Genomic DNA, 57368 nt, shown 5'->3' with positions numbered 1-57368 from the left:
AAAGCAAACCCACCGCCCTCTTCTCACACCGCGCTCACCAGCAGCGTTCCCCCGCTCTCCCGATACGCTGATTGGCGCGCGGCTCCACACATTCAAAATCAACGATCACTAGGCTTAACCGAGCGCCATTCATGCCAGGCATATTTTGAATACACTTCACCTACCTCATTAACTGACAAATGATTAAAGTGAACATCCTCGGCTTTAACTGATGCGTGAAGGCCATGGCCCCTTCCAATCCTCCCATCACTGCACCTCCCCAGTACTGCTCCCAGGCGGTAGCCTGCCCCGCGAATTCACTACAGCGTGCATCTTGACCAGGCCTCCACTTTTTCTCCCCTGGTCGACAGCCGCACGCACGCCGGCAATCACCGAGGGCCAAGGGTGTTTGAGACACTCCGCAGGGCTAAGCCTTCGGCGGAGCAGGCGCATCTAAAGCTTGTCCTGATTCCATTTACCTCAAACAGGCTGGAACGTCCCGCCTTTTGCATGGACGCAGGTTCACTTCTTCAGCAGATCGCGTATCTCCGTGAGCAGCACAATGTCAGCAGCCGGGCCTTCTGGAGGAGCCACGGCCTCCGCCCTTTTCATTCTGGCCATGAGTGTATTGACCGGCTTGATGATGACAAAGAAGATGACCGCTGCGGTGATCAGGAAACCAATGACCGCATTGATGACCATGCCAATGTCCAGCATGTTGGCTGTCCTCTCACCTTTTTCATTCACGAGCTCTCCAATCTTGATGCCCAGGGAGACGTTTGGATTGCCGCCGATGGCCTGGAGAAGAGGCGCGATGATCCCCTTGGTGAAAGCAGTGACAATGGTGCCAAAGGCAGCGCCAATGATGACACCGGTGGAGAGATCGACGACGTTGCCTTTGAGGATAAACGCTTTGAATTCTTTGAGCATGGGGAGAGGGATAAAAAGTGAACGTGACCGGTTCGGGGAACCGATCACGTTCTAACCCCATCAGCAGGGATCAGGCCAGCACAAAATGCGTTCACACTTCCTGCGCGACCTGCCAGCTCTCGGCATCCAGATTCTCCTTGAGATGACGATAACTGTTGGCGATGCGTTCACGCGTCACCTTGCCGAAGAAGCGCACCAGCCTCACCAGCTTGTCGATTTCCACCTCGGGCATCGATGAGTCGTTCACCTTGCTTTGGGCATGGGCCAGCGTGCAGCCCCAGACAAATAATTCGGCCCCCACATCAACAAAGTGGCCCAGCAGCACCTGACGCTTTTCCAGTTTGGGACCATTCAGCGCCATCGCCAGGAACAGCCGCCGCGCCAGCACCCGGCTCTGCCGGGCAATCGCATCGAGCTCAAACTGCAGGGAAGGATGTAAAAAATCCTTCGCGTCTCCAGCCCCAAACGGCAGCCATTTCATAGGATACCAGGTGGCATAAAAACCTGCGGCACGCAGAGCGGCCTTGGCGCGCGCCTTCCATGGCAGGGTCGGATTCACCGCGTCAGCTCCGAGGTTGAGATGCGGCTCCAGCGCCTCGCGTGCGATGAAGAGCCGCATGATCTCGCTGCTGCCTTCAAAGATCGTATTGATGCGTGAGTCGCGGAACAGACGTTCGACGGGTTCGGGTACATCCCCGCGTGCCTTCAGCGAAGCGGCGGTTTCAAATCCCCGCCCCCCGCGCATCTGCATCGTGTCGTCCATGATGCGCCAGGACTTTTCGCTGCCCCAGAGCTTGCCGATGGCGGCCTCAAGCCGGACGTCCGCATGCTTGTCACGGTCCACCATCGCCGAGACATAACGCACGATGCTTTCCATCGCGAAGGTGTCGGCGGCCATGCGGCTGAGTTTGTCCGCGATGGCAGCGTGGCGTCCAATCGGCTGCCCCCACTGCTCACGCGAGCGCGCCCAGCGCGTGCTGATTTCCAAACAGCGCTGTGACAAGCCCGTGCAGGCGGCAGGCAGCGTGATGCGACCCGTGTTCAAAGTCGTCAGCGCCACCTTGAGCCCGCGCCCCACACCGCCCAGCACATTCGCCGCTGGCACTTTCACATTCTCAAACCGGATGACCCCGTTGTAGAGCGCCTTCAGCCCCATGAAGCGGCACCGGTGCATCACCTCAACTCCCGGCCAGCTCGTTTCCACAAGGAACGCCGTCGTGGCATGTGGCTTCGCCGCAGTCGGCGTTTTCGCCATCACCACGATCATCCCTGCTTTCGTGCCATTCGTGCACCACAGCTTCTCACCATTGAGGACATAGTTCTCACCATCTTCATCCAGTTTCGCCTCCGTCTTCATCCTTGCCGGATCGGATCCCACTTCGTTTTCCGTCAGTGCAAAGGCGCTGATCTCACCCTTCGCGCAGCGTGGCAGGTATTTGGCTTTTTGCTCTTCGGTTCCAAACAGGATGAGCGGCTGCGGCGCACCAATGGACTGATGCGCTGACAGCAGTGCTGCCAGATTGCCGCAACGACTGCCAAGAAGCATGGCCGCCCGCGAGTAATTCGTCTGCGATAACCCAAGCCCTCCATACCTAACTGGGATCTTGATGCCGAAGGCACCGATCCGCGCCAGCTCGTTCAGCAGCACATCGGGAATCTCGCCCGAGGCATCGATCTCATCGGGGTCGGCGTATTGGTCGAGCACGCCTTCGAGCCGATGCAAAAACGCATCGCCTTGGTCGTGGTCTTCGACACTTTGTTTTGGAAACGGCAGCAGTTTGTCGAAATCCGGTTCGCCGAAAAAAAGACCAGCGGCGATGCCGGTGTTGCGGCGTTCATCGCGCGCGGCTTCCGCCATTTCGAGTGCGGCACGCTGACCCGCATTCATGCGGGAGGTGTCAATGTGCGTCCTGGCTTCGGGCTTGGATTCTTCCAGGGTATTTTTCATGGCTTGGTTCTCCAGTTGAGGTTGAATTAATAATCTATGATGCCCGTATCCCGGGCGAAAGTAATGGGGCCTCCACGGAATGGCGGGTAGCCGGTGCCGAGCACCATGGCCAGATCGATGTCATCCGCGCTGCGGGCGATGCCTTCCTTGAGACAACGCATGGCCTCCTGGCTGATAAGCAGCGCGAGGTTGGTCTGAATGCTTTCGTGCCTAGGCAGATCGGAATGAGTGGCCGGGACAATTTCCTTGCCGTTCTCATAACGGTAGAACCCCTGCCCCGTTTTCTTGCCCAGGTGCCCCGCATTGACCATCTTGTCGAGCGCGTCAGTTTGCGGAAAACGATCCGGGAATGCACTGGCAAGTGTCTTGGCCACATGCGCCGCCACATCGAGACCGATTTCATCCAACAAGCGCATCGGACCCATCGGCATGCCAAATTCAAGCATCGCATCGTCGATGTCCTTCAACGGAATACCACTCTCATACAGGCGCACCGCCTCCATCAGGTAAGGCACCAGAATGCGGTTCACAAGGAATCCCGGACTGTCTTTAACGATCACCGGCGTCTTGCCAATCTTCTGCACGAAACTGACCACCGTGGCTAGCACATCCGGCGAGGTTTCGGGCAATGTGATGATCTCCACCAGTGGCATGCGATGCACCGGATTGAAGAAATGCAGACCGACAACTCGCTCTGGATTTGGCACCGTTTTTGCCAAATCCGACACAGAAAGTGCGCTGGTGTTCGTAGCGAGAATGGTGTCGGCGGAGACCCGTGCCGCGAGGTCGGCGAAGATCTTCTTCTTCAACTCCATGCTCTCCGTTGCAGCTTCAATGATCAGATGGTGCCGGTTCATCGGCACCGGCACATGCGTCGTGCTGATGCGGTCCAGCGTGTCCCGGCCCTGCACTTTAGTCACCAGCCTTCGGCGCGTGGCGTCTGAAACGAGGCCATGAACCCGTTCCAGACCACGCGCTAGGCTGTCGTTGGTGACGTCCGTCATTAGCACACGGATGCCACGCGAAGCGAGTATGTGCGCAATTCCAGCCCCCATCACACCCGCACCGATGACGGTGGCGTCGTGGATGGGCAGTGCCGTCCCGCCAGTGGCAGGGCGTTTATTGGCTTCCTCGCGCTTGAAGAAAAGGTCGATCAGCCGGGCCGAATCGCGGCTTTGAATCAATTCGGCGACGGCATTGCGCTCAAGCAGCAAACCCTGCTCAATCTCGCCATGAACTGCATGGGTAACGACCTCAACTGCCTTCGTGATGGAAGGATAGAGTCCGCGCGTCTTTTCGAGCACCTTGCGTTTCGCCATGTGCCCGATGACCGCCGAGAAGAGATTTTCAAACCGGAACCGCAACCCTGGTCGTTTTTGACGCACAAGGCGGCAGGCAAGCGCATCCAGACGCTCCGCCGGCACCACGTGGCTGACGAGTCCCGCACGTTTCGCGGCGCTGGCATTGAGCAGTTTCCCGGTGGTAATCAGGTCGAGTGCTTTGCGCACGCCGACGAGTCGCGACAACCTCGTGGAACCACCCCAGGCAGGCAAAATACCGAGTTGGGTCTCCGGCAGCCCTATCTTGGTGCTATCGCTGTCGCTGGCGATGCGCCAGTCGCAGGCCAGAGTTACTTCAAATCCGCCCCCCATGCAGGCACCATGGATCGCAGCAACCTTGGGTATCGCCAGCCGGGCCAGACGGTCAAACACAGCCTGTCCGAGCCAGATGAGATCATTCACCCGGAGATGCTGCATGCTGCGAATGGCTTTGATGTCAGCACCTGCGATGAAAATACGTTCTTTTGCGCTTTTCAGCACCAAGGATCTCACACGGGTGTCGTGCTCAATGGCCTCAAGGAGGTGATTGAATTCGCGCAGAGTCTCCTCGTTCCAGACATTGACGGAGGATTTGGGGGAATCAAAAGTGATCCAGGCAATGCCATCGTGATCCACATCGAGCCGGAAATGTTTCGGTGGCATCGGATGACCGTAGATGATTTCTTCCAGCACATGGGGCGGATCGTGGATGACAGCAGGGCAGTTGAGTAGAAGAGTTTTCATGGCATTGAGTTGGATGAGAATGTTGTGTTTTAAATTCATAATGCTTCCAGGCAGGCCGCCATGCCTTGCCCGCCTCCGACGCAAAGACTGATGACGGCGCGCTTGCCGTCGTTGGCTTGGAGTTGGTTGAGCGCCGTCTGCACCAGACGTGCACCGGTGGCTCCCACGGGGTGGCCGAGTGCGATGGCTCCGCCGCAGGCATTGATCTTCGCGGGGTCGAGTTCACCCAGCGGAGCCTCCAGTCCGGCGCGGCGGGCGCTGGCGGGATCAGCGAGGCATTTCATGACTGCCAGCACCTGAGCGGCGAAGGCTTCGTTGATTTCAAAGACGTCAGCATCATCCAGTTTCCACCCGCTGCGATGAAGTGCGGCATCCAGCGCACGCACCGGGCCCAAGCCCATGCGTGCTGGATCGCACCCGGTGGCGGCATAACTGACGAGACGGCCCAGTGGCTTCCAGTTGTGTGCCGCAGCGGCTTCTTCGGTGGCGACGAGCAGTGCCACCGCACCATCGGTGATCTGACTTGAGTTGCCTGCGGTGACTGTGCCGGTGACCGTGTCGAAGAGCGGCTTGAGTTTGCCGAGCTTTTCAAGGCTGGAGTCGGCACGAATGCCATTGTCCGTCGCAACGACGTTGTGACCGAGCACCGGCCCGATTTCCTGATTGAGCAGGTGATTCGCCTGCGTGGCACACAGGTGACTGCGCATGGCAAAGGCGTCCTGCATGTCACGGGTGATGCCAAACTCACGCGAGAGAACCTCGGCGGTCTGCCCCATGTTCAAACTCGAAACGGGGTCCGTCAGGCCGAGTTTCAGACCGATGACAGGAGCAAAGTCAGCCGGACGGAAATGCAGAGCAGCTTTGGCGCGGCCTGTGAAGTCACGCGCGCGGCTCATAGCCGTGAATTTTTCCACAGCAGGCCGTGAGAAATAGAACGGCATGTTGCTCATGCTTTCCGTCCCACCGACCACAAAGACCTCGCCCTGTCCCGCACACATTTTCGCATGCGCGAGCGTCAGCGCCTCCAGGCCGGAGGCACAGTTGCGATGTACCGTCATGGCGGGCTTTGATTCCGGCAAACCCGCGCGCAGCGCGATGACGCGAGCGATGTTCATCGCCTCCGGTGGCTGGCCGACACAACCGAGAATGGTTTCATCCACCAGCATCGGGTCGATGCCAGTGCGGGTGAGCAGGGCTGCGACGGCGTGACGGCCGAGTTCAACCGCGTCGAGGTGGGCGAGGTCAGTTCCCGCGCGCGAAAAAGGCGTGCGGACGGCAGCGACTATGACGAGAGAGGGAGTTTTCATGGCGTTAGGAATTGAGTGCCACATCGGCTGCGGCGGCTTGGGTTTGGGGGCGGTGATCGACGATCTTTTCCTCCTTCAGGAGGCGGCCGATGCCGAGTTGATCGCGAAGTTCCGCTAGGGTGTGAAAATGGAGTCCGTTTGGTGTAATCTCAGTCGCCTCGTGGAAGCGGCGGGAGACGGCGAGCTCGAGTTCGGATTCGCGCACGCCAGGTTCAGCCGTGAGGTGCAGATGGACTTCGTCAGTGTCGTGCGGATCATCGTGCCGCTTGCGCAGTTCGATCTGCCAGGCGGCGATGCCTTTTTGATCATCCAGCAGATGTTCGAGCATGTTGAAGTTCACCAAGGTGCCCTTCAGCTTGTCGATATGCAGCTCACGCACTTCACTGACGCGTGAGATGGGGCCCAGCAAACGCGGACAGGTGCGCCCGCAGTTGGGGCACTTTTCCCAGGTCAACCCACCTTCGGCGATGTCTCCTGTTCGATAGCGCAGCACGACGGTGCCACGCGCATTGAGCGGGGTGAAGACAATCTCGCCGGGCTGGCCATCGGGAACGACCTCTCCCGTTTCAGGGTTGATCAGTTCCACCAGAGCAAGGTCGGGACTCAAGTGATAGCCGGTGGCCTCTTGCGACTCTCCGACGCATTCAGGGAAAGCCATTTTCGCTTCGGTGAAGCCATAGGTGGCCATGACGTGGGCATTGGGGCTACCCAGCTGAGTAGCGAGATCGTGCAGGCGGGCGCGGAGGCCATCGGCGACTTTTTCACCACCAAGGACGAGACGTTTCAAATTGGGCCATTGCCTGCCGGTTTCATAGGCCTCACGCAGCACATGATAAATGAAGGTGGGCATGCCGATGAGAATGTCCGGCTGGAGTTTGTCGATGAGCTTGATGTTCCCATCCGTGCCGAGGGTCTTGCCGCCACCGGTGCTCAGCATGAAGGTGCCAAAGCCAAGCCCTGCGTGGTGCGCCAGCCAGAAGGCAAGGTGTGGCGCATACGGGAAGAGATTCATGTGTTTGAAATCCCGCTGTGAGCGCCCTGCCAGCATCAAACGGCTGCCGCTGATGTCGAGATTGTGGAGGTCCTGCTTGGTGTAGAGAAACGGCACAGGATCCGCTGAGCGCCCCGTGGTGCTGGTGAGGAGGATGGGGCGAAACTCAGCTTCAGCCTTCTCTTTCGCAGCAGCACGACCATGGAGCAGTGCGGTAAATATCATGCTGGGTTCACGGCGGAGCACCGCCTCATCTGGCACGAGGACGAAGTCACGCGGGTTGGCGAGATCCTTCTTTGAAGTAAACGGGACGTGGCTCCAGTCCGCATACGACTTAATATCAAGCGGATGGATGTCGTGTTCTTCAAAAACACGATGGTAATACGCACTGAAGGGAATGACGCGGCGGTTCAAATACTCACGCAACTGCGTGAGCTGCCACTCGCGCCATGTCTCAGGCGGCGTGGAGTTCCAATCGGGAATATGTTGGAGCAATTTCATGGCTGATAGTCTCCTGGTTAAGGTTGGTTTCGGTCTGTAACAGGGCACGAATGGCAGGCAGCGCGGCGGTTGCGGCGTCACGACCGGCCTGCAGGTATTGCCCAAAATTTTCAAAGTCATGCCACGTCGAGGTGACAAACCGCGGATGGATCACCACATCGGCAGCGGCCTCCTCTTTGGCGATGAGATGCAGCTGCGCCGCCATCAAAGCGCGGCGAAAAGTGTCCAGCACGTTCCCATAGGCGAGCAGGTTGATCTTCTGCCAAAAGCTGCGGAACATGCGTGAAAAAATTCGGAAGGCAGGTTTGTCATCCGCCATGAAAACACGTTCGCTCTTGGACTCGAAATCGTCCGGCGCAGGCATGACGTTCACCGCAATGACGGCATCCAAGTGAAAGCGTTTCTTGAGGATTGTCACCGGGAGGGGCTCCGAGGCACCGCCGTCGGTGTAACGCCGGCCATTCAACCAGACGGGAGCACATATGGCAGGTATGGCCGAACTGGCATGCACGGCATGAGAAACGTTGCCGGAATCGAAGATGTGCGGCGTGAGACGGTCCAGATCGGTGGCGATGACGATCAGCGGTTTATCTAGATCTGCAAAGGTCTTGTCACCCAGATCGCGCTCGAGATGCTTGCGCAGTTTTTCGCCACGAATCAGTCCTTCGGATGGCGGAATGTTGTAGTCCATCAGGGTTTTCAGTGTGGCGCGGTCTTTGATCTCCCGTGCACGTTCTTCAAGCTGCACACCATTGAGTCCAGCGGCCCAGAGTGAACCCACGTAAGCGCCCATGCTACAGCCAGCGATGGCGGCGATGGGGATGCCTGCTTCCTCAAGCACCTGAATCACGCCAGCGTGGGCCAGGCCGCGCGCACCACCACTGGACAGAGCAAGTCCTATCCGCGGTGTTTTACATCCCCCTGAGCCGTGTTTTGAGCTTTCTTCGGCACGGCTCCATCCCCGGAAGGGAAGTTGGAGCTGGGTGTTCATGGTCTGCGGGGGTTATCTTTTTAGACCCTTGATGTGAGAAAATAATTCAAAAATATCGATTCCTTGTGCATAGATCGAAGTTCATGACCAATTCGGATCTAAGTCGCATGTTAAAACATGCTGCAACCGCCCCCCCGGTGGCACTGCCGAGTGCATTGGAGGAAGGAATCATGGCGCGTGTACGTGTCGATGACGGTCGCGCACGGCGCTGGCGATCCTTTGTGCAATGGCTGCTGATCCTGGCCGCCATCTCCGGCATTGTGACTGCAAGCATGATCGGGTGGGTCCTGGCTTCTCGTGATACCACCCATGCCAAGCCACCCACCATGGAGCTGTTTCGCTCAGGGGGACCGCAATGACCTCAAGGGTGAAATGGGTGCTGATTTCGGTTTTTTTCTCCGCTTCCTTGGCTGGGGGAACAGCATGGCTGGTCACAGACTGGACCCTGCACCGCCATGGTGAAAGCCATGCGCACGCTCATGCGCAAACGGATCTGCACGCGTGGATGCATGAGCACCTCGACATCACGCCGGAGCAGCATGAAAAACTGGAGCCTCTTGAAACGGAGTTTGAAAAACTTCGGGTTAATTTGAAGGACGAAGTTCGTCTGGCTGATGTCGTGCTGGCCCAGACCATCCGCGATCCCAAGATGAATGAAGCGGCGATGACCGCAGCCTTGGAACGGTTAAACAAAGCACAAGGCGCGCTGCAGCGGGCCACGCTGGATCATTTCTTTGTGATGAAGCGCTACCTCCGCCCCGCGCAGGCTGCCAAACTCCTGGAATGGACGCATGACAGCCTCACCCGCGATTGATGCCCTGCTGCTGCCGCAGACCGAAGTCGCCGCTGACGATTCAGCGGAGACGTCACACCTGCGTGCCGCGCAGGCGGGCGACATGGCTGCGTTTGAGTGGATCGTAAGGCGGCATGAGGAAAAGCTGTTTGGCTTTTGCTGCCGCTGGCTGCGTTGTGTGGAGGATGCACGTGAAGTCTGCCAGGATGCGTTTGTGCGTGCATGGCAGGCGCTGCCTGAGTTCGAAGGCCGGGCCAAGCTTTCGACCTGGTTGTATCAGATCGCGCTGAACCTGTGCCGAGACCGCGCCAAATCGCGGGCTTCACGCCAACGTGAAAACACCACGACGCTCAACGATCTCGAACAACCGCTGCCGTGTCCGCAGCATCCTCCGGATGCGAGTGCCGAATGGCAGAGCGAGATGCAAAAACTCGAACGCGGTCTGGCCCTGCTGCCGGAAAAACTGCGCACGGCGCTGATGCTCAGCACCATGGAAGGCCTGAGCCACGAGGAATGCGCCAAAGTGCTGAACTGCTCCGTTCGGGGCACCGAAGGCCGGATTTACCGCGCCCGGCAGATGCTGCTGCGCTGGTGGAATGAAGAAGGTCAGTGCTGAGGTTCAGGCTGCGAGTGGAGCGGAACCACGACCTCAATTCGAAGCCCCTGAGGCATCACGCTGCTGGCAGTCAGTTCGCCGCCAGACTGCCTCGCCCGAGCACGCATGCCCACCATGCCGAGGCTGGGGCTGTAAATGATGTCACCCGTGTGATTGGGCAGTCCTTTGCCGTTGTCCTCGATGGTGAGAAGAATGTTTTGATCCCGATGCGCAAGACTGACCTTCACCTCCGTGGCCTCCGAGTGCCGGGCGATGTTGGTGAAAGCCTCCTGGGCAATGCGAAAGAGGTGCGTTTCCGTTTCATCGGCAAGCCGGCCCGAAAAGTTAGAATCATAATCCACTTTCAGGCGCGTACGTTGACCGAATTTTTCCGCCAGCCAGCGCAGACCGGCATCCAGACCAAAATCATCCAGAATGACGGGCCGCAGCAGATGAGAGAGTTCGCGCACATTGGCGATGGATTCATCCACGAGATGCAGGCAGTCGGCGCGCAGAGAGGACAGATCATGCGTGGAACCCCTGGTCAGGTTGGAGCGCACGGCTGCCAGCGACTGGCCCAGTTCGTCGTGCAATTCATGAGAAAAGCGCCGTGCGGCCTGTTCCTGAGTCTGCAGCATGTGCCAGGACACACGGCTCAGTTCCTCAGACTGCCAGCGAATGCGCTGGATGCTCTTGCGGGCAAAGGCAATGGTCAGCACGGCTGAGATCGCGGCCAGGACGGAGCTGGAGCCCAGTAACAGTGTGGAGTCATCACTGAGATCCTGCGACTGCTGCTCCAGCTGGCGTTCGGTTTTGGTGAGATGTTCTGAGCTGCTTTTAATGAGCTTGTTGACCAGTTCGACGACCTGGCTGTGATGCAGGAAGAGGGTCTCAAGCTTGTCCCGCTGCACCGGTTTATTGCCTTCCAGCAGCCGATGTGACTCCTGGGCGAACGATTTGACACCCCTGTCCAGATCCGCCCACAGTTCCGCATCTGCCAAGGTGCGCACCTCCGGCCCCAGTCGTGAAATCTGGCGGTCGCTTTCATCCAGCTCCTGCAGCAACTTGGCCAGATCGGCACGTTTCAGCTCAAACTGGGCGAACTGATGCAGCACCCCTGTCATGGTGTTTTCCTCCGACTGCACATCCTGCCGCAAACGGGCGATGAGGAACTGGTCCCGCGCCATCTGCTCCACCCCGTGCCGGATTCCCTGGCTCTGGCGTACGGCGATGAGACCCGCCGTTCCCAGCAGCACCATCACCAGCAGGAATCCCAGCGCGAGAACGCGCAGCACATAACGTTCAGTGATCCGAAGGAAGGTGAACGACATGACGGGCATGTATAGAGACTTAAACGGTCTCCACCATGGGTATTGGCAGTGGCAAGTGGCTGGAGCCCTGGGTCTGAAAGAAAGTAACCATGCCGGTCTGGATGTCGTACATAGCACCGACAATGACCAGTTTCCCGTCCTTCACCAGCCCCGTCAAGGTGCTGCTTCGCTCGGTGAGCTTGCGCATGGTGCGCAGGACATTGCGGCGGGAGACCTCATTGGCGTAGGCCGCCTTCTCACCGGTCAGCCATTCGCCTTCGCGTTTGCAGGACTTGAGATCGACTGACTTTTGAATCTCAATGACGAGCGAATCAAGATTCACACAGCCGGTGGCTTCCGCAGCGGTTTGATTGCTGCAAATGAGATCCACGGCGGCATTGACCGCACCACAGGAGGTGTGTCCCATGACCAAAATCATCTTCGCACCCGCCACGGCACAGCTGTACTCCAAGCTCCCCAGCACCTTGTCACGCGCAATGTTGCCCGCGATGCGCACGCTGAAGACATCGCCCAAGCTCAAATCGAAAACGAGTTCTGCAGGCGTGCGCGAGTCGATGCAACTGAGCACTACTGCCATGGGGAACTGACCGGCGGAAGTCGCATCCACCAGACGGCCAATGTCACGTGTGAGATGATTGCCTTCGCGAAACCGCTCATTGCCCTCTTTGAAGATTGCCAGCACACGTTCCGGCGTCAGACTGCTTTGAACGTCGCGGCTGCTGTAATCCAAAAATTGAATGCGATCTTTGAGCTGGGGATATTTGTCTTTGAACCCCGCCAGACTGACGTTGATGCCGTGCACCTTCGCCGTGTTGTGCTGAAAGTCGTGGATTAGGTCTAAAATATCCGCGTCAATGTAATCCGTGCTGCGCGCATCCAGGAGAACATGCCCGCCGCTTGGAACGCTGCGCAGGGTTTCCTCCAGCTTTACACGGCTGAAAAAGCTCACCTGATTGGCCAGCTCAATGCGCAGGACGTCGCCGGTGATGTGCTTCTCCATGAACTTGCGCAGAGGACGGCGCATGTTGCTGTGCAAAATAAAGCTGATGCTGACGACAAGACCAATGACGATGCCGATCAGCAAATCGGTCAGAACAATGGCAACGACTGTGATGATGAAGGGCAGAAACTGGTTCCTGCCTTCACTCCACATCTGTTTGACCAGCGCGGGACTTGCGAGCTTGAGGCCGGTCATGAGCAGAATGGCTCCGAGCGCGGCAAGGGGGATCTCGTTCAGAATGCCGGGCACCAGTAAAACGGAGCCCAGCAACAGAATGCCATGAAAAAAAGTGGAGAGCTTGGTTTTGCCGCCAGCATTGATGTTCACACTGCTTCGCACGATCACGCTCGTCACGGGCAGACCACCGATCAGACCTGCGGTTACATTGCCGATTCCCTGGGCGATCAGCTCTCGGTTGGGCGGACTGCTGCGCTGCTGCGGGTCGATCTTGTCCACCGCCTCAAGGTTGAGCATGGTCTCCAGGCTGGCGACGATGGCGATGGTGAATGCCGCGCCATACACGGCAGGATTGCCTAACGCGGAAAAATTCGGAAACACAAGGAAGCCAAGGAACGCGCTGAAGTCCTTCGCCACCGGAACCTGCACCAGGTGAGAAACTCCGATAGCCCAGGCGCCGTCGCCCACTTGCTTCAGCAACATACTGAGCCCCACACCGAACAGCACCACCACCAGAGGGGCCGGCACCACGCTATTTTTCAAAGGCTTGATCTTGTCCCAAAAAACCATCAGCAGAATGGAAAGTATGCCCACCAGCGCGGCACCGGGCTGGATGTCAAACAACGCGGACCAAATTTCAGTGAAAGTGTTCTCATTGTCGGGCTGGATGAAACCCATGTCACCTTCCGGGTCGGGGTCGTGCCCGACGACGTGCGGGATTTGTTTGAGAATGAGGATGACACCGATTGCGGCCAGCAGGCCCTTGATCACACTCGAAGGGAAAAACGCGGCAATGAAACCGGCACGGCAGACACCGAGAATGATCTGCAGCACCCCTGCAAACATCACCGCCAGCAGGAACACATCAAAAGCTCCCAAGTTGGTGATCTGTGCCGCCACAATGGCAGTCAAACCTGCCGCAGGCCCGCTGACACTCGTTTGGGAACCACTGAGAACTCCGACTACAATGCCGCCGATAATCCCCGCCACGATGCCCGCAAAGAGAGGCGCATTCGATGCCAGCGCCACACCGAGACAAAGCGGCAAAGCTACTAGAAAGACGACGAGTCCGGCGGAGAGATCTTTGAAAAAAGTGGGGGGGGAGATGGAGCGGGTTGCAGGCATGCGGAAAGGAAGGGGTCGGGAATATTATCGAATGGCAGTTCAAGCCTCCATGCATTGAATTTCCAAGAACAAAAAAAACATTTTTTTCCAATCGGTCGGTATCTCAGTCAATCAAACCGTTGCGGATGGAAAAGCGCACCAGTTCGCCAATGGAGTGCAGATTAAGCTTTTCCATGATGCGGCCCCGATGAGCCTCCACGGTGTACACGCTCAGGTTGAGCACCGAGGCGATTTCCTTGTTGGTCTTGCTCTCCGAAATCATCTGCAGCACCTCCCGCTCCCGTGGTGACAGCAGGTCGATCGGGTTGGTGACGTGCTTGCGGTAGTCGTCCAGCACCGCATCGCTGACCTCCGGGCTGAGAAATCCTTTGCCGTTGGCGACGGCCCGCACGGCGGCGAGAAGATCGCTTTCGTTGCTGTCCTTTAAGAGATAGCCGTTGGCTCCCGCACGCAGCATTTCACGCACATAGACAGAGTCCTTCTGCATGGAGAGCGCCAGGATGCGCGCCTTCGGCACAGCTTTGGTGATCTGACGTGCCGCCTCAATGCCATTGAGCTCGGGCATCGTCACATCCAAGACCACGATGTCCGGCAGAAGATTGATGGCTTTTTCCACCGCCTCCCGTCCATTGGCAGCCTCACCCACGACTTCCATGTCCCATTGCGCAGCGAGAATCATGCGGAAACCGTTGCGGACCACGGCGTGGTCATCGGCAAGAAGAATACGGGTTATTTTGGCGGACATGAGAACGCCACCATAGCGAACCCGCGACGTGCGGCAAAGGGCAAAAAACTGCGGCCATTTTGTGGGAATCCCTGCGGCAGATCGTCTCATAAAAGCCAACCCCACCCCGACCCATGCCCGCTTTCCGCCTTTCCAGAGTTTGTCTCAGCATCGCCTTGATACCCTTGTTGAGCCATGGCCAGCCAGCAGTAAATGCACCGGGTGGAGACGGCTCAATGGCTGAAGAATTGGCGCTCGAAATGCCCGAAGTCGTCATTGAGGGCAAGGCGGAGAGCCTCATTGGCATCGCCACCTCGGCCTCAAAAGGACAGACCAGCACCAAGGAACTCATGGCAAGGCCCTTTTCACGTCGGGGCGAGTTGTTGGAGAGCATTCCGGGATTCATCGCCACGCAGCACAGCGGTGATGGCAAGGCGAACCAGTATTACCTGCGCGGCACGAACCTCGATCACGGCACCGACTTTGCGATTTACGTTGATGGCATGCCGGTGAACCTGCGCAACCACGCGCACGGCCAGGGCTATGCGGACACGAACTTCATCATCCCGGAACTGGTCGGTGAGCTTGAATACTGGAAGGGCACCTACTACGCGCAGCATGGGGATCTCAGCTCCACCGGGGCGGCGCGCTTCAAGCTGGTGGATGCGTTGCCGCAGGGCATTCTCTCCACCACCTGGGGCGAATATGATTACTCGCGCACGCTGATCGCGGATACGATCCAAGCGGGTGCCGGGCAGCTCACCGTGGCCTTGGAGCATCAGTTCTACAACGGCCCCTGGGATTTGCCTTCAAACGCCACCCGCTTGAACGGCCTCCTGCGCTGGCACTGGGAGGACGCCAGGGACAAGATCAACCTGACCTTTATGGGCTATCACGGCAAATGGAAGTCCACCGATCAGGTGCCACAGCGAGCCCTCGACAGTGGTCTGATCAGTCGTTATGGGAACCTTGATCCAACAGACGGCGGCAATTCCCAGCGTTACAGTTTGTCGTTCGACTGGGTGCGCAATGAAGGCCGCACCACCACCCGTGCCAATGCTTATGCGGGCTTTTACGACCTTGATCTGTTTTCCAATTTCACCTTCTTCATGGACAGCTTCGCGCGTGGCGACACGCTGGGTGACCAGTTCGAGCAAAAGGACCATCGCTGGTTTCTCGGTGGCGAACTCGCGCGTGACTGGCGTTTCGATGCCATGGGCCAGGAGCAGCGTTTCACACTCGGCATACAGTTGCGTACCGACATCATCACCGGCCTCGGCCTATATAACACCTCTCAGCGTGAGCGCTGGAACACCGTGCGGCAGGATGACATCACCCAGTCCACCTACGGACTCTACGCGGAGGCTGAACTCAAGCCTCTGCGCTGGCTGCGCATCATCCCGGGTCTGCGCGGCGACTTGTTTCAATTCAACGTGGAGAAGAGCAACCTCCCGGAGAATGCGGGGTCGCTGACCAAGGGCATCGTCAGTCCGAAACTCAGCATGGTGTTCGGCCCTTGGGCCAAGACCGAGTTCTATGTGAACGCCGGCATGGGCTTCCATAGCAATGACGCCCGCGGCGTGAACATCACCACCGATCCTAACACTGGCGGCCCAGCAGATCGGGTCAGTCCGCTGGTGCGCACCTATGGTGCCGAAATCGGCATTCGCAACGAGTCCATTCCCAAACTGGTTAACACACTTTCCTTTTGGATGCTGCATAGCGATTCGGAACTGATCTACACCGGTGATGCCGGCAACACCCAGCCGGGAGCAGCCTCAATGCGCAAAGGCATCGAACTTTCCAGCTACTGGCGGCCCGAGGAATGGGTCATGCTCGATATTGAAGCAACATTGACCGACGCGCACCTGGTCAACACGGATCCCCCCAACCAAAAGATCCCCAACTCCATTCCCTACACCTTCAACGGAGGCATCACGCTCGGAGGCACACAGGGCTTATTCGGCTCGTTGCGTGCTCGTTACTTCGCACCACGGCCCTTGGATTCAGTGGTGGACATCAAAACGCGCGAGTCGTTGCAAGTCAATGCCCGCCTCGGCTACCGCCACAAAAACCTGGAAATCGCGCTGGATTGCCTGAACCTGCTCAACCGCAGCGACTACGATGTGGCCTACTACTATGCCTCCCAGCTTAAAAGTGAAACTGCGCCGGTGGACGACGTGCATGTGCACCCCATCGAACCGCGCATGTTTCGCCTGTCGGTGACCTACCGCTTCTGAGCCTGAGCTTTGCACGCAGCCATGACGGCAAAGTAACGGTGATGCCCAGTTGTCAAAACTATCGCGGCGTACGAGCTTACGTGCTCATGTCTCTGCCGCGCCTGCTCACCCTTTTCCTCTGCACTGCCACCACGCTCACCGCGCAGGAGGCAGGCTCCCCGCTGAAGATTGAGACGCGGCGCGCACTGCCAGTGGAGGATGAGCCCAACCCCACGCTGCCTGACACAGCCACATTGCCACGCGTGCTGCCAGCCAACCGCAAGAGCGTCTATACCCGCTGTGATGTGGCGGCGCCGCTCATCGCCATCACCTTTGATGACGGACCGGATCCAGTCCTCACCCCGCGTCTGCTGGATTTGCTCAAGGAACGCGGCATCCACGCCACCTTTTTTCTTGTCGGCAGAAATGCCGCCGCCTTTCCTGATGTGGTGCGCCGCATTGCGGATGAAGGGCATGAACTGGGCAATCACAGCTGGTCACACCCCCTCTTCACCCAACTCGGAAAAGACAGCGTGGAGAGCCAGTTGCGCCGCACGCATGACGCCATCGTCAAAGCCTGCGGCACCGCACCACTGCTGTACCGCCCGCCCTACGGCGCCGTGAGCGTCTCCCAGCGGGCACGAATCGAGAAATCCTTTGGCTATCCGGCCATTCTCTGGGACGTGGACCCGCAGGACTGGAAGAGCCCTCGCAGCGCGCAGAAGGTGTATGACGCCATTCACAGCCAGACCCGCGCCGGCTCCATCATCCTCTGCCACGACATTCATGAGACCACCATTGCGGCAATGCCTGCCACGCTGGATGACCTCAAGGCGCGCGGTTATCGTTTTGCTACCGTCACCCAGTTGATCGCCTACAGCACACCGCCGGAGTTTGTGGGACCACCTGCACCCCTGCCATCCATCCCGCTCACCGCCCCACTTACGCCCACGTCTCATGATGACTCAGTCAAGACCGACGACGTGAAGCGTGAGAAACCGGTGACCTCTCCCTGATGCTGACGTCTGACGCAGTCATCAAACCACGCCTTTTGCAGTTCTCAGCAAGCTGACGACGCCAACCCACCTGAAAGAGCGGGCTCGTCGCAAATTTCTCGCCTCCACCATTTCCAGTTATCTGTCGTATAAGGCACTGACTTTCCTTCTTCCTTGACGAGCAGAGCGGGCAGCAAGACCGCCTCAAAGCAGCGTTCACCGGGCTGAGAGCACTCGCGAGTAAAACGTCTCGAATGGACCGCCTGCAGGAATTGTCATGATCACTTCATAAGTTTCATAAATGCGTAAGTTATTGTAAAAGAATAGCAAAAATAACATTATTTGATCAAGGTATCCAATCCTCTAGGCATAATTAATTTAAAATTTCATAATTGAATCGCTTTACAGAGAAATGTTTCAAATATAGTTTTCGATAGCCCATTCGATAGATTTAGTGAATCTAATTTGAGGCTCATATCTGCTATTCTTTTCAACCATGAAAACACCATCATCCGCCCACCAGCTGCAACGTCTTCCCATGTCGGCTGCTGCGGCCGCCATGCTGCTCGCTTTTACCAGCCTTGGTTTCGCCGCTACCATTGAATTGAATCAGCCGTTTCCCCCTGCAGGCCAAAACTACAGCATCACTGCGCTGCAAAACCTCACGCCCCTAACCTTGGATGGTGGCACTTCGGTAGGGGCCAACCCAAATGTAAACTTTGAGTTCCAAGGTGGCTACGGCGTCCGCTATCAGGACGCCTTGGGCCAACTGACTGATTTTGGCATCGGCCTCTACGATGCGAGTTCGAACCCCGGCATCCAGGCCGCCTCAACCGGTCTGAACATCGCATTTACTCAGTTGGTCTCCAGTTATGGCCTCTCCGCCACCTTGGGAAACTTCGGCCTCAACGAATTCTCGACCGACGCCGCCCCCAGCAGGGTGGCCCCGACCCTCTCCATCTACGGCAGCGGCGGTCTTCTGCTAGGTAACTTCTCAACCGCAGACCTCATTGCTGACAATGCTCTGAGCCTGCTGACCAGCAACGACCCGATCGCCAACACGGACCTCTGGAAACTCAATCTGGACGCCCTGATCGGTCCCAATGCCCAGGTTTCCAGCTTCACTCTGGGAGCAGACACCCACAACGCCAGCGGCAGCCTGATGGCGGTGAACAGCAATCCATACTACCTCGTCTCCGTAAGCGGCTGCGAATGCGCCCCAGTTCCTGAGCCTGGCTCGGCCTTCCTCATTCTGAGTGCTGGCCTCGGTTGCCTGATCATTACCCGCCGCCGCAGCCGCGACCTGTTCTCTGCCAAGTGATCGGTTTTTGATCTCATCCAATTCACGATCAGCCGTGGGAGCAGCCAGTCTCCCACGGCTTTTTTGTGGTCTTGCCTCAAGGGGCTCTACTCCTTGAACTCTTCCCGGTCAGGAATCCGTGTGAAGGCGATCTTGGTGCCCGAAAACGTGCGCACGGTGTCAGGAGTGAAGCCGATCACCACGGAGTCGCGGCCGAACTTCTGATTAATTTTATCCATCACGTGGCTCAGATGTTCGCGCTGTTCCTTCGGTGCCGACTCGCTTGAGGCATCGAAAAGTTCAAGCTGCTGCGGACAAGTCTCGGCAACCAGGCCAAACAAGGTCACAGAAACCTTTTTCACCCGCTGCCAGCGCGCCTGTTTCATCACCCGCTGCCACAGCTCCGCCAGCACCCGTGCCAAAACAATGCTGTCGGACCCCTCGTCAAACTTCGCCTGCGCCTCACAGCGCGGCCCGTCCTCCGTCCTCACACTCAGGTGCAGATGCCTGGCGCGGTACTTCATGCGCCGCAGTCGGCTGGCCGCTTTCAATAACAGCCTGCGGGCCACAATACCCGCCGCCGGTGGTGTTCGCAGTTCTGGGGCCAGCACATGACTGTGCCCGATCGTGCGATGCACCGGTGGCACGTCATCCTCCGTCGCGCCGCCATGCAGGCCATGCCAGAACCGGTCTCCACCCACCCCGCCCCAGGCCCGGTGCAGGGTCTCCCGCTCCGCTGCCCACAGGTCCTCCATCGTATGAATACCGCAGGCATGCAGACGGGGCTCCATGCGGCGGCCAATACCACAAAGATCACTCAACTCCAGTTCCAGCAGCCGACCCGGCAGTTCTTCCGGTAGCAGCACCACCAGCCCGTCCGGCTTCTGCATGTCGCTGGCCACCTTCGCCAGAAAGCGGTTCGGAGCCAGACCGATGGAGCAGGTCAGGCACTCGCCCACCCGCTCCCGCAGCCCCTGCTTGATGCGTCTGGCCAGATCCATCGCCACATCCAAGCGACGACGCGGTGCGTCCAGCTTGCAGGCCATCTCGTCGATGGAACAGATCACTTGCACCGGAAAATGCCTCTCCACCTCCTCGATGACCTTGTGGTGAAACTCCACATACACATCGTGCCCAGCCATCACAGTGATCAATTCCGGACACCGCCGCCGTGCCTCGCCGATGTTCGTGCCCGTCTTGATCCCAAACTTCTTCGCCTCATGGCTGGCTGCGATCGCACAGGTCGCATCCGTATCCACCGGCACCACGGCGATCGGCTTGCCTCGTAGTTCGGGGCGCAACTGCTGCTCCACACTGGCAAAATAGCTGTTTAGGTCGAGAAACAGCCAGTCCACGAGCGGTTGGGTATCAGAATTAGCGTCAGGTGCGGGCATTAGCGGCCCGAAATTTCGCCCAAATAATGAACTGTTCAATCGAACATTCTGCGTATCGTAAAAGACTCACGCCGAGCCTTTTTACATGCTTCTTACCAAACGAGATTTGATTATTTTCATAGTTTCCGCAATTAATAGTGAATGCAGCCTTCACCTGCTATCACTACCGTTTCCAGTCCTGAAGCATCTCCCACCACCTATCCCCTTCTTACCTCTGACGAAGCTCTGTTTCACGCTTGCTTGGAAAACATCACCGCCCAGCGCTGCCACGTTCAATGTAAGCCGCGCCTCTTAGAAATCCTTCATCCTGAAAACGTTGCGGGTTTCCTGAAAATTTGCCAGCGCCACATCGACTTCCTCATCTACCGCAAAGGAGACTGGCTGCCCATGGTGGCTATCGAGTTCGAGGACGACAGCCCCGGCAAAGCCAGCCGCAAAACACGCGACCGCCAGTTGGTAAAGGACATCTTTTCGACCTTTGGCATTCCCATGCTGCAGGTCCATGCCAAGGACATCACTGACATTGACACCCTCGTCCACAAGATGAGCACCGCCTGGCAGCAGCGAAATGCCAATCTGGAGATCATGCCACCACCCAGTGAGGAGTGTGCGCCACACGCGCTTACCACCCGTCTGATGAAAGCCGCTTGTTCCTCTATTTCTTGAATACCCAAGCGCGTTCTTAACCGCCTACCTCAAACGCCAATGCAGTCGCCTTGGCCGCTTTCGCTGGCGCATCATGATCGACTTCAAACGGTCCCAGCAGGTTGTTACCCGCGAGGTCTTCGAGCAACGGGTCGATCTCCAGAACGCCTGCTCCCAGCGTCCACTCCGCATCTGGCGTGAAAGACCAGGTGCGAGCATCTGCGGCCACAGTTACCACGCCTGCGACTTCACCCTCACCGCGTTTCACTTTTAATGAGGAAACGAGCATGGCCGCATCCAAGGGTTCATCGAAGCTGACTATAAGCGGATCACGCGCACCCGCCTTCGGGACGGTGATTTGCCAGCGCTGGGGATCGGGACAAGAGTGATCCGCTGCTCCGGCGGAGACTGTAAACACGGTTTCCTTCCCCAAGCCCACACCAGAGGCCGAGCGCCAGTTGGCGGCTATCCTGAGCGTGTGCTGCGTGTTCTCCTGTAAAACCGGCCCTTCGTCGGTGTTCAGGTTCACGCCGGATTTCTGCCGCCCGGGATGAAGCCAAAGAGTCAGGCGTTTGCCATCGGGCGACCACAGCTCGGTCTCACGAAAAGCCCCCTGCACCACGCTGCCGTCCTGACCCTGCAAGGTGATGCGATCCAGAAACACACCCTGCTCCATTGGCTGGCTGAATTGCAGGTAGAGCTTCAGAGCATTCGCAGGCAGCACCGTGGGAGAGGGCGCGATAGCCACAGTCGGCGCAGCAGATGCTGGATGCGCAAATTTCAGCCGCTGCGTGCTCCAGATGCCGTCTGCCGTTTGAAACTCCACCCGATAGGTGTCTCCCGGCACCAAGGGCAGTGCGGCAGCAAAGCGCACGCTGTCGCGCGCCCTAACTACGCTGCCAAACAGCGGTTCGGTGGCATCTCCACGAAACACGCGTACATCGCTGCCGCGAGCTTCGATCTGCCCGGCCTCATTCACCCGTACATCGTCGGCAAATGCGACGGAGCAGAGGAGACTGAGCACGATGAGCCAGCGTTTCACGGCAAAGCTGCCACTTCGAGGCTCAGCGTGCCTTCGGTGTCGCGCAGCACGACGGCTTCGCTATCGCTCAGTTTGTCCACTTGCACGGCACCGAACAGCGAATCCACGATCTCGATACCCTCGGGGCCTTTGGACTCCTTCTCATCACGACGAGCGGCATTTTCATTGGTCTTCTCCGGTGCCTTGGCGTCGAGGTAATCCATGCTGATGCGTGCAGCCCACATCTTGCTGGGGCCGAAGGCGTTCTTCTTGAAGCGCTGCGTCTGAACCACGAGCCACTCCTTGCCGCTTTTGTCCGAGTAGCTGAAAAGATCCAGCGGGCGGTTGCCGCTGCCGAGTTCCACCATGCTCACGCCTTTGACCTGCGCCCCGCTTTGGATGTCATCCACTTTGAACTTCGCCACCGGCGTGCAGGCAAACGCACCGACGACAAAGGTGCCCTCCTTCGACTGATACGGGATGAAGCTCTGGATCGGTGCCTTGGTCTCCCACTTGCGATGCGCCACATGATACGTCTCTGCACTGAACACGCTGGCAGTCGCGCCGTTTTTGAGCGGGACGGGAATCGTGAAGATGCGGGAGGCGAATTCTTCATTGCAGGTGCCGGTGGCAAACACGCGGGTGCCATCGAAGGCCACATCGGTGATGTTTGTGACCTTGCTGGCGGTGCCGCCGGGCAGCGTGATGCGCACCCAGGCGAGCGGATCGAGATTCAGCGGAGCCAGTTTGCCATCAGCCCCGACACTGACAATCAGCACCGCGTTGTCCGGGCGGCGCTGCACCCCGAGATAGATGCGACCACTGGCCGGATTCACCGCGAGATCTTTGACCGTGATGTCCTCCTTCTTGGCCCCGAGTCCGGCGGCGATCTGCGTGCCTATATCAGACACAGGCTTGGCGAGACGCTCAGTCTTGGGTCCGGCATCACCCGTTTGGATCGCCACCACACTGGCCGTGGCTGGTTCTGCTACGAGCAGCAGACCTTCAGGCCCGAAGCTGAGTGAACTGAGCGACTGGATCTGCAAACCGCCTTTTTGCGGCGATTCGAGCAGCGCGGCGGACGCACCGAGCGCGGAGGCGAGGAGGAGGGAGAGACAGAGTGCTTTCATGGTCGGATGGAGTGGTTGCAGTCATAGGGTACGGGAACCGAACGCAAATTGTCACGCCCAAAGTCGGATTGCTTTCCGCAGCGGCATTTCATAAGATCGGTCGAATTTCCCATGAAAGCGTTCCTGCATCCCCAATCTCGCCTCGCCACTGGGTGGCTTTGCGCGGTGATTCTCCTGGCGGGATTGCATTCCACGAAAGCGTTCATCACTGATTGCTCCAGACCGATCATGCTTACCGAGGTCAAATTCAAAGACCTCACCCTTGAGGAAGCGGTGGCTTATGTGAAGCAGGCCGTGAAGAACCTCCATACCTTTGGGGACGGGAACCTCAATGTGATCATCCTGGGTGCCAGCGAGGAGCAAAAGAAAAAGAAGATCAGCCTCGATATTCGGGATATTTCGCTGCGCAGCACCCTGGATCACATCGCCCATGCGGCGGGCCTGAAAATCCGCGTGGACGCCCACGCCGTTGTCCTGACTTCATCTGAACACTCTGATGAGTTGAGTACCCGCACCTACCGGGTGCCACCCGATTTCATCGCGACTGGATCGGCTGCAAAATGAATTGTGAAATTGAAGTTCACACCGAGTTCATCGTCTGAGGCTTGATCTTTGGTCTAAAACCAGCGACCCGATGCCTGCACGCATGAAAAAGAAGCCCACTGAAGAGAGCAAGCCGACAAAACCCACCTTGTCGCGCTGGCATTCATTCAAGCGGCTCTGCCTGATCTTCTTCATGGGTGGTTCGCTGCTCTGCACACTCGGGGCGGCAGTGGTCATCGGAATTTACAGCCATCTGGCGAAAGCCTACGACCTGACCAAGCTCGGGGACATGCCGGAGCGCACCATCGTGATGGATTATAAAGGTGAGGTCCTCGGCAAGATGCACGGCGAGAACCGCATCGTCGTACCGCTGAGCGAGGTGTCGCCATGGTTTGTCAAAGCGCTGCTGGCGCGTGAGGACTCACGGTTCTACCAGCATGGCGGCATTGATTACAAAGGCGTGGCGCGCGCCATGGTGCGCAACCTCAAGGACATGCGCGTGGTGCAGGGCGCGAGCACGCTGACCATGCAGCTAGCACGCAACAGCTACCCGGACCTCGACGACCGCAGCATTCACCGCAAGCTGGTGGAGATGATGCTGGCACGCCGCATTGAAAAAGCCTGCACCAAGGACCAGATCATTGAGCACTACGTGAACCGCATCTTCTACGGTCCCGGCATCTATGGGGTACAGCGGGCCAGCCAGGTGTACTTCGGCAAACATGCCAGCCAGCTCAGCCTGAGCGAGGCGGCAATGATCTCGGGCATCATCCGCAGCCCGGTGCGCTTCTCGCCGTTCCGCAACTATGAAGGAGCCCTCAAGGAACGCGACACCGTACTCAAGCGCATGCTGGAAACGAAGGTGATCACGCCAGAGGAGGAGATCGCTGCCAAGTATGCCGACATCGCCCTGCATGCGCAGCCTGTGTTTCAAAGCCAGGGTGGCTATGCGCTCGACACTGTTCGCCGTGACCTCGATTTAATTTTGGAGCAGCAGGAGATCGAAGACGGCGGATTGCAGGTCTTCACCACCCTGAACAAAGACCTGCAGGATGCCGCCGAAGCTGCTGTGGAAAAGCGTCTGACCGCCGTGGAAAAGCAACGCGGTTATGTGCATACGAAGAAGGCGGATTTTGACAAGACCTGGGATGGATCGCAGGAAATCTCCTCCACTCCTTATCTGCAGGCGGCGCTCATGATGCAGGACAATTCCACCGGCGGCATCCTCGCCCTCGTGGGCGGACGTGACTACCGCCACAGCAAGTACAACCGCGCCACTCAAGGAGAGCGGCAGATCGGATCGACGGTGAAACCCTTCGTGTATGCCGCCGGCATCGCCTCCGGCTTCATGCCTGGAACGCTGATCAATGATGCGCCGATCCAGCCCGGTGAAATTGAAGGAGCGGATCCCAACTGGAGCCCGCAGAACTCGGATGGCAAATTCCTCGGCCCGACCACGCTGACGGACGGCATTGTGAAAAGCCGCAACACCATGACCCTGCGCCTCGGCAACTACGCCGGACTGGATCGCGTGATCGAACTGCTCACCAATGCGGGCTTTAACAAGCCATCTGATCGCACACCGCAGATTTTCATCGGCAACATTGGTGGCAATCCACGCCAGCTCACCAGCGCGATCAGCATCTTCCCGAATCAAGGCCTGCGCCGCCGCCCCTTCCTCATTGACCGCATTGTCGATAAAGCGGGCAACATCATCTATCAGACACCCGTGCTCGAATCCGAGGTCATCACGCCGAGCGTGGCGTTCCTGATGCGCAACATCCTCGCGCAGGTGCTGGATCGCGGCACGGCAGCCTCGCTACGCAATGAATACGGTTTCAAAGAACCCGGTGGCGGCAAAACCGGCACCACGAACGATTACAAGGACGCCTGGTTCGCCGGTTTCACGGATCGCGTGAGCTGCGGCATCTGGGTGGGACTGGACAAACCAGCGACGATTGTCGAGGGAGGTTATGGAGGCACACTCGCTCTGCCCATCTGGGCGGACGTGATGAAAAAAGCCGGCGCGCTCGGCTATAAAACCGAAGTGCCCAAGGTCACACTGCCACTCTCACGCGTGTCGCTCTGTCGCATCAGCAGCCAACTCGCCACGGATGGCTGCGGACAGGCTGGCACAGCTTATGAGGATGCGCTGCCTTACGATTTGGTACCCAAGAACTTCTGTGCGGAACACCAAGGCTACATCGCACCGCGGCGTCAGATGCAACAGCCCCAGCAGGGACGCGGCTTGTTCGACCGCATCCGGGGCTGGTTTCGGTAACACCTCCGGCTGAACTCAATAGCCGAGCCAAGGACCAAGCCAGCGTTCTGCCTCTTCCATCGTCATGCCTTTGCGCTGCGCATAGTCTTGGACCTGATCTTTGGCGACAACGCTGATGCCAAAGTAGTGTGACTCTGGATGCGCGAAATAGAGTCCGCTGACCGCGCTGCCGGGGTGCATGGCCATGCTCTCGGTCAGCTCTACGCCAGTCTTCGCAGTAGCATCGAGAAGATCGAAAAGAATGGGCTTCTCCGTGTGGTCGGGTTGGGATGGATACCCAGGAGCAGGGCGGATGCCGCGATAGCGTTCTTTGACGAGGTCTTCATTCGTGAATTCTTCGATCTTCTCGTAACCCCATGCGACACGAGCCTCTCTGTGCAGGTATTCGGCAAACGCTTCGGCAAAGCGGTCAGCCACAGCCTTGCAGATGATGGCGCTGTAGGGATCGTGCGCGGCCTCAAACTCCTTGGCAAACTCATCCGAGCCATGAATCCCAACGGCAAACCCGCCGATGTAGTCGGCGCGGCCACTGTCCTTGGGTGCCACATAATCGCTGAGCGCGTAGTTTGGCGTGTCCTTCTTGATGACCTGCTGGCGCAGAGTGTGAAAGACGGTCTTCAACGTGGCGCGTGACTCGTCCGTATAAACTTCAATGTCATCGCCAATGGCGTTGGCGGGGAAGAAGCCCATGATGCCGCGTGGTGTGAAGCGGCTTTCAGCAATGACGCGGTCGAGCAGGTCATTGGCATCCTTGTAAAGTTTGAGAGCCTCCACCTCGGCTTTGCCCTTCAGCTCTGCATCTTCCTGAGCAGAGGAGAACCGCTGCTCCGCTGTGATCCAGCGCCCACGCAGCTCCCATGAATGGAAGAAGGGCGACCAGTCGATGAACTCGCGCAGTGTGGTGACGAGTTGGGTGCCTTCATAAACCTTGGTGCCGAGGAACGTTGGCGTGGCGATGTCCTGCGTGGCCCAGTCAAACTTGACGCCTTTTTCGCGGGACTCGGCGATGCTGAGCAGCGCGCGGTCCTTCTTCTTGCCATACTCCTCACGCAGACGGACATGGCGGGCCTCATTGCTGGCCACAAAGGTTTCACGCTGCTCCGCGCTGAGCAGCGAGGTCGTCACAGGCACGCTGCGGGAGGCGTCCAATACATGCACAATGCTGCCGCTGTACTTTGGCGCGATCTTGATTGCGGTATGCGCCGGACTGGTGGTGGCGCCACCGATGAGCAGCGGCTGCTTGAAGCCACGGCGCTCCATCTCACTGGCCACATGCGCCATCTCATCCAGCGAAGGTGTGATCAGGCCGCTGAGGCCGATCACATCGGCACCGACTTCGAGCGCCTTGGCCAAAATCTTGTCGCATGGCACCATGACTCCCATGTCAGTGACTTCGAAGCCATTGCACTCCAGCACGATGCCCACAATGTTCTTGCCGATGTCATGCACGTCGCCTTTGACGGTGGCGAGGACGATCTTGCCCCCGCCCTGTTTGGCAGCTTCGGCAGGAATGAGGTCTTCAGCGGTCAGGCCGCTGGCAGAGCCAACGCCTGTGGTTGGCTGGCTATGATTGAGGAAGGGTGCGACGACACGGTCTGAGTTGGAAGTGTCCTGGCGCAGGCTTTCGAGCTTCTGCTGCAAGGCTGCCTCGCCCTCGACTTCAAACACGGCACCGAGTTCAGCGGCGAGCTTCACTTCGGCACGGCGTTCTTCGAGGCTCAGGCCATTGCTTGGCGTGTAGCTGAAGCCTTCGACAACGGCGATAGCGCTACCGCCTTCCAGTGCAGTGATGGTCTTCGCTGCGACTTCGAGCAGCAGCTCACGCTCACGCGCTCTGCGGGCCTTCTCGATTTCCATGAAAGGCTGCAGGTAGGCCACGCTCTGTTTCATCACGCGGGCGCTTTTGACGACCTGCGGGAGGAACATTTTGCCAGCGCCAAAAAGATCGCCCACGACGCTCATGCCATCCATCAGGGGACCTTCGATGACGGAGAGAGGCTTGCCGAGTTGAGCCAGCGCTTCGGCGGTGTCTTGGTTGATGAAGTCGGTGATGCCGCGCAGCAGGGCGTGCTCGAGGCGCTTTTTCACCGGCCCTTCACGCCAGCTCATATCGATCTCCACCTTCTTGGTGCTGCCCGCCTGGCCTTTGAACTGCTCGGCGAAATCAACGAGAATCTCCGTGGCATCCGGGCGGCGGTTGAGGATCACGTCCTCCACCTTTTCGAGCATTTCCTTCGGGATCTCCTCGTAAACTTCGAGCATGCCCGCGTTCACGATACCCATGTCCATGCCAGCCTTGATGGCATAGTAGAGAAACACGCTGTGCATGGCCTCACGCACCTTGTTGTTGCCACGGAAGCTGAAGCTGACGTTGCTGACGCCGCCACTGACCTTGGCAAAGGGGAGGTTCTCTTTGATCCAGCGCGTGGCGTTGATGAAATCGAGCGCGTAGTTGTTGTGCTCCTCCAGGCCGGTGGCCACGGTGAGGATGTTGGGATCGAAAATGATGTCCTCCGGCGGGAAGTCGATCTCGTCCACGAGGATGCGGTAGGCGCGCTCGCAGATGCGAATTTTGTCCTCATACGTGGCGGCCTGGCCCTGCTCGTCAAAGGCCATAACCACGGTGGCGGCACCGTACTGCTTGATCTTGCGGGCGTATTCCTTGAATTTTTCCTCGCCTTCCTTGAGCGAGATGGAGTTCACGATGCCCTTGCCCTGCAGGCACTTGAGGCCGGCCTCGATGATCTCCCACTTGGAGGAGTCCACCATGATGGGCACTTTGTTCACCTCCGGCTCGGTCTGGAGCAGGATGAGGAATTTGGACATCGTGGGCACGCCGTCGATGAGACCTTCGTCCATGCAGACGTCGATCACATTGGCACCACTTTCCACCTGCTGACGAGCCACGGCCACAGCCTCCTCCAGCTTTCCTTCCTTGATGAGCTTGGCGAACTTGGGAGATCCGGCCACGTTCGTACGCTCGCCGATCATGAGATAAGGCGGGCGCGTGGGCTTGGCCTCTGGGTCGTCACTGGCAGGAGCACCTGGGGCAAATACAAAGGGCTGTGAGCCGCTGAGACGCATCGCGTGCGAGTCTGCCGGAACCTGACGCGGCGCGAGGTTTTCTACCGCCTTGGCGATGGCAGCGATGTGCTCGGGCGTGTTGCCGCAGCAGCCGCCCATGATGTTCACGAAACCGCTGCTGCCAAAGTCCTTGGCATAGGCGGCCATGTCCGGCGGAAGCAGGTCAAAGCCTGTCGGTGCCAGCGGGTTGGGCATGCCAGCGTTCGGATAGGCGGAGACAAAGCAGTCCGCCTTCGTGGAAAGTTCTTCGAGGAATGGACGCATCTTGTCCGGCCCCAGGGAGCAGTTCAGACCGATGGACAACGGCTTCACATGCCGCATGGCATTGAGATAAGCCTCGGTCACCTGACCGGAGATCATGGTCTCTCCACCCGGGCCGACAGCCGCGCTGATCTGCACGGGCAACTCCACCTGATCTTCGGCAAACACTTCACTGATCGCCACGAGGGCGGTCTTGGCGTTGAGGGAATCGAAGATCGTTTCGACCATCAGCGTGTCCACCCCACCGGCAATGAGGGCACGGATCTGCAGCTTGTACGCCTCCTTCACCTGATCAAACGTGACGTAGCGGAAGCTCAGGTCGGAGAGGTCGGGGAACTGCGAGAGCGAAACAGTCAGCGGCCCGATGGCCCCTGCCACGTAGCGTTTCCGCCCGGTCTTTTCGCCGACGATGTCGGCCCACTTGCGGCACTGTTTGGCGGATTCAAAATTGATCTCCCACGCGAGGTCGTTGAGGAACTTGTCCTCCAGCACCGTCTGGAAAAACTCGGGATCTTTGCGCCGTCCTGCCGGCACTTCCGTGAAAAACTCAGCCTGAGCGATGCTGGTGCCGCTGAAGGTGTTCGTCTCGATGATGTCCGCCCCGGCTTCCAGGAAGCGGCGATGGATGTCCTCAATGATGTCCGGGCGGGTGATGGAAAGGATGTCGCCGTTGTTCAGCAAATCCTTCTCGTTGGTCAGGAAGCGGGTGCCGCGTGCATCGGCCTCTATAAGGCCGTAACCGCGAATGGTCGTGCCCATGGCTCCATCGATGACCAGGATTCTCTGGCGCATGGCGGCTTCGAGTTCAGAGCGGACATTGGGGCGTGCAGGCATGGGAGAAATTAGCGTTCTAGCTGGGTAGGTCAACACTCATATCAACGCATCATGATTTGAGGATGTGACTAATATTTCTAATTTACAAGAGAACCATCCGTTATACCGACACAAATGCCCGCCAAACCAAAAGTTGCCACCCCTATTGAATCCAGCCCTGAGGCCATCAATGAAAATCTGGGGAAACGGGTGAAAAAACTGCGCGGGGATCGTGGCTGGTCGCTGGAGGAACTTGCCACGGCGAGCGGAGTGAGCCGCTCCATGCTCAGCGAAATCGAGCGCGAAAAGGCCAATCCGACCCTGACCGTCACCTTCCGCATCGCCCGCGCCTTTGGACTGACTTTGCAGGAGCTGATCGAGAGCGCCGAGGCCAGCGCTTCGAAAATCCAAGTCATCCGGGCCAACGACCGCGCCCAGGTCTATCGCAGCGACAAGCAATGCGAGATCCGCACCCTCTCCCCCATCAATCTCGAAAAGGACGTGGAGTTCTACGAGCTGACGCTGCGCCCCGGCGGCATCCTGCGCAGCCAGCCACACTTTGAAGGCACCCGCGAGTTTCTCACTGTCGAGGAAGGCAGCGTGCGCATCGAATCCGACCAAAACAACGAGGAACTCACCAAAGGGGACTCCGGCACCTACCGCGCCGACGTGCCGCACGCCATCGTCAACACCGGCAAGGGGGACGCGCTGGTGTTCCTCGTGGTGATTTACCGCTAGAGCCCGCATTTCCCAACCCAACCATGAAATCAGCCATCACCCTCGTCCTCCTCGCCTTAGCCGGGGTATTGCATGCACAGATGCCGGAGGCTCTCGTGAATGCCGAACGCGCCAAAATCCTCCAAGGCGTCAAATCAGTGCCGAAGGCGGGCTCACCGGGGCCGATTGGCATCTGGGGGACCATGGCGTTCCCGATTCTCTCCGCTCCTGACAAGGATGGCGTCGAGATCGCTGTGGCAGCAGCGGCGGGTTATGCAAAAGGGCGCGTCATTCTCTTCGGTCACAACAGCTACCTCGCCGGCGGTGAAGGCGGGGATCACGCAAAGCTCATGGAGAACTGCGTGAGGTGGGTGGCCAACAAAGACAAGCCGAGAGTGGGCCTCAAAGGTGTGAACGCGGTCAATTTGTACCGGCAGCATGAATTCAATGCAGAGACCTTTGACAAGATCGATGCAAAGAGCCTCGCCAGCTACGACGTCGTCATTGTGAACATGCAGGGCATCATCAGCACCGAGGAAGGCTCGGCAGTGGCGGAGTTCGTCAAAGGCGGCGGCGGCTTCATCGGTGGCATGACGGGCTGGGCCTTCGGCCAGACGAGCGGCGGCAAAGACTTGACGGTGTCCCACGGACTCAACCAAGCGCTGATGCCCGCCGGCATCGCGATCACGGACATGAGCGCTTTTGACCGACTGCCCAGTTTTGAAGCACGCACGGAACTGCCGCAAATGATGAACGCCTCGGAAGCCATCAGTGCGATCAAGAAGCAGCGCGATGGCGGTTCCGCGCTAACGGCCGAGCAAATGAAGCAGGGTACGAACGCCATCCAGATCGCCATGGCGGCACAGCCGCCGGACCGCAGCAATCTGAAGACCGCCGTGCTCGCCGCCCTCGGCAATGCAGGGGCCGATGCCGAGCTGCCGACAGCGCAGGCACCGCTCACTGCCGAAAAGCATGCGGCACAGCGTTTGCGACTTGGCATGGAGACGCGAGTGCTGCGTCTCGCCGCCGGCGAAGGCGTGGCCGCTCATCCCGCGCATGAAACCTTCCCCGGCAAGGTGCCTGCTGACGCCCCACGCATTACGGGCGAGATCAAGGTGACACCCAGCATCCCTGGTTGGACCAGTACGGGCCTCTACGCCGCCGCAGGTGATACGATCACAGTTACCCTGCCAGAAAAGCTCGCCGACAAAGGCTATGCGGTACGCATCGGCTGCCACAGCGACACGCTCTACCATCTCGACAAATGGCAGCGCGCACCTGACATCACGCGCAGCGTCGGATTAGCCACCGCCACCACTAAAACCGCCAGCGCCTTTGGCGGACTCATCTACATCGAAGTCCCAGCCCGGGCCAAGGACGACGCACCTTTCACCACCGTCATTCAAAACGCCGTGCCTGCGCCTTTGTTTGTCCTCGGTCAGGATGACGATGCCAAATGGGCCGAGATCAAAAAACGCCCCGCCCCTTGGGCCGAACTCGCCTGCGACAAGCTGATCCTGAGCTGCCCTACCGAAGTCGCACGCGCCATCAACAATCCCACCCAGCTCATGGAGTTTTGGAAGAAGGTCGTCGAAGCGCAGGACGACATCACCAATCAAACCGCTGAGCGCAAACGGCCTGAGCGCATCGTGGCCGATGTGCAGATCAGCGCCGGCTACATGCACAGCGGCTATCCCATCATGATTCCCACCAGCGCCGCGCCGGAGATGACAACCTTTGGCAAACTGAAATTCCCCGGCTGGGGTTTCTACCACGAGATCGGCCACAACCATCAGCGCGGCGATTTCACCTTCGACGGCACCGTCGAAGTCACCAACAACGTCATCGGCATGTACTGCTATGATGCCGTTTTGAAGAAAGACTGGCTCATCGGCCATACCTCCATCACCGAAGAAGCGCGCAAAGAGCACATTCAAAAGATCATGAAGGCGTCGAACAAATGGCAGGTGTGGAAAAGCGAACCCTTCACCGCACTGACCACCTACATCCAGCTTGTACAGGAGTTCGGCTGGGAAAGCTGGCGCAAGTATCTGCACAGCTTCGCCGACGACACATTCGGCCCTGCCCCGAAAGGCGACGATGAACGCCGCGACCAGTTCCTCATCCGCTACTCCAAGATCACGAACAAGAATCTTGGGCCGTTCTTTGATGCGTGGGGGATTCCCGTCAGCTCCGCCGCGAAGGCGGAGGTGAGCAAGCTGGATCCGTGGATGCCGAAAGGGATGTGAACTGGGAGGGTTCGTGAGTCATTGTGTTTGCAGTACGCTCGCAGACGGGCGGGCTGTCGCCACACCCATCCCACGTCCGGAAAGCCCCTCAGATTCGAATCAATTCCCGGATGGGGGTCCCATTTGGAACGATGGGTGTGGGGCGACCGCTGAAGTCGTTGATCGTTTCTTTGGCAGAATCGATGCCCAGGTGGTGATAAATAGTGGCGAGGAAGTCGTGCGGCGAGCAGGCGTGCTCGGCCACGTCTTCGCCGCGTTTGTCGCTGGCACCAATGATGCCGCCGGTTTGCAGGCCGCCACCGGCCCAGAGATTGGTAAAGGCACGCGGCCAGTGGTCCCGGCCCGGCTGAACGACACCTGCCGCTGCACTGGCCTCTCCGGCACCGGAACTGGCAACGTGGCTGATTTTGGGTGTGCGCCCAAACTCACCACTGACCACGACGAGCACGCGTTTGTCGAGGCCGCGCGCATAGACATCCTCAATCAACGCTGAAACGGCCTGATCGAAGGCGCCGGCACGGAAACGCAGCGCATCAAAGACGTGGTGGTTCACGGCGTGATCATCCCAGTTGCCCACACGGCCGCATTGCGGGCCATCGAGGCAGCTCGTGATGATCTCCACACCCGATTCAACCAGTCGGCGTGCCAGCAGCAACTGCTGACCCCAGCGATGCATGCCGTAGCGATCGCGGGTGCGCTTGTCTTCTTTGGAGAGATCAAACGCATGCCGAGTCTGTGGATTCGTGAGCAGCGTCATCGCCTGCGCTTCGAACTGATCCATCGCGCCCATTTCGCCAGCGGCATCGACATTGCGTTCCAGATTGTCGAGACTGTGCAGCAAGGCCATGCGGTCATTGAGACGGGCCAGCTTGGATGGATCGGAGAGGCCGACGTTCGGCACGGCGAAATCTGGGCGGCTGGGATCATTCAGCACCGCAAGCGGTGAATAGGCGGCATTCACAAACCCCGGACCAGCGATGGTGAAGCTGTCGTAATTGATGATCGGGTTCACACCCACGTAGTTCGGCAGCGAACTGCTGCGCTGGTTTTTCGAGCGCAGGAAGTTCGCCACGGTCATCCAGTCCGGCAGCAGCGGCTTGGGTTTGTCACGCGGATCCGTGTCGCCGCTGAGCATTTGCAGCGATCCAGCCGGATGTCCGCCGCCGGTGTGCGTCATCGAGCGCAGCAGGGTGAATTTGTCGGCGATCTTTGCCTGCAGCGGGATCAACTCGGTGAGCTGCATGCCAGGCACTTTGGTTTTGATCGTTTTAAACGGGCCACGATACTCGCTGCCGATGTCCGGCTTCGGGTCATAGGTGTCGAGGTGCGAGCAACCCCCGCGCAGCCAAACCAAAATGACTGCCGTGCGTTCACGCGCCGGCTTCGCGGCATTCTCAGCGCGCAGCTTGAGCAATCCCGGCCAGCCCAGGCTCGCAAATCCCGTGAGTCCGAAGCGCATGAAGCCACGCCGATCCAAGGGACCGGAACAAACAAGCGGGGGCGAGGCAGAAGGCATGTGCAACCATACGGCTGCGAGCCGGGAATTCTTCGGGGCAGAGGATCACTTCGCCAGAGACGCGCACACGATTTCCTCGTCGTTGCGCATGAAGACGCACTGATTGGCGAAGGCGGGGTGTGACCACACGACGGCGCGGCGTGGATCGGTGGTGGTGGGTTTCAGGAGCTTGGCGCGGCTGATTTCTTCGTAGCCTTTCGGGGTGATCTTGGCGATGATGAGATCGCCCTGCTCGTTGGCGAGGAAGAAGCGGTTTTCGTGTTTGATGAGGAAGGCATTGGCCCAGCGCACGGGCTTGTCGCCGGTGGTGGCGGCGAAGGTTTCCCAGAGGCGCTCGCCGGTGTCGAGTTTCAGGCAGCGTAGCTGGCCGTAGCTGCACACGCCGTAGATGTGACCGTTCTCGATGAAGGGCGTGCTGATAAGGCTGTGGAGCGTGTCGGTGTTCTTTTCGCTGAAGCTTTTGCCCTCCCATTGCAGGGTGGCCGCAGGTTTGGTGGCATCCAGCCTGAAGCATTTCGAACTGGTGTAGAACGAGCTGAAAAGGAGCAGATCTCCCGCAAGCCTTGGGGTAGCTACGGTGAGGCCGAAACGGACCTCCCATGGATATGACCACAACACTTTGCCCGTAGCAGGATCGAGAGAGTTCACGGCCTGCGGATGCCAGAGGATGACTTGTTTCGTGCCGCCAGCTTCGATCATCGTCGGCGGGCAGTAGCCGGGCTCACGCGCATCCAGCGCACGCCAGATCTCTTTGCCGCTGTCTTTGTCAAAGGCTACTGCCACACTGCCCGGACCACCACAGAGGCAGATCAAGCGCTGACCGTCGAGCAGCGGATGCCCGGCAAAGCCCCACATCGGCGTGCGTGCCTCGTATTCGGTCTTGAAGTCATGCGACCAGAGAACCTTGCCGTCGGCTGCATCGAGACAGAGGAGGTTTCCCTCTGCGCCGAGCGTCCACACTTTGCCACTGCTCACCACCGGGGTGCAGCGCGGGCCGGTGGAGTAGCTCATCGTGTAAGTGCATTCATAGCGATGCTCCCAAAGCAGAGCGCCTGTCTTAGCATCCAGACACAACACGCGTTCGGTGCCTGGAATGATGCCCCGCGCAAAGGCATCTCCCGGCACGCTGCTCTTCTCGGCCACCTGGCGGTCCATGAGATAGACCCGGCCATTCGCCACTGCCGGACCCGTGTAGCCGCCACCGATCTTCACACGCCAGAGCACCTTGGGACCGCCTTCAGGAAACTTGTCCACAATGCCTGATTCACGCCAGACGCTGTCGCGCTGAGGGCCGATCCACTGCGGCCAGTCGTCAGCCTGGAGGATGCCGGACAGCAGGACCAAGAGGAGAAAAGCAAAGCGCATGGACAAACAAACTCACCACCATGAATCATGTTGCAGAGGATTTGGCGTATCGCAGGTTTGGAGCATTATGCTGAACCTGCCCGATTCCAAACGCCTGCACAGCCTGGTCACAGCCACGCACACGCCCTTTCATGCCGATGGCTCGCTCAATCTCAACGTGGTGGAAAAACAAACGGAGTTCCTGCTTTCGAAAGGCGTGAACACCGTTTTCATCGGTGGCAGCACCGGCGAGAGCCACTCGCTCACGTATGAGGAGCGCCATCTTCTGGCCAAATGCTGGATGGCAGTCGCCAAAGGCACAGCCATGCGTGTGGTCGTGCACGTGGGGGCAAACTGCATTGCCGATGCGAAGGCACTCGCGGATCAGGCCGAGGATCTGGGAGCCAGTGCCATCGCGGCCCTGGCTCCAATGTATTTCAAGCCAAAGAACGTTGAAGTGCTGGTGGAGTCGATGGCTCAGATCGCCTCAGCTGCACCAGACACTCCCTTTTATTACTATGACATTCCGTCGATGACCGGTGTGAATCTCTCGGTGCCCGATTTCCTGCAGCAGGCGGGCAAACGCATTCCGAATCTGGCCGGTGTGAAATTCACCAATCCCGACCTCATGGCCTACCAGTACGCCCTGCGTGCCGATGATGGTGCCTGGGACGTCCCTTTCGGCTGCGATGAGCACATGCTCGGCGCTTTGGCGATGGGTGCCAAAGGAGCCGTTGGCAGCGGCTTCAACTTCGCCGCCCCCATTTACCTGCGCCTGCTAGCCGCCTTTGCCCAAAACGATTTTGCCGCTGCAAGGGTGGAGCAGTTCCGCGGAGTGCAGATCATCAGCACCCTCGTCCGCTACGGCTACATGGGTGCCGCGAAAGCCGTGATGGCGATGCTCGGCGTCGATGTCGGCCCTGCTCGTCTGCCCAACACGACTCTCAGCGATGTCCAAAAAGACCAGTTGCGCGGCGAACTCGAAGCCATGGGCTTCTTCGACTGGGTGAAATAACTGCGCTCAGCGTGTCACCCGCAGCAACGGCGTCGGCAAGTGCTCACTCGTCATCCAGAGCGTGCGGCTGTCGCTGTCATAGCACACGGCTTCTGTCTGCCGCAGCAGCTCGGGTTCGATGCGCACTGGTGCTTGTTGCAGCGCTTCGGCGAGCGCTTTGTCCTGGGGCAGCAGCCATTCATACAGACTGCTATAGGTGGAGACGACCATACGTGAACCATCCGGCGCAAAGCAGGCAGCAGTGGTCATGCAGTTGTCGTGCGGGCGCTTGCCGATACGAATCAGTGTGGGGAAGGCTAGATCGGCCACTTTTTCCAGCACCATGCCCATCTTGGGCTGCAGCGTCTGCGGAAAAGCATAGAGCGCACACCTGCCCTCATCACTCTTGGTCAAAATGTAAAGACGCCCGGTCTGGGGATGCACGAGCAGGCTCTCGGCATTGTGCCTCCCATCGGGGTAGTTCGCGCGCCAGAGCTGCGGTGCGGCAGTTTCAGTTTCCGCCACAGGCTTGCCGGGTGCGTTGATTTCAGGTTCGGGGATCTGATAAACCTGAATCGAGGCGCGGATGAAAAGATTGTCGCCGATGTCGCCAATGAATAGCATCGGCGTCCCCTTCTCATCTTTGCCGGAAGCGATGTCCTCCCAGTCGAAGTTTGCCGCATCACGCACACGTACTTTGGCGCGTGTTTTCCCGCTGCGATCGATGGCAAAGACACAGGGCTCGCCACCGGAATCGTTCATGGTCCAGAAAATCGAGGGATCACGCACACCCAGCGCCACTCCGGAGCTTTCATTGAGGCGTTTGTCTTCCAGTATCGCAACCTGCTTGCTCGTGCTGGGCACCGGCTTTTCCGGCCACTTGCCCTCACTTTGCCCGCTGCAGGCCGTAATGGCTGCAAGAGCGAGCATAAACTGAAACAAAGCCGCATTCATGATTCTTTAACCCAGCGGCGTTGCCGGACCTGCCAGCATGCGGTTGTAATGAAACTGCACGCGGTTCTGAAACCACCGCCACGTCTGACCTGGGCGGCCATTCTCCAGCAGGAAATGCGGGCAGTCCTTATGCAGCGGTGTGGTGCCGACACGTGGCCAATGATAATGCGGCACCACGTTGCTGAGCGGAATATCATACGCGCGCATGAGATAGGCGGCGAGCCGCGCAGTACGGTCAATCGTTTGGCCAATGTCGTTTCCCTGATGCTCGCACATCTCAATGCCGATGCTGTAGTTGTTGCCCGCACCGTCGAAATCAGCGTGCTCGCCCTGCTCACGGCAGGGAAGGTGCTGGATCGCCACGTCATCCTGCACGGTGAAATGCCAGGTGAGAAAGCCGATGCGGTTCCCCCCCTTGCGCTTCGTCGCACGCAATGCTCCGCGCTTCAGCGCCAGCGCATGCTGGTGCGCATTGCCGGTGTAGTTCTGCGTGCTGTGAATGGTGATATAGCGCGGCTTCATGGCCCGGAAATAGCGGCGCCCCACCGTTCCTGCGGGGATGATGTCGAGTTTGATCCGCGTCTCGGCCAGCAACTGGTCCGGCGTCAGCGCTCCGGCAGGCACAGGCGCAAACCTCGCCTCCCATCGCGCAATTCGCGAGCCATCATAGGTGGCGCAAGCCACGACAATAAACGCAACCGCCAATGATAGGAGTAGTGCGACGTTTTTACGCATGTGAGTGTTTAAGGGCCAATGGGTGAAATTCAATATGCATGTTCAATCATCTGCATCTGTACGCGCCCGCCGCTGAGGTCAGGTGTACGGATTGCAGATTAAACTTCCGTCGATGACGAGATAGGTGAAAGAAATGTCGGCTTTGGTGCGGCGTGATTCCTGTGAATTCGGGATTGTCATCCCCCTCCATGTCATTCAACATCCGCGCTTCATGAGCACCTCGCCCCTCCCCGATTCCACCGCGCCTTGGTACAAGCAACTGACCAGCTACCACTGGTTTGTGCTGATCGTCGCCTCCGCCGCCTGGTTCTTTGACTGCCTGGACCAGCGTCTGTTTTCCCTCGCCCGCGTGCCTGCTCTGATGGAACTGATGAAGCTGCCGTCATCGAGTCCCGATTTGCAGGCCTTTGGCAAAATTGTCACCGCATGTTTCCTCATCGGCTGGGGCATTGGCGGACTGATCTTCGGGGCCTTGGGAGACAAATACGGTCGTGCAAAGATGCTGACGCTGACGATCCTGATCTACTCCGCCTTTACCGGCCTGAGCTATTTCAGCCGCTCACAGCTCGACTTCACCATCTTCCGCTTCCTTACCGGCGTGGGCGTGGGCGGCGTGTTTGGCCTGGCCGTGGCCTTGATCGCAGAAACCGTTCCCAGTGGTGCGCGTATCCAGTGCCTTGGTCTGTTGCAGATTCTGTCAACCATCGGCAACCTCGCCGCAGGTTTTGCGAAGATCGGTATCGACACCTTGGAAGCAAATCACACCATCGTCGCGGGTTCCGGCTGGCGCTGGATGTTTCTCATTGGCGCAGCACCAGCGCTGATGATCATCTTCACCCGCAAATATCTCAAGGAGCCCGCCTCATGGCAGCATCTCAAGGATACGAATCAGCTCCCAAAGGGCAGCATCTTCGCGCCCTATTCCAGCCTGCTCGCCAGCGCCCGCTGGCGCAAAAATCTCTTCGTTGGCGCGGTCATCGCCAGCACCGGCGTGATCGGCCTGTGGGCCATCGGCGAGTATGCCGTCGATTTGCAGAAGGTGGTGTTCAAACAGTTCTATGAAAAGGCGGGTGTGGCTCCTGACAAGGTGGCCGGCGAAGTGAATAATGCGATCTCCGTGGCCTACCTCTGGAACATGCTGGGGGCAGCAGTCGGCATGACCCTGTTCACCAATGTGGCCAAGCTGGGCCGCCGTTTTGCCTTCTTCCTGGGCTTCAGCGGAGCACTCATCGTCACCTTCCTGGTTTACTGGAAGATGAGCGATCCAATCGCAGCACGGTGGATGATGTTCCTCATGGGCATGGTGCAGCTGAGTGTGTTCGCCGGATTCGCCATTTATCTGCCTGAGCTGTTCCCGAGCAAGCTTCGCAGCACGGGCACCAGCTTTTGCTACAATCTGGGCCGTTTCGCCGCCGCCGGTGGCAGCTTCTTCTCCGCCACGCTCACCTCCGGCATCTACGGCAAGTTCGCCGCTCAGGATCCAGCACTGCCGCTGCGCTACGCGGCGATGACCATGTGCGCCATCTTCCTCATGGGTATTTTCATTCTGCCGTTCGCACCTGAAACCAAGGGCCAGCCGCTGCCGGAAGACGACTGAAATGACCGCCGCTGAACTGCAAAAAGCCGCCCAAGTCGAAGCGGAAGCCATCTCACCCGAAGCTCTGGCACTCTGGCATGCCAAACAGGGCCGCTGGGAAGATGCTCATAACATCGCGCAGGACATCCATACCAAGATGGGCTCTTGGATTCATGCGCTGCTTCACCTGATCGAAGGCGACCAGTGGAATGCAGACTACTGGTTCGCCAAAGCCGGCAGGCCTTCGCACGGCCCCAAGGAGATCGACAAACTTTGGGACGAAATCGCTGGCGTTGTGCTATCTTGACGGCTCAAACAGTGAACAACGACCCCGCCAAACCCCAGCAGCGCTTCGAAGACTTGCGCGGCATCCTGCGTTACGTGCCGCAATTCCGGCAGCGCATCTTTGTAATCGCCTTTGACGGCGCGCTGATGACTCAGCCAGGATTCGCCAGCATCCTGCAAGACGTGGCCGTGCTGCAGTCGCTCAACATCGAGGTCGTACTCGTTTTCGGCGCGCGTGAGCAGGTGCGAAGGCTGGCCGAAAAGCGCGGCATCACTCTCTACAATGACGATGGCATGGGCCGGACCGATGCCGCAGGCATTGAGATCGCCGTGGATGCGATCATGCACCAGTGCAGCGATCTCGTGGCGGATTTGACCGCACTGGAGATGCCGGTGGCCGTTTCCAATGCACTCGCGGTGCATCCAGCCGGCGTGATCCACGGCGTGGACCAGGAGTTCACCGGACGCATCGAACGAGTCGATGAAGAAACCCTGCGCGCCCTGCTCAAAGCCGACATTATTCCCATTTTGCCCCCGCTCGGCTATGACGGCAAAGGCACCACGCTGCGCCTGAACTCCGACGCAGTGGCCGTGGAGGTCGCCATCGCACTGCAGGCCGCAAAAGTCATCTTCGTGGCCGAATCAGGCATCACTGCCGCAGACGGCACCCGCCTGGAGCAGCTCTCCGTGGCTGAAGCCCGCGAGATGCACAAGCGCAAGGATTCAAAGCATGATGTCAGCATGCTCTCCAAGCTACGCTATGCCGCACTGGCCTGCCAGGAAGGTGTGCCGCGCGTTCACATCGTGGATGGCACTCAGGATGAAGCCCTGCTGGCCGAACTGTTTTCCAATGAAGGCGTCGGCACGATGATCCATGCCGATGACTACCAGCAGATCCGCAAAGCCCGCACCTCAGACGTCCCTGCCCTGCTCTCCATGATGCAGCAGAGCGTGGACGATGCCGCTCTGGTGCCGCGCACGCGCGACCAGATTCAATCCAAGATCAAAGATTTCTTCGTGCTCGAACTCGATGGCAACCCCATCGGCTCCGTCGCTGTACATGCCTATGAGGAAGACGGTCGAAAAATCGCCGAGCTGGCCTGCCTCTTTGTGCGGCGCTCGCACAAAAACAAAAACCATGGCCGCAAGCTGGTAGCCTTCGCGGAAGAACAGGCACGGCACCGCGGCTGTGAGGTCATTGTGGCGCTCAGCACGCAGGCGTTTCGCTTCTTCGAGGAAAAAATGGGCTACACCGTGGCCGAACCTGATGCACTGCCGCTCAGCCGCCGCGAAAAGTACGACAAGAGCGGACGGAACTCAAAAGTGCTCGTCAAGGCGCTGAAATAGCGCTGCCGCGCTATTTGATGCGCGATATCTTCGAGTAAGCCAGCGCGCGCTCTGCGATGGCAATCGCTTTGTCCTGCAGCTTTTCGCCGATGAAGCGCTGCTGAAAACTCACACGACATTTGCGACCATCCTTGGCAAAGGCCACCCAGAACTCCGTCGATTTGATGCGCTCCGCTGCACTCGTCGCATCGGACCACTCATAGTGGACGGATTCACTGCGCGACACCTCATGCAATCCCTTGGCATTGAGCGTCACGGAGTAGCCCATGCTCTGCCATCCCAGCCAGGTGGCAGCCACACCACCGAAAAACAGCAGCGATCCCATAATGATGGATGGCGCGATGACCTTGCTGCGGCCCACAAAACCGCCGTTGCCAAATTCCAGCGCGAAGAATTTCACCCGTGCATACATGACCTTCACCAGCACGAATGCCGCGATGACCAGCAGCGGCCCGCTGCCGAGCAGGAGGTAGGTGTAAACATCGCCAATCATGAGCGTCACCCCATTGCCTGAGTCACTGCCCTTGGTCAGGTAGGGAGAGAAGTCCAGCGAGCTGGTGCTGGCTAGAGAAAATGGCGACGATTTCATATGATTGTGATTAAACCCACCCACCACCGTCGGCGTCAAGCCTTGCTTCCGTGACTGGTTTGTTGCCGGATGAATTCCTGCACCGTCGCCACGTCCGCCGCCATCGGCCAGGTTTGCAGCGATTTCGACTTCAGCGCTTCGAGAGTGGGATGCGTAGGCTCGCTTCCTGTGGCCTGCAGCACGACTTCGGGAAACTTCGCCGGGCTCGCCGTGGCCAGCACGACACTGACCCGGTCCGCCGCCATGTCAGTGAATGCGCAGGCCGTGTGCGGATCGAGCACATACTGCCAGTCCTGCCACATCTGCGCGATGACGCGGACGATCTGATCATCGTCCATGCGGGTGGAGCGCAGCGAAGTTTTGGGCAGGTCGATCTTGAACGGAGCGCCCGATTTGATCTGCGCCATCACCTCACGAACGCGCTCCGCGCTTTGATCCATGATGTAATAGAGGAAGCGCTCGAAGTTCGACGCGGCCTGAATGTCCATGCTCGGCGCATGACTCGGATGCACATCGCTCTGGCTGTATTCGCCACTGGTAAGGAAGCGGTGCAGGATGTCGTTTTGATTTGTCGCCACGCGGAAGCCGCCTGCGGGCATGCCCATCTGCTGCGCCATCCATCCAGCCAGCACGTTGCCAAAGTTGCCCGTAGGCACGACGTATTCCGCCGTGGCACGCGCACTCTCCGGCAGCTTCAGACAGGCCCAGATGTAGTACACACACTGCGCCAGCACACGGGCGATGTTGATCGAGTTCACAGCGGAAAGATTCACCGATTTCGCGAAAGCGGTGTCGCCAAAAGTCTCCTTCACGACGCGCTGAGCGTCGTCAAAAGTGCCAGGCACAGAAATGGCGAAGACATTGTCCGCTCCGGTGCAGGCCATCTGGCGCTCCTGCAGCGGCGCCACACGTCCGTTCGGATACAGAATGAAAATCGTGATGCCATCGCGGCCCAGGCAGCCGTGAATTGCTGCCGAGCCCGTGTCCCCCGAAGTCGCACCGAGCACGGACAGACGCTTGCCTGTGTGCTCGACCTGACGTTTGTAGAGCAGGCCCAACAGTTGCAGAGCGAAGTCCTTGAAAGCCAGTGTCGGACCGTGAAACAGCTCCAGCACATAAGTCTTGTCCGTGATCTTTTTCAGCGGAGCCACCTCCGGCGAATCAAACTGCCGATAGGCCTCTGCGGTGAGCTGATGCCATTCGGTATTGCTAATCTCCGGCGCGAACAAGGTGAAAAACTCCGCCGCGAGCTCTGGATAGGTCAGCTTCGACCACTCTGGCAGCTTGTCAGTGATGTTCGGCAGATTCTCCGGCAGAAACAGCCCGCCATCCGGTGCCAGCCCGGCTTCAACGGCTTCAGAAAAGGTATGCGGCTTCGTCTGGCCGCGAGTTGAGAGGTAGTGCATACGAATCAATAAGGAGAGGCACTCATGCGTGGGATTTGGGGAGACTCAACGAGTCTCTGCGGGCATCATGCGCTGATCAGGGCGCGCCCGCTAGGCTAGCCGCAGGGCAAAGGCTCACTTTTTCCGCGCAATGAACACATCCACCTGCTGGCCCACGTAGAGGGGCTGATCCTTGGGACGGTCGAGTTTGTAGATGACCTGCAGGACACGCGTGTCCACGCGCTCGGTACTGGCACCCGTGAGGGAGACTTTGGGGATGACGTAGGGCTCGATGCGGACGAACTGTACCTTGAACTTTTTCGAGGAGTCGCTCTTCAGCGAGAAGGTGGCGTCGAGACCAGAGGCCACTTCCATGGCGTTTTGTTCATCCACATCGGCACGCACATGCAGTGTGGAGATGTCTCCAAGCACGAGCGCTGGGTCCTTGTTCGCCGGGGAGGCGTATTCGCCAGCACGAATGTTGACCTGAAGGATGGTGCCCGCCTTCGGTGCTTTGACGGTGAGGCGGTCGATTAGCAGTTCGGTCTGCTGCACATCGGCCTGGGCTGAGGTGAGCTGCGCTTCAGCGGCCTGCATTTGCGCCTTGGCCACGAGCACGTCGTTGGTGCGGTTGCGCAGATCGTCCTGGCTGATGGCACGCTGGTCGGTGATGGAAGTCATGCGGTCGAGCATGTCCTGCACCTTGGCAAGCTGGGCGCGGTTGATGGCAATGTTCGCCTGCGCGATGGCAATGGCGGCCTGCTGCTTGAGCAACGAGGCACGCAGTTCGCGGTCGTCCAAAATGAGCAGCGGAGTTCCTTCTTTGACGACCTGATTGACGGCGACTTTGACCTCCTCGACCAAGCCAGGAACCGGCACGCCGATGGCGACATTTTCATCCTTGGCTTCGAGAATGCCCGTGGCGGCGATGTCATCGGGCGCATTCTTCTGCGGTGGCAAAACAGGCGGTGCCGGGATGGCAGTTTCCTGGCTGCGAATGGTCTGCAGCACGAACCCCATCGCGATCACGCCCGCGATGGCAAGCAGGTAGGTGGAGTAGCGGATGGCGGTGGAAACGAGATTCATGGGCGCAGCAGAGTAAATGACGAAATCCAGAATGGCGAATGACGAATGCCGGACAAAATGACGCTCGCAAGAACGGTCAAGAAAACCCCAAATCGGCGCGAAGAAAAAGGCACCGGGCATTGCAGGAGAAATCATCCGCGAAGACGGAAATGTGGAGGCTGCAGGACGGAAACTTTGTCAGCACCACGGACCCGCCGCGGGTTAGGAAGCTGATTCAGAACTGATCCGCGTCTTGCACGGGCGGGACGGGCGCTCTACGCTGGCGGCATGGAAAGACCCGCCGCCATTGCCCAGATCCGCGAAGCCTGCAAAAACATCGCGCTGCAATTCATGAAAATTCACCCCGCCGTTCCTGGACTGGCCGACGAGGAGACGCAGAAGGAGTGCTTCCGCAGCGTGCATGAAATGACCGTGCTGCTGGAGACGATCAAAAAGAAGATCGGCCGCCTGGAACGCTCCGACGACAGCACCCTGCTCTGACATTTGGCTTACTTGCCTGAACCCGCCCCTCATACGACCATTCACCATGAAATTCGCTATTATCTGCCTTCTCCTGCTGGCCACCTGCCTGCAGGCCGAGGTTAAACTGCCCGCCATTTTTTCTGACGGCATGGTCTTGCAGCAGGCTCAGCTCATCCGCATCTGGGGCACTGCTGAGGCCGGCGAAGAGGTGAAGGTGACCTTCGGTGATCAGTCACACACGTCGCTCACGGACCCGACCGGCAAATGGTCGCTCACGCTGAACCCGATGAATGCAAACGCCCAGCCCGCCGATCTCGTGGTGGGTGGCAAAAACACGATCACGCTGAAAAACGTGCTCGTCGGCGAAGTGTGGATCTGCTCCGGCCAGTCAAACATGCAGTGGGCGGTGCAGCAGGCCGGCAAGGCTCAGGAAGAAATCGCCGCCGCCAATCACCCGCAGATTCGCATGTTCAATGTCGAACGCAGCACCAGCATGACCCCACAGTCCGACTGCAAGGGCGTGTGGAAAGAGGCCACCAGTGCCAATGTGGGAGAGTTCTCCGCCGTGGGTTATTTCTTTGGTCGTCATCTGCACCAGGTGCTGAAAGTACCCGTCGGTTTGATCAACACCTCCTGGGGCGGCACGCGCATCGAGGCTTGGACGAGCCGCGAAGCGCTCGAAGAGCGCCCCTGTGCCACCGAACTGCTCACCGACTGGAAGGATGCCGTCAGCAAATGGGACGGCCCCAAGGAACTGGCCACTTTTGACAAGCAGAAGGCCAACTGGCAGGCGCAGGTGCAGAAGATCGACGCCGAAAACGCCAAATTGCCCGCTGATAAAAAGCAGCCCAAGCCAGCAGCACCGCGTCCGCCGGAAGATCCCACCAAGACCCAGCATCACCCCAGCGTGCTCTTCAACGGCATGGTGGCCCCCCTCGCCCCCTACACCGTCAAAGGTGTCATCTGGTATCAGGGCGAGTCCAACCAGCGCCGCGCCTTCCAGTATCAGGAACTGCTGCCCACCCTGATCAATGACTGGCGCAAACAGTGGGTGGACGCGTTCTCGTTTTACATTGTGCAACTCGCAAACTTTGGCAACGGCAAGCCCGTAACCACAGAACCCGGCGTCCCCGACACCTGGGCCGAGTTGCAGGAGGCGCAGACGCTGACAGCTCAGACGCTCGACAAATGTGGCATCGCCATCATCAACGACATCGGCGATCAAAACGACATCCATCCCAAGAACAAGCAGGAGGTCGGCCGCCGTCTCGCGCTGCTGGCCCTGGCTCAGGACTACGGCAAGTCCGGTGCGGAATCTTGCGGCCCGCTCTATCTGTCCTCCGTCGTGAAGGGCGACAATATTCGCGTTCAGTTCACCCACACCGGCTCTGGTTTAAAAACCCGCGACGGTGCCGAACCGAAAAGTTTCCAGATCGCCGGAGCCGATCAAAAATGGCTGTGGGCCAAGGCCAAGATCGACGGCAGCGAAGTCGTCGTCTGGAGCGATGCAGTGCCGCAGCCCATCGCAGTGCGCTACGCGTGGGCCAGCTGGCCGGAAGGCGCCAACCTCATCAATGCTGAGGGCCTGCCAGCCTCCTGCTTCCGCACCGATGACTTCCTGCCGTCCACCCTCGGCGTCGTGTCTCCCTTCAAAGAAGCAGCACCTGCCAAACCGTGATCGAGCCAAGCGTGCATCTCTTCCTAGCCGATCCTGACACCGCGCCGTTCCTCGCAGATGAACTGCGCCGCGCTGCGCCGAATGCCGTACAACACGAAGTCGAAGGCCTCGGCATCGCCACCGATGTGCCACTGGAGGGCCTGCGGCTCGCGTTTGCACGCCAGACCCTTCCCGCTGCCGCCGAAATCCAGGCTGCATCCATCAATGCGTGGGCAGACCGCATCATCGACGCTACCACCGGAGTATTCCCGGATGATCAGCCCTGGCGTCTGCATCTCTGGCCGCAATACGGCGAAGGCAAAGCCGGGCTGCACCGCTGTGAATTAATCCATGCCAGCCTCGTGGAGCGCATGAAAAAGAGACGCAGACGCCTGCTCCGTTCCTTGGTCGATTCAGATACCGTCTTTGATGCGCAGACATCCCTCGTGCAGTGCATTCTCACGTCTCCCGAAACCGGCTGGATTTCCACCTCACAGGCACCGCAGGCTTATGCTTTGCGCAGTTTGATTTCGAGTTTCCCCCGTGGCGAAGTGCCCCTGGCCGATGACAAAAGCGCCCCCTCCCGCGCCTTCACGAAACTGGTGGAGTCCGAGCAGCGTCTAGGACGTCAGATCGAGCACGGCCAGACCTGCGTGGATCTCGGTGCTTCACCCGGAAGCTGGAGCTACGTACCCATCCAGCGCGGAGCGAGTGTCATTGCCATCGACCGCTCCGAACTGCGCGAAGATTTGATGCGCAATCCACGCCTGCACTTTGAAGTCGCCGATGCTTTTAAGTACAAGCCGCCGCAGACCGTGGACTGGCTCATGTGCGATGTCATCGCCGCCCCCCAACGCAGCATCGACCTGCTGCTTGAATGGCTGCGCGAAAAACGCATGCGCAACTTCATCGTGACGATCAAATTCAAAGGTCAGGACGAGTATCCGCTACTCGACATCCTCAAACGCGAAGCTCCACCGCTCTGCGCCGACTTTCACCTCACACGGCTCTGCGCGAACAAGAACGAAGTGTGCGCGTTTGGCGTGGTTTGATCGTCGAAGACAGAAATATCTGTCTCACCTTACAGCAGCGCCTCATGGGCACGGCCATCCTTGGCCTCGCAGTAGAGGATGAAGGACTGGTTCACCACTGAATACCCTCCGGGAGTCGGATAGTCACCGCTGAAGTACCAGTCACCGTATTCGGCACCGAGGGCGTTGTGGAGATCGGGAATGGTCTGGTAGATGACTTCGACGGTGCCATGCCACGGCGTATCCTCGGGACTGATCATCTGGGCGATGCGCGCAGAGATTTCCTCGTCGGTGAACGGCGCATAGATGGCCTTCACGGCATTGCGCATCTCTTCCTTGGGCTTTCTCATCTCGGCTTTGCAGGCGCGATAGGTCTCCATCACGATGTGCGCCATGCCGCGCGCACGCAGAAGTGAAATGGCGGCCTGGAAAGCGATGAATTTGCCGAGTTCGGCCATATCGATGCCGTAGCAGTCCGGGTAGCGAATCTGCGGCGCAGTGGAGCACACGATGATGCGCCTCGGATTGGTGCGTGCGAGAATTCGCAGCAGGCTTTTCTTCAGCGTGGTACCACGGACGATGGAGTCATCGATAACCACAAGGTTGTCCTTGGGCGTCACGACACCGTAGGTGATGTCGTAGCTGCCGGACACCAGCGCATCACGCCCCGTTTCCTGGGCGATGAAGGTGCGCATCTTGATGTCCTTGAGCGCAATTTTTTCGCCGCGCGGCCAATTGCGCAGCACGAGATCGTCGAGCTTGGCCTCGTCAAATTCACCGCGCTTGAGCATGTCCATCAGAGCCTCTTTGACGACGTTACGGCGGCTTTTGCGCAGGCCGTCGAGAAAGCCGAAATAGGCCGTCTCAGCCGTGTTCGGGATGAAGCTGAGCACGGTGTGCTCAAAGTCGTTGTCGATGGCCTTGACGACCTGCGGCACCAACTGCTCACCGAGCGCCTTGCGCTGCTGGTAGATGGCGGAGTCGTTGCCACGTGAGAAATAAATACACTCAAACGAACAGGGCTTGAATTCGCGCGGCTCAATGAATGGCTGGATCGTCATGCCACCATCCGCCTTGATCACGGCCACATGCGCCGGAGGGATCTCATGAGTGTCCTCTTCATTGACGCCAAAGACGGACATCAAGGCGACACGTTCGGAGGCCATGGCGAAGATCTCGTCGTTCTCGTAATAGTGACACGGGCGGATGCCGCTGGGGTCACGCATGGCAAAGAGATCGCCGTTGCCGATGACGCCGACGATGCTGTAGCCGCCATCCCAGCGTTTGGCGGATTCCTTGATCACTTCGGTCACGTCCAGTTGCTCGCTGATATGCTGTGGAATGTCTTCTCCCGGCATTCCGGAGTCACGCAGCTCATGGTAGAGCTTGGTGTGCGCCTCATCGAGCTGAAAGCCGATTTCTTCGAGCACACTCTGCGTGTCCGTGCCGAAGACGGGGTGCTGCCCGCGCTGCATCATGACCTCATTGAGTTCGCGGGTGTTGGTGAGGTTGAAATTCCCCATCACCATCAGCGTACGCGTAGGCCAGGTGGTGCGGCGCATGTAGGGGTGCAGGCAGCCCTTGCCGAAGTCACCGCTGGTGCCGTAACGCAGATGGCCGATGTAAATCTCTCCGGCCATCTCAAACTCACGCTTGATGGCGTCCGGATCGTCCTCAAAGGACACGAATTCCTTGCCTTCCTGGTCGCGCTCATCCTTGCGCTGCTTGTCGATCCGGCGGGCGATGCGCTTGAACTCCTTGCGCTCCTCCTCAAAAACTTGGCCGATGCGCTCCACACTCTCGGTGCTGCGCACGCGGAACATATAGGGGAGGCCGGGGGGCATGCCGAGCTTGCTGCAGCCGATGCCCATGCCGTCCTGGCCGCGGTTGCGCTGCTTGGTCATGATCGCCTGCAGTGCGTCAAAGCCGTAGAGGGCGTTGCCGTATTTTTGATAGAAGTAGCCTAGCGGCTTTTTCAGCCGCACCACCGCTATGCCGCACTCGTGACTGATTGGGTCGCTCATCGTAAAGGAGCACCCACCATTGGCATGCCACGGAAGGAGTGCAAGACGTGGAAAAAGTTTCTCAGGGGTGTCCCAAGCCACCGGCCGGTCGTAATCGCCGCTCTCATCTCCAAAATTCAGCCGGTTGCCCCCGCACGGCCTCCTGACCACTCCCGCACAATTTAGCCAATGTGTTTTGAGCAAAGCGAGGCCCCTTGCTGTCATCATGGCATGGTCCATGCAGTCAATACCCCTCAATGAATCCCCTTCCCATTTCTCGCTTCTGGCTGCCCGCCATGACGCTGGCGGCGTTTTTTGCAAACAGTCCCATCTACCCCGCCATCCAGGAGGCCGCCTCTCCCCAGCCCGTCCCCGCATTACCCGAAATTCCGCCGCTGGAGATCCCTGAAGAGCCGCTGCCAGGAATCGTGCTGCGCAAACTCGCCTTTGATCGCGAATTTGATTCACCCGTCATGCTGGCCTCGCTGCCAGACGCCAGTAGGGAGCAAGTCATCGCCATGCAGCGCGGTGAATTCTGCGCCGTACGCCTCGATGGCAGCGGCCAGTGGCGGCCCTTCCTCGATTTCCGTGCGAAAATGAAAGACATTCTGCTCTTCGAGGAGGGCGTGCACGGCATCGCATTTCATCCTCGTTTTGCCGAAAACCGGCTGTTTTACCTCAGTTACACTCAGAGCGACCCCCGCCGCACGGTGATCAGTGAGATGCGCGCCTCCAAGGATTCAACTCCCGATGCATTGCCAGAAACCGAGCGTGTGCTCCTGGAGATTCCACAGCCCCTGGCAGACCACTGGGGCGGCCACATCGCCTTCGGGCCGGATGGCTGCCTCTACATCGCGCTGGGCGATGGCGGTCTGCGGGATGACCCGTACCGTCTGGCGCAAAACCCCTGGGTGCTGCATGGAAAAGTCCTGCGCATTGATGTGAACGGCCGCAGCGGCAAGCTCCCGTATGCGATCCCCGACGACAATCCCTTCACCAAGGCGCAAACCGTGCGCCCTGAAATTTTCGCCCTCGGTTTTCGCAATCCCTGGGGACTCTCCTTTGACGCTCGCTCCGGCCAGCTCTGGCTCGCGGACGTGGGTCAGGACCTGTGGGAGGAGATCAACCGCGTGGAAGCAGGTGCCAACTACGGCTGGAGTGACCGCGAAGGACCGGCGAAGAGTTTCGCACATGCGCACAGCTATCTGCCGGATATGACCATCACAGAACCCGTGCATGCCTACACCCGCATGCGTGGTGAGGGCATCTGCATCGTCGGCGGCCTGCTCTATCGCGGACAAAAACTGCCACAGCTCGACGGCGCATTTATCTTCGCCGACTGGGGCTACGGCACTGTCTGGGCGCTGGGCATCGACCCCGCCAGCGGCAAGGCTTCCCGCCGCAGCGTGCTGCACCGAAAGGCCCCTGAACACAAGTTCAACCCCTCGCTCGTCACTGCGGATGTCGATGGCGAGCCAGTGCTGCTCTCACAAGACGGAGCGCTGTACCGCCTGGAGATGGATGACGATTGAGGCGCATTTCCGCGTAAGACGATGATCATGGCCGCGTTCAAGGCGGGCCATGAATCGTCTTTTCGCACTGTTCCTACTGTTTAGTTCTGCTGCGTTCGCTCAACAGAAACCCGATGTTCTCTTCATCGCCGTCGATGATTTGAACGACTGGGTGACCTATCTCGGCGGCCATCCGCAGACGAAAACTCCGAACATCGACCGCCTGGTAGCCCGTGGCACCGCGTTTACCAATTCGCATTGCGCCGCACCGGCCTGCAATCCTTCACGCGCCGCTTTGATGAGCGGTCTGCGCCCATGGCAGACGGGGATCTACACCAACGGTGACCCGGCGCAGGGCGTGATGAAGGACACCCTCACGCTCAACCGCCACTTCCTTGCCAGTGGCTACAACACCCTCGGCGGCGGCAAAATCTACCACGGCTACGGCAGCGAGGGACGCACCGATTCATGGACGAAATGGGAGGGATTGTTTCCCACCATCAAAGAACATGAGGAAAACCTAAACGGCCTCGATCGCGGCCACTTCGACTGGGGTCCGGTGGATGCCAAACCCTCTGACATGGGCGACTACAAAGCCACCGACTGGGCCATCAACCAACTCAAGACCGCACCCACGGACAAGCCGCTCTTCCTCGCCCTCGGCTACATCAAGCCCCACCTGCCATGGTATGCCCCCAAAGAATACTATGATCGCTTTCCGCTCGCTGACATCCAACTGCCCGTGACGAAAGAGCACGACCTCGATGACATCCCCAAAGCCGGCGTGCGCATGGCCGGCCCTGAGGGCGACCACGCCGCCGTGGTCAAAGGTGACCAATGGAAAAAGGGCGTACAAGCCTATCTCGCGACGATTTCATTCCTCGATGATCAAGTCGGTCGCCTGCTCGACGGGCTCGATCAAAGCCCCCGCAAAGACAAGACCATCATCGTCTGGTGGACGGATCACGGCTGGAATCTGGGCGAGAAGGAGCACTGGCGGAAATTTGCCCTATGGGAAGACACCACCCGCACCTCCATGGCCATCGTCGCCCCCGGTGTGACAAAGCCGGGCACGACCTGCACAGCACCGGTCGATTACATGAACATGTACCCCACCGTCTGCGAACTCACCGGCCTGCTAGTGCCTGCGCATGTCACCGGCGCGAGCCTCATGCCGCTGCTCAAAGACCCCGCCGCCAAGTGGGACGGCGTGGCCGTCTGCACACACGGCAAAGGCAACCATGCCGTGCGCGATGCCAACTGGCGCTACATCCGCTATGCCGATGACACCGAGGAACTCTACGATCACTCCAAAGACCCGAATGAATGGACCAACCTCGCCAGCGAAGTCGGCATGAGCGACATCAAGACCAGACTCGGAGCCGCCATCCCCGCCGCTGAGACTGAGGTCAAATCGGTTTCCGGTGACGAGAAGCAGAAAGGCGCAGGCAAAGGGAAGAAAAAGAAAAAAGCCAAAGAGTAGTCGTCACTGCCCTTCGCTCGCCAACGTAAAATCAAGCCCCAAGCCGGCCGGTGCTGGTGACTTCATCGCTGCGGTGAACTGCGCGAGACTCCAGCCCTGCGGACCGGTTTTCTTCGCATCGTTTTTGAGTTCGTTGCAGTGGATGAGCAACTCCCCCCTGCCCTTGTCCACCGTCTCCAGTTCCACCCAGTCTTTCCACCGCGCAAACAGGCAATCCACTTTCGCGACATGCTTCGCATAGTCCGCCACATGCAGTTTCAACGTTGCCAGATACGGCTTGCCGTGAATTGGCAACGCCTCGCGCACCGCCTGCGCGATCTGGTGTTCGCTGACCACTTTCGGATCAAACACAACATTGGCGTAATTGTCGATCACCTGCACCACCGTCGCATCTGAAACACCCTTCATTTCACTGATCGACTGCTGCACCACATACACGCAGCTCCCGCACTCCACGCCAGAGACATAAAAGGTCATCGTCTGCTGCTTTTCGACAGCGTTGAGACTGGCCGTAATGGAACCCAGGAAGACGAGAAGGCGAAGTGTGTGTTTCATGAAAGCAAAATTAAACCAAGCCGCGAATCGGCTGACCGCGCGTGAGCACATTGAGCAGTCCCGGCGGCAGGCCATCAGTGACACGCGCTTCGCCGAGATCCACCAGCGTGTGCATGATCGTGGCAATCAAATCAGGAATCGTGATCGGCTCGGAGGCGGGTTCGCCGCCATGGCGCGCCGACTGCCCAATGACCTGACCCATCTTCAAACCACCGCCATAAATCATGAGCGGCGCGAGTCCGCCCCAGTGATCACGCCCGCCTTTGACATTGATCCTGGGCGAGCGGCCCATCTCACCACAGCAGACGAGCATTATTTTTTCGCTCAGGCCGCGTGACTCGATGTCTTCAATCAGCGCGGACACCGCGTGATCAAATGGACGCCCGACGTAGTCCATGCCAGTGCGACACGGGGCGTTGTTGTTGTCCGCGTGCATATCCCACACAAAGCTCGTCGTGACGGTGACAAAGCCACAACCGCGCTCACACAAACGCCGCGCCATGAGCAGCAGCTTGCCCAGCGTGGCGGCGTTGTCCGCATAGTGCTCGCGGTTGTTCCACTGCGTGCTGATGCGGTCCTTGGGCAGCAGCGGAGCCGTGTCGTAGCGGGCGATGAGACGCGGGTCTTCCTTGGAGAGATCAAACGCATCCGACACTCCGCGCCGCAGCACATCAAAGGCGAGCGATTGAAATTCCGGCATGCCACCAAGGGCCTGGCTGCCGTCCAAACGATGCTGCCACTGGTCCAAAGATGCGAGCAAGCCCCGGCGGTCATCCAGCCGCGACTGTGGCATGCTCAGTGTCATATCCGCCTGTGCACCGCTGCCCACGCCAGGCACAAAGGGCTGATAGGTGGAACCAAATTCTCCGCTGGAGGTAAAGTCGCCGAATTGCTTGATCACAGGACCTGCGGTGAAAGAGACCGCCTGCGGAAACAGCGCCACATTGGTCGGCATCGCACTGCTTTTCCGCAGAGGCCCGGCGATACGTGAGTACAGCGAACCGAGATTCGCCTTCATCGTATCCTTGCCCACGATGGTCTTAATATCATGCACTGAGTCTCCCGTGACGAAGGAGCGCACGATGCTGAACTTGTCCGCCAGCTTGGCCAGCCGCTCAAACGTGCCGCCAAAGGTCACGCCGGGCAGCTTGGTTTTGATCTCGCCCGTGACGCTACGAATTTCCGACGGCGCATCCATCTTCGGATCAAAGGTCTCGAACTGCGACGGCCCGCCGTGCATGAACAGGAAGATCACCGACTTGTCCTTGAGCAGCGGCGAATTAGATGCCTTGAGCGCCATCAGATCACTCAACCCCAGCCCGCCCAGTCCCAGCCCGCCAATGCGCAGGAAATCGCGCCGCTGTAGGCGCGAGGAACCCTGGCTGTGATCGGAAAAAGTGAGCATGACCCTGCCAAATACGCCAGCCAAACGCTTCTCCTTCCTGATTGTGCTTGCCACCCCGCATCCAGTTCGGGATGCTCGCCGCCATCATGCGTTTCCACCACCTCATTCTTGCCATCGCATTGTTGGCCACGGATGCCGCCGCCGATTCCTCCGACTGCAGGATTTGTGACAAGCATCTGCTGCCGCCGCAGTTGCAACTCATCCCGGGTCGAAAATATGCGCGGGACCGGCGGGCGGACATTCTGCATGTGAAGCTCGATGTGACGCCTAATTTTGCCAAGCGCACAGTCTCAGGCTCGGCGACACTTCGATTCAAGCCAATCGCCCTGCCGCTGGAAAAACTGGAACTCGACGCAGTGGACTTGCAGATCGCCACCATCACCGCTGCGGGTGCCCAGGTGGCAGAGCATCAGGTCACGAATGACAAACTCATCATCACCTTTGCCAAAGCAATTGCCCCGGACGCGGAGACGACGGTCACGATCACCTATTCAGCTCAACCCGATCACGGCTTGTATTTCCGCACCCCGGAGATGGGCTACAAAGCCGAAGACACGCAGGTGTGGAGCCAGGGCGAGGCGGAGGAGCATCGCTTTTGGTTCCCCAGCTACGACTATCCCAATGAGCGCTTCACCAGCGAAGTCATCTGCCATGTGCCCAAGGGCATGCAGGTCATCTCCAATGGTACGCTGCAAAGCGAACAGCCCGGCGTTGATGGCCTCGTGACCTTTCACTGGTTGCAGGACAAGCCACATGTGAACTACCTCATCGCGATGGTCGCCGGTCACTTCCACAAGCTGGAAGACAAGGCGGGCGCGCTTCCTCTCGCCTTGCTGGTCCCCCCTTCCCACACCGCACAGGCGGCAAACGCCTTTGCCGACACCCGCAAGATCATCGAGTTCTACCAAAAGGAAATCGGCGTGCCCTTTGCCTGGGACAAATACTATCAGATCTACTGCCTCGATTTCATCGCCGGAGGCATGGAAAACACCAGCTGCACCTTTGAGGCCGCCGACATGCTGTTCAACTCCGACACCGAGCAGTTACGCTCCCTGCATGAGCTCGATGCGCATGAGACAGCCCACCAGTGGTTCGGTGATCTCGTCACCTGCCGCGACTGGTCGCACCTCTGGCTAAACGAAGGCTTCGCTACTTACTACACGGATCTCTACGAAGAGAAAAAATTCGGCACCGATGCGATGAAGTACTCGTTATGGAGAGAAGCAGAGCAGGTATTTCAGTCAAACGACACCCGCCCCATCGTCTGGCGTGACTATGGCGATCCGATGCAGCAGTTCGACTCACGCGCCTACCCAAAGGGTGCCTGGGTGCTGCACATGTTGCGCAGCCAGCTCGGCCCTGAATTGTACCGCAAGTGCATCAAAACGTATCTTGAGCGGCATCGCAACGGCATCGTCCGCACCGAAGACCTGCAGGACGTCATTGAAGAAGTCAGCGGACTCTCGTTTGATCAGTTTTTCGATCAATGGCTTTTCCACGGCGGCGTGCCTGAATTGAAAATTGACTACGCGTGGGACGCCGGATTAAAGCAGGCCAAGATCACCGTGCGGCAGACGCAGAAGCTCAGCGAGCAAGTGCGCCTCTTCCGCGTTCCGCTGCCCGTCGGCTTCGCCATCGCCGGACAAAAAGAGATGCTCCGTTTCAAAGCGGACGTCAGCAAAGAGGTCGAAGACTTTTACTTCCCGCTGCCCACCCAGCCGGAACTGGTTCGCATTGATCCCAATTACACCGTGCTGGCCAAGGTCGCTTTCACCCCACCGGGCCCAATGCTCGACAAACAACTGCAAGCCGACATCATCGGCCGCCTGCTCGCCATCAGCACACTCGATGAAAAGCACATCGACAAGCTCGCCAAAGCCCTGCGTGAAGACACCTTCTACGCCGTCCGCTCCGAGGCTGCGAAGACACTCGCAAAAATCGCCGAACCCGCAGCACGTGCGGCGCTGATCGCAGGCAGCAGCAGCCAGCCCGATGCACGCGTGCGCAAGACCATCGTGCAATCTCTTGCCGCGCTGAACACGGCTGACTCGCAGGCCACCCTGTGGAAAATAGCCCAGAGCGAGAAGAACCCCGACATTCTCGCCAGCATCACCGAATCCTGGGGCGCACGCCCCGGCGATGCAGCAGTCGCCACAGCACTCCGCAAACAACTAAGCGGCACCAGTTTCAACAACTCGCTTCAGCTCGCCGCCATCAAGGCGCTGCGCGCTCAGGACGACGAATCCGCTGTTCCTGACATCCTGACCCGGCTGCAGTCTCTCAACGATCTTCGCGGTCGCGATACAGGGACCGCATTCGATGCAGTCGCATTCCTTGCACGCC

44 protein-coding genes are annotated in these 57368 nt (G+C 58.9%); 21 read left to right on the top strand and 23 right to left on the bottom strand.

What is annotated here, in order from left to right:
• Positions 1 to 501 precede the first annotated feature (501 nt).
• From mscL to PSV43_RS07470, 6 genes are all read right to left on the bottom strand, one after another.
• Positions 502 to 909 carry a large conductance mechanosensitive channel protein MscL gene (gene mscL, locus PSV43_RS07495; RefSeq protein ID WP_300195115.1) on the bottom strand — a complete coding sequence of 136 codons (408 nt, stop codon included), beginning with the start codon at positions 907 to 909 and terminating at the stop codon, positions 502 to 504.
• Between the two features lie 91 nt (positions 910 to 1000).
• Complete coding sequence (locus PSV43_RS07490) at positions 1001 to 2857, bottom strand: acyl-CoA dehydrogenase family protein (protein WP_300195113.1); 1857 nt, start codon at positions 2855 to 2857, stop codon at positions 1001 to 1003.
• Positions 2858 to 2883: 26 nt separating this feature from the next.
• Positions 2884 to 4920, bottom strand: a complete 2037-nt coding sequence (locus PSV43_RS07485; RefSeq protein ID WP_300195111.1) for a 3-hydroxyacyl-CoA dehydrogenase NAD-binding domain-containing protein — start codon at positions 4918 to 4920, stop codon at positions 2884 to 2886.
• Positions 4921 to 4955: 35 nt separating this feature from the next.
• Positions 4956 to 6227 (bottom strand): thiolase family protein, encoded by a 1272-nt coding sequence (locus PSV43_RS07480; protein WP_300195109.1) that lies wholly within the window; start codon positions 6225 to 6227, stop codon positions 4956 to 4958.
• Between the two features lie 4 nt (positions 6228 to 6231).
• Positions 6232 to 7719, bottom strand: coding sequence for an AMP-binding protein (locus PSV43_RS07475; RefSeq protein WP_300195107.1), 1488 nt, complete (start codon positions 7717 to 7719; stop codon positions 6232 to 6234).
• On the bottom strand, positions 7673 to 8710 hold the full coding sequence (locus tag PSV43_RS07470) for a patatin-like phospholipase family protein (RefSeq protein ID WP_300195105.1): 1038 nt from the start codon (positions 8708 to 8710) through the stop codon (positions 7673 to 7675). Before PSV43_RS07470 ends, PSV43_RS07475 begins: the two co-directional genes overlap by 47 nt.
• 170 nt (positions 8711 to 8880) lie before the next feature.
• On the opposite strand from PSV43_RS07470, the gene PSV43_RS07465 reads away from it, so the two are divergent.
• From PSV43_RS07465 to PSV43_RS07455, 3 genes are read left to right on the top strand one after another with little or no spacing between them, the layout of a single operon-like run.
• Positions 8881 to 9069, top strand: coding sequence for a hypothetical protein (locus PSV43_RS07465; RefSeq protein ID WP_300195103.1), 189 nt, complete (start codon positions 8881 to 8883; stop codon positions 9067 to 9069).
• 47 nt (positions 9070 to 9116) lie between these two features.
• Positions 9117 to 9524, top strand: coding sequence for a periplasmic heavy metal sensor (locus tag PSV43_RS07460; protein ID WP_300195101.1), 408 nt, complete (start codon positions 9117 to 9119; stop codon positions 9522 to 9524).
• Positions 9502 to 10119 (top strand): RNA polymerase sigma factor, encoded by a 618-nt coding sequence (locus PSV43_RS07455; RefSeq protein WP_300195099.1) that lies wholly within the window; start codon positions 9502 to 9504, stop codon positions 10117 to 10119. The genes PSV43_RS07460 and PSV43_RS07455 overlap by 23 nt, the downstream gene beginning before the upstream one ends.
• Here the strand turns inward: PSV43_RS07455 and PSV43_RS07450 are convergent.
• The 3 genes from PSV43_RS07450 to PSV43_RS07440 all read right to left on the bottom strand — a co-directional run bounded on the left by PSV43_RS07450 (position 10110) and on the right by PSV43_RS07440 (position 14476).
• Complete coding sequence (locus tag PSV43_RS07450; protein ID WP_300195098.1) at positions 10110 to 11429, bottom strand: sensor histidine kinase; 1320 nt, start codon at positions 11427 to 11429, stop codon at positions 10110 to 10112. The genes PSV43_RS07455 and PSV43_RS07450 overlap by 10 nt on opposite strands.
• A 19-nt stretch (positions 11430 to 11448) precedes the next feature.
• Complete coding sequence (locus tag PSV43_RS07445) at positions 11449 to 13731, bottom strand: SulP family inorganic anion transporter (RefSeq protein WP_300195097.1); 2283 nt, start codon at positions 13729 to 13731, stop codon at positions 11449 to 11451.
• A gap of 103 nt (positions 13732 to 13834) precedes the next feature.
• Positions 13835 to 14476, bottom strand: a complete 642-nt coding sequence (locus PSV43_RS07440) for a response regulator transcription factor (protein ID WP_300195095.1) — start codon at positions 14474 to 14476, stop codon at positions 13835 to 13837.
• Between the two features lie 215 nt (positions 14477 to 14691).
• Here PSV43_RS07440 and PSV43_RS07435 point away from each other — a divergent pair, with 215 nt between their 5' ends.
• From PSV43_RS07435 to PSV43_RS07425, 3 genes are all read left to right on the top strand, one after another.
• On the top strand, positions 14692 to 16695 hold the full coding sequence (locus PSV43_RS07435) for a TonB-dependent receptor (protein WP_300195093.1): 2004 nt from the start codon (positions 14692 to 14694) through the stop codon (positions 16693 to 16695).
• 86 nt (positions 16696 to 16781) lie between these two features.
• On the top strand, positions 16782 to 17690 hold the full coding sequence (locus PSV43_RS07430; protein ID WP_300195091.1) for a polysaccharide deacetylase family protein: 909 nt from the start codon (positions 16782 to 16784) through the stop codon (positions 17688 to 17690).
• A gap of 475 nt (positions 17691 to 18165) precedes the next feature.
• The gene (locus tag PSV43_RS07425) at positions 18166 to 18990 is read left to right on the top strand and encodes a PEP-CTERM sorting domain-containing protein (protein WP_300195089.1); all 825 of its coding nucleotides are present in this window, start codon (positions 18166 to 18168) and stop codon (positions 18988 to 18990) included.
• Positions 18991 to 19076: 86 nt separating this feature from the next.
• Here the strand turns inward: PSV43_RS07425 and PSV43_RS07420 are convergent, their stop codons facing one another.
• Entirely contained in the window at positions 19077 to 20324 is a 1248-nt protein-coding gene (locus PSV43_RS07420; RefSeq protein WP_300195087.1) for a hypothetical protein, read from the bottom strand.
• A gap of 180 nt (positions 20325 to 20504) precedes the next feature.
• On the opposite strand from PSV43_RS07420, the gene PSV43_RS07415 reads away from it, so the two are divergent.
• The gene (locus PSV43_RS07415) at positions 20505 to 21029 is read left to right on the top strand and encodes a DUF2726 domain-containing protein (RefSeq protein WP_300195085.1); all 525 of its coding nucleotides are present in this window, start codon (positions 20505 to 20507) and stop codon (positions 21027 to 21029) included.
• Positions 21030 to 21045: 16 nt separating this feature from the next.
• Here PSV43_RS07415 and PSV43_RS07410 read toward each other — a convergent pair whose 3' ends face one another.
• Both PSV43_RS07410 and PSV43_RS07405 read right to left on the bottom strand, forming a co-directional pair.
• On the bottom strand, positions 21046 to 22050 hold the full coding sequence (locus tag PSV43_RS07410; RefSeq protein ID WP_300195083.1) for an Ig-like domain-containing protein: 1005 nt from the start codon (positions 22048 to 22050) through the stop codon (positions 21046 to 21048).
• A complete protein-coding gene (locus PSV43_RS07405) occupies positions 22047 to 23159 on the bottom strand; it encodes a hypothetical protein (RefSeq protein ID WP_300195081.1) in 1113 nt (370 codons plus the stop codon). Before PSV43_RS07405 ends, PSV43_RS07410 begins: the two co-directional genes overlap by 4 nt.
• Positions 23160 to 23387: 228 nt before the next feature.
• Between PSV43_RS07405 and PSV43_RS07400 the strand changes: the two genes are divergently transcribed.
• Together PSV43_RS07400 and PSV43_RS07395 are read left to right on the top strand one after the other, a co-directional pair.
• Positions 23388 to 23723 carry a hypothetical protein gene (locus tag PSV43_RS07400; RefSeq protein ID WP_300195079.1) on the top strand — a complete coding sequence of 112 codons (336 nt, stop codon included), beginning with the start codon at positions 23388 to 23390 and terminating at the stop codon, positions 23721 to 23723.
• Positions 23724 to 23805: 82 nt separating this feature from the next.
• Positions 23806 to 25983: a PBP1A family penicillin-binding protein gene (locus PSV43_RS07395; RefSeq protein ID WP_300195077.1), complete on the top strand. Its 2178-nt coding sequence runs from the start codon at positions 23806 to 23808 to the stop codon at positions 25981 to 25983.
• 15 nt (positions 25984 to 25998) lie between these two features.
• On the opposite strand, the gene PSV43_RS07390 is transcribed toward PSV43_RS07395, so the two are convergent.
• Positions 25999 to 30162, bottom strand: a complete 4164-nt coding sequence (locus tag PSV43_RS07390) for a vitamin B12 dependent-methionine synthase activation domain-containing protein (protein ID WP_300195075.1) — start codon at positions 30160 to 30162, stop codon at positions 25999 to 26001.
• 114 nt (positions 30163 to 30276) lie between these two features.
• On the opposite strand from PSV43_RS07390, the gene PSV43_RS07385 reads away from it, so the two are divergent.
• Entirely contained in the window at positions 30277 to 30879 is a 603-nt protein-coding gene (locus PSV43_RS07385; RefSeq protein WP_300195073.1) for an XRE family transcriptional regulator, read from the top strand.
• Positions 30880 to 30902: 23 nt separating this feature from the next.
• The gene (locus PSV43_RS07380; protein ID WP_300195071.1) at positions 30903 to 33107 is read left to right on the top strand and encodes a M60 family metallopeptidase; all 2205 of its coding nucleotides are present in this window, start codon (positions 30903 to 30905) and stop codon (positions 33105 to 33107) included.
• 88 nt (positions 33108 to 33195) lie between these two features.
• Here PSV43_RS07380 and PSV43_RS07375 read toward each other — a convergent pair whose 3' ends face one another.
• Together PSV43_RS07375 and PSV43_RS07370 are read right to left on the bottom strand one after the other, a co-directional pair.
• Positions 33196 to 34566: a DUF1501 domain-containing protein gene (locus tag PSV43_RS07375; protein ID WP_300195069.1), complete on the bottom strand. Its 1371-nt coding sequence runs from the start codon at positions 34564 to 34566 to the stop codon at positions 33196 to 33198.
• Positions 34567 to 34668: 102 nt separating this feature from the next.
• Entirely contained in the window at positions 34669 to 35988 is a 1320-nt protein-coding gene (locus PSV43_RS07370; protein ID WP_300195067.1) for a PQQ-binding-like beta-propeller repeat protein, read from the bottom strand.
• A gap of 67 nt (positions 35989 to 36055) precedes the next feature.
• Here PSV43_RS07370 and PSV43_RS07365 point away from each other — a divergent pair, with 67 nt between their 5' ends.
• Positions 36056 to 36982, top strand: a complete 927-nt coding sequence (locus tag PSV43_RS07365) for a dihydrodipicolinate synthase family protein (RefSeq protein ID WP_300195065.1) — start codon at positions 36056 to 36058, stop codon at positions 36980 to 36982.
• 6 nt (positions 36983 to 36988) lie between these two features.
• Here PSV43_RS07365 and PSV43_RS07360 read toward each other — a convergent pair whose 3' ends face one another.
• Positions 36989 to 37891, bottom strand: a complete 903-nt coding sequence (locus PSV43_RS07360) for a hypothetical protein (RefSeq protein WP_300195063.1) — start codon at positions 37889 to 37891, stop codon at positions 36989 to 36991.
• Between the two features lie 30 nt (positions 37892 to 37921).
• Entirely contained in the window at positions 37922 to 38650 is a 729-nt protein-coding gene (locus PSV43_RS07355) for an N-acetylmuramoyl-L-alanine amidase (RefSeq protein ID WP_300195061.1), read from the bottom strand.
• Between the two features lie 211 nt (positions 38651 to 38861).
• Here PSV43_RS07355 and PSV43_RS07350 point away from each other — a divergent pair, with 211 nt between their 5' ends.
• Genes PSV43_RS07350 through argA form a run of 3 tightly spaced genes read left to right on the top strand, consistent with a single transcriptional unit; the run spans position 38862 to position 41858 of the window.
• A complete protein-coding gene (locus PSV43_RS07350) occupies positions 38862 to 40247 on the top strand; it encodes an MFS transporter (RefSeq protein ID WP_300195059.1) in 1386 nt (461 codons plus the stop codon).
• A 1-nt stretch (position 40248) separates the two neighbouring features.
• A complete protein-coding gene (locus PSV43_RS07345) occupies positions 40249 to 40533 on the top strand; it encodes a hypothetical protein (protein WP_300195057.1) in 285 nt (94 codons plus the stop codon).
• Positions 40530 to 41858 (top strand): amino-acid N-acetyltransferase, encoded by a 1329-nt coding sequence (argA, locus tag PSV43_RS07340; protein WP_300195055.1) that lies wholly within the window; start codon positions 40530 to 40532, stop codon positions 41856 to 41858. Before PSV43_RS07345 ends, argA begins: the two co-directional genes overlap by 4 nt.
• A gap of 10 nt (positions 41859 to 41868) precedes the next feature.
• Here argA and PSV43_RS07335 read toward each other — a convergent pair whose 3' ends face one another.
• The 3 genes from PSV43_RS07335 to PSV43_RS07325 all read right to left on the bottom strand — a co-directional run bounded on the left by PSV43_RS07335 (position 41869) and on the right by PSV43_RS07325 (position 44918).
• The gene (locus PSV43_RS07335) at positions 41869 to 42447 is read right to left on the bottom strand and encodes a hypothetical protein (RefSeq protein ID WP_300195053.1); all 579 of its coding nucleotides are present in this window, start codon (positions 42445 to 42447) and stop codon (positions 41869 to 41871) included.
• Positions 42448 to 42482: 35 nt separating this feature from the next.
• Positions 42483 to 43853 carry a threonine synthase gene (thrC, locus tag PSV43_RS07330; protein WP_300195051.1) on the bottom strand — a complete coding sequence of 457 codons (1371 nt, stop codon included), beginning with the start codon at positions 43851 to 43853 and terminating at the stop codon, positions 42483 to 42485.
• A 114-nt stretch (positions 43854 to 43967) separates the two neighbouring features.
• On the bottom strand, positions 43968 to 44918 hold the full coding sequence (locus tag PSV43_RS07325) for an efflux RND transporter periplasmic adaptor subunit (RefSeq protein WP_300195049.1): 951 nt from the start codon (positions 44916 to 44918) through the stop codon (positions 43968 to 43970).
• Positions 44919 to 45185: 267 nt separating this feature from the next.
• On the opposite strand from PSV43_RS07325, the gene PSV43_RS07320 reads away from it, so the two are divergent.
• Genes PSV43_RS07320 through PSV43_RS07310 form a run of 3 tightly spaced genes read left to right on the top strand, consistent with a single transcriptional unit; the run spans position 45186 to position 48089 of the window.
• A complete protein-coding gene (locus PSV43_RS07320) occupies positions 45186 to 45398 on the top strand; it encodes a hypothetical protein (RefSeq protein WP_300195047.1) in 213 nt (70 codons plus the stop codon).
• A 46-nt stretch (positions 45399 to 45444) separates the two neighbouring features.
• Complete coding sequence (locus PSV43_RS07315; protein ID WP_300195045.1) at positions 45445 to 47058, top strand: sialate O-acetylesterase; 1614 nt, start codon at positions 45445 to 45447, stop codon at positions 47056 to 47058.
• Positions 47055 to 48089 (top strand): SAM-dependent methyltransferase, encoded by a 1035-nt coding sequence (locus tag PSV43_RS07310; protein WP_300195043.1) that lies wholly within the window; start codon positions 47055 to 47057, stop codon positions 48087 to 48089. The genes PSV43_RS07315 and PSV43_RS07310 overlap by 4 nt, the downstream gene beginning before the upstream one ends.
• A gap of 29 nt (positions 48090 to 48118) precedes the next feature.
• Here PSV43_RS07310 and PSV43_RS07305 read toward each other — a convergent pair whose 3' ends face one another.
• Positions 48119 to 50092, bottom strand: a complete 1974-nt coding sequence (locus PSV43_RS07305) for an amidophosphoribosyltransferase (RefSeq protein WP_300195041.1) — start codon at positions 50090 to 50092, stop codon at positions 48119 to 48121.
• A 236-nt stretch (positions 50093 to 50328) separates the two neighbouring features.
• Between PSV43_RS07305 and PSV43_RS07300 the strand changes: the two genes are divergently transcribed.
• Both PSV43_RS07300 and PSV43_RS07295 read left to right on the top strand, forming a co-directional pair.
• A complete protein-coding gene (locus tag PSV43_RS07300; protein ID WP_300195039.1) occupies positions 50329 to 51603 on the top strand; it encodes a PQQ-dependent sugar dehydrogenase in 1275 nt (424 codons plus the stop codon).
• Between the two features lie 49 nt (positions 51604 to 51652).
• Positions 51653 to 53065 (top strand): sulfatase, encoded by a 1413-nt coding sequence (locus PSV43_RS07295; RefSeq protein ID WP_300195037.1) that lies wholly within the window; start codon positions 51653 to 51655, stop codon positions 53063 to 53065.
• 3 nt (positions 53066 to 53068) lie between these two features.
• Here the strand turns inward: PSV43_RS07295 and PSV43_RS07290 are convergent, their stop codons facing one another.
• Both PSV43_RS07290 and PSV43_RS07285 read right to left on the bottom strand, forming a co-directional pair.
• Complete coding sequence (locus PSV43_RS07290) at positions 53069 to 53620, bottom strand: heavy-metal-associated domain-containing protein (RefSeq protein ID WP_300195035.1); 552 nt, start codon at positions 53618 to 53620, stop codon at positions 53069 to 53071.
• Positions 53621 to 53630: 10 nt separating this feature from the next.
• A complete protein-coding gene (locus PSV43_RS07285; RefSeq protein ID WP_300195033.1) occupies positions 53631 to 55025 on the bottom strand; it encodes a DUF1501 domain-containing protein in 1395 nt (464 codons plus the stop codon).
• 86 nt (positions 55026 to 55111) lie between these two features.
• On the opposite strand from PSV43_RS07285, the gene PSV43_RS07280 reads away from it, so the two are divergent.
• On the top strand, positions 55112 to 57368 hold a 2257-nt coding region (locus PSV43_RS07280), incomplete at its 3' end, for a M1 family metallopeptidase (protein ID WP_300195032.1).

Origin of the sequence: Prosthecobacter sp., from assembly GCF_029946185.1 — a bacterium.
Classification (GTDB): domain Bacteria; phylum Verrucomicrobiota; class Verrucomicrobiia; order Verrucomicrobiales; family Verrucomicrobiaceae; genus Prosthecobacter.
The sequence above is the reverse complement of the archived record's forward strand: the minus strand, read 5'-3'. Positions and strand labels throughout refer to the sequence as shown.

Excerpts from the sequence above, each read along its gene's own strand:
- mscL (WP_300195115.1), bottom strand. The coding sequence starts at position 909 with ATGCTCAAAGAATTCAAAGCGTTTATCCTCAAAGGCAACGTCGTCGAT.
- PSV43_RS07490 (WP_300195113.1), bottom strand. The coding sequence starts at position 2,857 with ATGAAAAATACCCTGGAAGAATCCAAGCCCGAAGCCAGGACGCACATT.
- PSV43_RS07485 (WP_300195111.1), bottom strand. The coding sequence starts at position 4,920 with ATGAAAACTCTTCTACTCAACTGCCCTGCTGTCATCCACGATCCGCCC.
- PSV43_RS07480 (WP_300195109.1), bottom strand. The coding sequence starts at position 6,227 with ATGAAAACTCCCTCTCTCGTCATAGTCGCTGCCGTCCGCACGCCTTTT.
- PSV43_RS07475 (WP_300195107.1), bottom strand. The coding sequence starts at position 7,719 with ATGAAATTGCTCCAACATATTCCCGATTGGAACTCCACGCCGCCTGAG.
- PSV43_RS07470 (WP_300195105.1), bottom strand. The coding sequence starts at position 8,710 with ATGAACACCCAGCTCCAACTTCCCTTCCGGGGATGGAGCCGTGCCGAA.
- PSV43_RS07465 (WP_300195103.1), top strand. The coding sequence starts at position 8,881 with ATGGCGCGTGTACGTGTCGATGACGGTCGCGCACGGCGCTGGCGATCC.
- PSV43_RS07455 (WP_300195099.1), top strand. The coding sequence starts at position 9,502 with ATGACAGCCTCACCCGCGATTGATGCCCTGCTGCTGCCGCAGACCGAA.
- PSV43_RS07450 (WP_300195098.1), bottom strand. The coding sequence starts at position 11,429 with ATGTCGTTCACCTTCCTTCGGATCACTGAACGTTATGTGCTGCGCGTT.
- PSV43_RS07445 (WP_300195097.1), bottom strand. The coding sequence starts at position 13,731 with ATGCCTGCAACCCGCTCCATCTCCCCCCCCACTTTTTTCAAAGATCTC.
- PSV43_RS07440 (WP_300195095.1), bottom strand. The coding sequence starts at position 14,476 with ATGTCCGCCAAAATAACCCGTATTCTTCTTGCCGATGACCACGCCGTG.
- PSV43_RS07435 (WP_300195093.1), top strand. The coding sequence starts at position 14,692 with ATGGCTGAAGAATTGGCGCTCGAAATGCCCGAAGTCGTCATTGAGGGC.
- PSV43_RS07430 (WP_300195091.1), top strand. The coding sequence starts at position 16,782 with ATGTCTCTGCCGCGCCTGCTCACCCTTTTCCTCTGCACTGCCACCACG.
- PSV43_RS07425 (WP_300195089.1), top strand. The coding sequence starts at position 18,166 with ATGAAAACACCATCATCCGCCCACCAGCTGCAACGTCTTCCCATGTCG.
- PSV43_RS07415 (WP_300195085.1), top strand. The coding sequence starts at position 20,505 with ATGCAGCCTTCACCTGCTATCACTACCGTTTCCAGTCCTGAAGCATCT.
- PSV43_RS07405 (WP_300195081.1), bottom strand. The coding sequence starts at position 23,159 with ATGAAAGCACTCTGTCTCTCCCTCCTCCTCGCCTCCGCGCTCGGTGCG.
- PSV43_RS07400 (WP_300195079.1), top strand. The coding sequence starts at position 23,388 with ATGCTTACCGAGGTCAAATTCAAAGACCTCACCCTTGAGGAAGCGGTG.
- PSV43_RS07395 (WP_300195077.1), top strand. The coding sequence starts at position 23,806 with ATGAAAAAGAAGCCCACTGAAGAGAGCAAGCCGACAAAACCCACCTTG.
- PSV43_RS07390 (WP_300195075.1), bottom strand. The coding sequence starts at position 30,162 with ATGCCTGCACGCCCCAATGTCCGCTCTGAACTCGAAGCCGCCATGCGC.
- PSV43_RS07385 (WP_300195073.1), top strand. The coding sequence starts at position 30,277 with ATGCCCGCCAAACCAAAAGTTGCCACCCCTATTGAATCCAGCCCTGAG.
- PSV43_RS07380 (WP_300195071.1), top strand. The coding sequence starts at position 30,903 with ATGAAATCAGCCATCACCCTCGTCCTCCTCGCCTTAGCCGGGGTATTG.
- PSV43_RS07375 (WP_300195069.1), bottom strand. The coding sequence starts at position 34,566 with ATGCGCTTCGGACTCACGGGATTTGCGAGCCTGGGCTGGCCGGGATTG.
- PSV43_RS07370 (WP_300195067.1), bottom strand. The coding sequence starts at position 35,988 with ATGCGCTTTGCTTTTCTCCTCTTGGTCCTGCTGTCCGGCATCCTCCAG.
- PSV43_RS07365 (WP_300195065.1), top strand. The coding sequence starts at position 36,056 with ATGCTGAACCTGCCCGATTCCAAACGCCTGCACAGCCTGGTCACAGCC.
- PSV43_RS07360 (WP_300195063.1), bottom strand. The coding sequence starts at position 37,891 with ATGCTCGCTCTTGCAGCCATTACGGCCTGCAGCGGGCAAAGTGAGGGC.
- PSV43_RS07355 (WP_300195061.1), bottom strand. The coding sequence starts at position 38,650 with ATGCGTAAAAACGTCGCACTACTCCTATCATTGGCGGTTGCGTTTATT.
- PSV43_RS07350 (WP_300195059.1), top strand. The coding sequence starts at position 38,862 with ATGAGCACCTCGCCCCTCCCCGATTCCACCGCGCCTTGGTACAAGCAA.
- PSV43_RS07345 (WP_300195057.1), top strand. The coding sequence starts at position 40,249 with ATGACCGCCGCTGAACTGCAAAAAGCCGCCCAAGTCGAAGCGGAAGCC.
- PSV43_RS07335 (WP_300195053.1), bottom strand. The coding sequence starts at position 42,447 with ATGAAATCGTCGCCATTTTCTCTAGCCAGCACCAGCTCGCTGGACTTC.
- thrC (WP_300195051.1), bottom strand. The coding sequence starts at position 43,853 with ATGCACTACCTCTCAACTCGCGGCCAGACGAAGCCGCATACCTTTTCT.
- PSV43_RS07325 (WP_300195049.1), bottom strand. The coding sequence starts at position 44,918 with ATGAATCTCGTTTCCACCGCCATCCGCTACTCCACCTACCTGCTTGCC.
- PSV43_RS07320 (WP_300195047.1), top strand. The coding sequence starts at position 45,186 with ATGGAAAGACCCGCCGCCATTGCCCAGATCCGCGAAGCCTGCAAAAAC.
- PSV43_RS07315 (WP_300195045.1), top strand. The coding sequence starts at position 45,445 with ATGAAATTCGCTATTATCTGCCTTCTCCTGCTGGCCACCTGCCTGCAG.
- PSV43_RS07305 (WP_300195041.1), bottom strand. The coding sequence starts at position 50,092 with ATGAGCGACCCAATCAGTCACGAGTGCGGCATAGCGGTGGTGCGGCTG.
- PSV43_RS07300 (WP_300195039.1), top strand. The coding sequence starts at position 50,329 with ATGAATCCCCTTCCCATTTCTCGCTTCTGGCTGCCCGCCATGACGCTG.
- PSV43_RS07295 (WP_300195037.1), top strand. The coding sequence starts at position 51,653 with ATGAATCGTCTTTTCGCACTGTTCCTACTGTTTAGTTCTGCTGCGTTC.
- PSV43_RS07290 (WP_300195035.1), bottom strand. The coding sequence starts at position 53,620 with ATGAAACACACACTTCGCCTTCTCGTCTTCCTGGGTTCCATTACGGCC.
- PSV43_RS07285 (WP_300195033.1), bottom strand. The coding sequence starts at position 55,025 with ATGCTCACTTTTTCCGATCACAGCCAGGGTTCCTCGCGCCTACAGCGG.